Origin of the sequence: Actinobaculum suis (assembly GCF_900618115.1) — a bacterium.
Taxonomy (GTDB): domain Bacteria; phylum Actinomycetota; class Actinomycetes; order Actinomycetales; family Actinomycetaceae; genus Actinobaculum; species Actinobaculum suis.
On the sequence record NZ_UYIO01000001.1, the window covers coordinates 461,371 to 519,041 of the forward strand.

Below are 57,671 nucleotides of genomic sequence, written 5' to 3' on the forward strand. Positions count from 1 at the left end.
GGGCGGGCAACAGTACAACACCTATGACGGTAACGGCGGTCCCTCGGTGGGCGGGATTTGGAACAAGCTAATGTATGCGATCAAATACCGCTCTACGGACATCATGTTCTCGGACCGGGTTACCGATGAATCCCAGATTCTGTTCGTGCGTGATCCGAAGGAACGCGTGCAGCGCGTAGCCCCCTACCTGACGCTTGATTCCCGGGTGTACCCGGCCGTGGTGGATATGGATGGGAATCCGGATACGCCGAAGCGGCTGGTGTGGATGGTAGATGGTTATACGACGTCGAACTCCTACCCGTATTCGGCACGCGAATCTTTGCAAGAAGCGACGGTGGATGCGCTGACCGGGCAGGTGCAGCAATCCGCGCAGGTCAACTACATCCGCAATTCGGTGAAGGCCGTGGTGGATGCTTATGACGGTTCGGTGACTTTGTACCAGTGGGATGCGGAAGATCCGATTCTGAACGCGTGGGACCGTATTTTCCCGGGCATGCTCACCCCGGTTTCGGAAATGCCGGGTGATCTTATGGCCCACGTGCGTTACCCGGAGGATCTGTTCAAGGTGCAGCGCCAGTTGCTCACGCGTTACCACGTGACGGATCCGGGTTCGTTCTACACCACCGGTGACTTCTGGAATATTCCGACCGATCCGGGGGCTACGACGACTACCCAGCAGGGAGCGTTTGTTACGAACCAGCCGGAGGCGGGCGCCGGAGTGGCCCAGCCGCCCTACTATTTGACCTTGCAAATGCCGGGGCAAGATAGTGCCGAGTTCTCGCTTTCTACGCCCTTTATTCCGGGTGGGCAAACCAACCGGAATATTATGACGGGCTTCTTGGCCGTCGATTCGAATGCGGGTAATGAGGATGGCAAGATCCGCGAAGGCTACGGGAAGATGCGGCTCTTGGAGCTGCCGCGAGATTTGACGGTGCCGGGCCCCGGCCAGGCGCAGAATAACTTCTTGGCGGATGAGAACGTATCCCGGCAGTTGAACCTGCTCAACCAGGGTGGTACCCAGGTGCGGCTCGGTAATTTGCTGACCTTGCCCGTGGGTGGGGGCATGTTGTACGTGCAGCCCGTGTTCGTGCAAGCTTCTTCGGGTACGAGCTACCCGTTGATGCAGTACGTGCTCACGGCCTTCGGGGATTCCAATAGAATCGGTTTCGCGCCCACTTTGCAGGAATCTTTGGATCAAACCTTCGGTGGTGATTCCGGTGCTAAAGCCGGGGATGCCGCGCTGGAAGATTCGAAGAGCGACCGCGTACCGCCAGCAGCGCGGGGCGATGGCAAGGACGCGCAGGATGGCGCCACGCCGGCTCCGAAGGCAGAAGGGCCGAAGAAGGATAAGCCCGCGGCAACTCCGAAGCCGGATGAGGCGGCAGCGCCAGCACCGGCAGCGGACGCTCCGGCACAGGACCGGCTGAACGCGGCGCTGGGCGATATGCAAGCGGCCGTAACGGAAGCGGAAGAGGCTATGAAGAACGGTGATTGGGCCGGCTATGGAGCCGCTCAAGACAAGCTTCAAAAGGCCTTGGACCAAGCCGTAGCCGCAGACAAGGAGCTCCGGCCTTAAGAACGGACAAGGAACTCCGGCCTTAAGAAGTAGGGCACTCCGCCCTAAATAAAAGTGGCGCCGCTCGCTTCGGCACTAAGCGCCGTTAAAGTGGCGCCGCTAGCTTCGGCACTAAGCGCCGTCTCTGAAACTAAGGCCGGTTGGCCACAGGCGGGGCACGTTTAATCGTGAACGTGCCCCGCCTGCTTTGTTATTTCCTTTTACTTCCTAGTACGCGGCCCTTTGTTTTCCGGTACGGGGCTTTCTGGTGCGCGGCCTCATGCCGCGAGACTTCGTGTTGTACGACTCGTTGATGCGCGGCCTCATATTGTGCTGCTTCCGAATGCGCAATGTTACTCAAAACACCTTGCGTTTTTGATGAAAGGTGAGTAATGTAGATATCTGTCGCCGCGGGGTGGAGCAGTTCGGTAGCTCGCCGGGCTCATAACCCGGAGGTCGTTGGTTCAAATCCAGCCCCCGCCACTACTGAGGAAGCCTCAGAACCTTTTGGTTCTGGGGCTTTTATCATTTGTGTTAGCTCCTCTGGAAGAAGTTCCGTAATAGGCACGCCGAGCGCTACCGCGGCTCCCACAACGTCGGAGGCTGACCAACCCACGTGGCCGCGCAGTTTGCGTGAAAGCGTTGCAGGCGCGACGCCGATTTTGTCTGCCAGGTCAGTTTGTTGCATTTTGCGTCTGCGCACCCAAGTCAAGACGCGTTCAGCGATTATGTCATCGACAGTAAGTTCGACTGTTTTGTATTTCACGATCATGTCCACAACATTAGCAGTTACGTCCAATCTACGCAATTTGCTAATGATTGCACAACGAGCGCACGGCTGTTATGATGATCCCGTAATTGCAGAAACGACAAGAAGGTGATTCGGTGTTCATGACTACGGCGGAGGTTGCGAAGCTTCTTCAGGTGTCTCGCAGCACCGTATTGAACTGGTGCAGAAACGGAAGTCTGCCTGCTATCCGTACACCTGGTGGCCAGTTTCGCATTCCTAAGTCGGAGGTTGATCGCATTCTTGCGCCTGCTAATGGTGGTGGGGTTGCTCGTTGTGAGAAGGATGTGGCGTCATGAGTTGGCGGGCGTCTGCGTGGGCTTTGGATCAGGTGCGTGGTATTGGTGCTAATTGCAAGCTCGTGCTGCTGTCGTTGTGCGAGTTTGCGAATGATGAGCAGGTGACGTGGCGGTCGATGGGTGAGATAGCTCATCGTTCTGAGTGTGAGGTGCGTACCGTGAAGACTCATTTGAAGTCTTTGGAGGAGTGGGGGCTCATTACTCGCACGCCTCGTTATCGGTGGTGCGATTCTGATGCCCCCTCGTGTGCTAGTCGTGGTGCTCATAAGCACCGGTCTGGTACTGATTATCGGGTGAATATGGAGGTCGGTGACTTTGATGCTTCAAAGCAGGAAGCACCAGCCGGTAAACCTGAACCTGCGGAAAACCGTCCTGTGGATAACTCGCCTGTGGATAACTCGCCTGTGGAAAACTTGCCTGTGGATAAGTCCACAAGTGCAAAGTTTGCACCTGTGGAGGAAGTGGCGGAATCACGCGGGAAAGTCCACAAGTGCAAAAGTTTCACCTGTGAGGAGGGGGAGGGTTCCACAGGTGCAAATTCTCGTCTGCCACAGGTGCAAAAACATGTACCCATAAGATCAGTTAACCCCCATGTAGATCCTCCAGCCAGCCATACGTTGACTGGTTCTAACGAGACCGGGCGGGTAGGTTCGCGTTCGGGCTTGGTGGCTGGCGGGCGTGAAAGTGTGCAAGGCGGGACTGGCGACGTGGTGGCCGGGGCGGCTGACGCCGGCCCCGGCGAGCCTGGCCTGTCCGGGCCTGGTCGGGGCGGGCCGGGCTTGCGCGTGGTGGCAGACCCGGCCCAGGACACCTCGCCAGCCCCGGTCTCAGATTCCGCGGCTGGTGTGGGTGTGGATTTGGGCTTGGTGGATGCGTGTGTGCCTTCTCGGTTGCGTGAGGTGTTACTGCCTTCGGCGTTGGGCCGGGTGTGCGATCTGCTGCGTGAAGCGTTGCGTTTGGGTTGGAAACCGATTCAGATTCACACGCGGTTGAACATGGATCCGTTCCCGCAAGATGCGAAGAATCCGGCTGGTTTGGTGATTTTCCGGGTTGGCCAGTTCACCAGTGAGGTGCCGGCTACGGCCCGTAAGGCCCGGTCGCATACGAACTCGCTGGTGGACACGAGTGTTCCGGCCGGTGAGCGGGCTAGTGCTCCGCCTGCTGGGTGGGCTGAACTGGGCGAGAAACTGCGTGCTAACGCGGCTTTAGCACACCGGGAACGGGGGTGGTAGCAGCTAGTTAGAACCATATTCTGGAAGAATGTTTTTATTGGGGATTTCCTTACGAGACGAGGGGGAGTGAGAGATCCATGGACAACACGAAAACAGTGGTGTTAGACGAGGTTGAAAGCGCCGTGCCAGGCGAGGAAAACCCGGCCACGCCAGGGGCCGTGCCGGTTGGTGGGGTAAGTGGTGTTGCGCCAGCAGGACCGGAAGATTTGCCGGTAGCCAGGCGTCGGCGTTGGTGGGTGTGGGGTATTACCGCCCTGGTTGTTGGTGGTCTGGCCGGTGGTGCTTATTGGGGGTATTCGGCGTATAACGCTACCCGGGTTAGACAGGCCTACGAGAAGGTTTGGCCGGTCTACCAGGAGGCTTACCTGGAAGCCGGGCGGGCTGTGGACAGCGCTCGGGGTGTGTGGGAAACCTGCCAAGCAGACGCCTCCGATCTGGGGTTGGAGTGCGGGCCAGGACCAGAACTTGCACACCAGCGTGAGCAAGTGGACCTGGGCAAAGAACAGGCAAGCACCATCAAAAACCAGACACGTCAGCTTGAAGAACTAGCAGACACTTTGACCGTGTTTGCTGGCGAATGGAATACCCAAGCTGACCAGTGGGTAGAAAGTATTGGGACTGCGCGGCGGACGTGGGCAGAAGGTACGCTTAGCGGGCGGTTAGGTGCCGTACTCGAAGTAGCTGATAGTGGTAATCAGTTAGTAGCTGCCTATCCTGATAGTGATGAGACGGGCCGGATTGGTCAGATCCGGCAATCCCTTACCGACCTGCAAACCAGTATCGGTGGTGACGTGTCTGGTATGGATAGTAAATGGCGCGAACAAGCACTGGAAACTATCAAGACTGGGGAAGAAGAACTACCAGGCCTAATCCAGGCCCTGCAGGCGCGCCACGATAGTGAGCAAGCCGCCGCTGCGGCTGCGGCCGCAGCAGCTAACCAGCCACGCACATCGAACGTTGCAAGTACAGGTAGCAATAGGGCCACTAGCCAGCCCTCCGTGAACAAAGAAGCTACTAAGAGCAGTAGCTCGAGTGCTCGTAGTGGTGGCAACAGCGGACGGAAAGCTCCAGCCCCCGCTCCAGCTCCGGCACGTCCACCCGCCCCCGCGCCTGCGCCACCACAAGGAGGCGGATGGGTAGAAACAGCCAACGAAGGTGCGACATTTTGCCTTGATACCGAAGGAAATGCTTGGGAAGGGCCGTGTCCCTAGAAAGACGGAATTGGCACAGGATGAGGAGGTCGTTGGTTCAAATCCAGCCCCCGCCACTACTGAGGAAGCCTCAGAACCTTTTGGTTCTGGGGCTTTTATCATTTCTACTGTTTCTTCTGGTGCAATGTGGGGCGTATTGGCCTGTGGCTATTGCAGACAGGTACGTCGAAAAGATAGGCCCCTACCAGATGGACCCGATAAAGTTGTAGGCCGCATTGTCGCGGCCTCAACAGCCTCAAACGTTCGCCAGATTCGTGGGACCTGACCCCCTGTTGGTGGACATAGGCTAGCCCCGGCGTTCAGCCGGAGAAAGGTAGTCTTCTACCATGTCCCGTAAAACATATTCCGCGCAGTTCAAGAAAGACGCGGTAGCCGCGTACGAGTCCAGCGAGGCTTCAATGGCGCAGGTTGCTTCTGATCTGGGAATTAATCGTAATTCGCTGCAAAACTGGGTAAACCAGTTTGGCACCGGGGTGCGGGCCAGGCGGCGCAAAGAAGCAGAGGCGGCGCGGGTCTTATCTGAAGCAGAGAGAATCCGACAACTCGAAAAGGAAAACGCGCTTTTGAAAGAAGAACGCGATATTTTGCGCAAGGCGGCGCAGTATTTCGCGAAGGAGATGGGCTTGTGATCCGCTTCAAGTTCATCGAGGACCACCGTACTGAGTTCTCAGTCAAGCGGATGTGTACCGTACTGAAAGTAAGGCGTTCTTCCTATTACAAGTGGGCCGCAAATGCGGCCCGGCGCGAGCAACAGGTATACGCTGACGGGCTGCTAGGGGAGCGAATTCGGATCGCTTTCGAGGCGGAAGGTGGCTTGTATGGTGCTAAACGTATAGCCGCGTTGCTTACTGCGCAGACCCCGGACCAGCCGGTAAATCACAAACGCGTAGCACGGGTGATGAAAGCTCTCGGGTTGGCAGGTTTTACGAAAAAACGTCGTGTTCGCACTACTGTCAGTGATCCACATAAGCGGGTCTTTGATGATCTTCTCGAGCGTGATTTCACCGCGGCCAGGCCTAACGACAAGCTTGTCGGGGACATTACATATCTTCCCCTTGCCGGGCAAAAGAATATGTATCTGGCTACTGTGATTGACTGTTTCTCCCGGAAACTGGTCGGTTTTGCGATTGCAGATCACATGCGTGTTGAACTCGCCCGAGAGGCATTACTGATGGCCGCAGACCAGCGAGGATCCTTGCGTGGAACGATTTTCCATTCTGATCACGGCAGTGTATACACCTCCTCTGTATTTCAAGAAACATGCCGCCAGTTGGGAGTACAACAATCCATGGGAGCTGTAGGCAGTAGTGCCGATAACGCGCTGGCAGAGTCATTTAATGCAACGCTCAAACGAGAAGTTCTCAAAAATGCGAAGGTTTTCCCCAACATGCTCTCCTGCCGCCGGCAGGTCTTTGCGTGGTGTACTCGGTATAACACGAAACGATTGCACACCTGGTGCAATTACCAGGCCCCAGACACCTTCGAAAAACACGCGTCAGCTACACTTGACCTTGCAGCATAAACACCACCCCCATGTCCACTTTCCGGGGGTCGGGCCCGAAGCTCAATTTCTAGAGATGTAATCTATGGGGCAACAATAATAACGAACGGGTCTCTTCTCACAGTTTCGAAAATTAAAGCTTTGGCAGAGGCGTGTGCAGTTGATCAAATTGTTGTAACGTTAAGCAATCTGGCGTATTGCGAGTTTTGTTTCATTTAGTGGCGAGGCGTCGGCTCGGCGGTTTGAGGCGGAGGTGGTTTCCGCAATGATTCAGGGCTTGGACGTGAACCCCCGCGTTAACGGAGTAAGGAAACTCGTTAGCGGAGCAAGAAAAGCGGTAACTGCCGGGAAGCGGGCTAATGAAAGCCTCTAAAGGAGAGAACCACGTGAAAATATGGTGGATTGGCCACCTCTGGCGTATTTCTGGAGCCTGGGGACGTACGGCCCTGCTAGCTATGCTGGCGCAAGCGGCCTGCGCGGCTGCCCTGCCCCTCATTTTCGGTTTGCTCACTCAAGCCGTACTAGATGGCGCCCAACTTCGCGCCATCTGGGGATATCTTGCGGCAGTAGCCGGGCTACTTATTGCCGGCGGGATTTTGGAGCCGATCTCCGAGTATTTGATTGGGCGCGGCACCAGCTACGCCCTCGAAAACTTGCACCGCGACTGGTTCCGCACAATCCTTGCCGTGCCTCCCGCGCAGCTATCGGCCCCGCAAATCTCGCGCACCACCAAGGATCTTTCGCGCTGGGAGGTCACCGACGCGCTCGATAACGCCTGCACGGTCGTCTTCTACCGCATGAGCGGATTCCTTTCTTTCCTGCTCATTGCCCAGTGGAATATCTGGATCGCGATTCTCTTGGCCGGCGCACAGGTAATCTTGGGATACATAAGCCTTGGGTGGTCGCGCAGCCTCGAGAGCGCTCCGTCCGCTGCCCAGGCGCGCTCAGATTACTATTACGCCCTGCTCACGCGCCCAACCAATGCGCGCGAACTCCGTATTTTTGGCACGGCCAAGATCTTCTTGCGGCGTTTCGAAGAGTATTGGAGCCAGTACAAGGCATCCGGCCTGGGTGCGGTTTCCGGGCAGGCGCGCCGCGTATTCCTGGTTTCCATCTTCGTTTTCCTTGCCTACCTGGGCGGTTTCGTGGCCCTCGCGCTGAGCGCCGGGACGGGAGCCACCACTGCCGGTACCGTGGTAACGGTCGTCGGTGCGGCCATGAATCTCACCGGCCTGGGCATGATCGGTTCTTCCGCGATTATCTACAGTGTGTACAACGGCGTCGTCGGCCGCCTCACCCAATTCCGCGCGCTACGCACGCAGCCGAGCCCTGCGCTATCGGCACCGCCAACCGCGCGCGCTGATTCACTGGATGCCGGCTCGATACGCCCGCCGAAGGTGGAGATCGATCATCTTTCCTTTAGTTACGACCCGGAAAATTCCGCCCCGGTGATCGCTGACCTGAGCCTCGTTTTAGAGCCAGGTACGACGACGGCGCTGGTGGGCGTCAACGGTTCCGGGAAATCAACGCTGATCAAGCTCCTCACGGGTTTGGAAACTCCGGACGCGGGAAAAATCAGCATCGACGGAGGAGCCCCGCGCGGGCAAGCAGCGGTCGTTTTCCAATCCCCAACTCGTTATCCCTTCGGGGCGCTCGTGAATATTCAGCTTGGCCAGGAATTTCCGGGCGTAGACGTAGCGGATATTGCACAGGCTTCCGGAGTGGACGCGCAGTGGCTCACGAGCGGCGAGAAAACGGCGGAAAAGACCGGCTTTTCCGGCGGGCAGTGGCAGCGCATTGCCTTGGCCCGGTGCCTGTACTTCGCGCGCGGACGCGGCGGGCTCGTGATCCTAGATGAGCCGACCTCGGCCATGGACCCGATTTTTGAACGCGAACTTTTCGCGGATTTCCGCACGCTGACCAGCGGGCTCACAACATTGCTCGTCACGCATAGGTTGGGATCGGTAAAAAGCGTTGATCGGATCTTGGTTTTGGATGGGGGCCGGATTACCGAAGACGGCACCCACGAAGAACTCATGGCACAACATGGCACCTATTACCACATGTTCGAAACCCAGCGGCACCTGTATGCCGATCAGCCCGAAACAACCGAAAGCGAACCGGAGGAAGAAGCTGGAATGTCGCACGTGACCGGCATCCGCACGCGGCACGTTGCCGGCACCAGCACGCGGGAAACAGCCGGAATGCCCCAAGCTGCTGGCACTAACGCACATACCCGCAGCACATCGGAAGTCGCTCATACTTCGCACAACGGACAGGAGAGTGAGTAGTCGTGCGTGCAACAGAACCGCAAGCATCGGATAGTTCGCAGTCTTCTCCACCAGCACGGATGTCTTCACCGCGCGATATTTCCCGCGCCCGCGCCGTCTCGGACGTGATGCGCCGAGCCTGGCGCAGTGCTCGCGAAGCTTTCCTGCTGGCCCTCATTGAGCCTCTAGCGGCTCTGACCGGAGGGCTTGCCCCGGTATTCGTCACTCTCATGGTGGAAGGAGCATTACAACATAATGCGCAGATGATGGGCATCTGCGCCGGGATTCTAGCCGGCGTCGTTTTCCTCAATATTTGCGCCACCGTGGTAGGTACGACGGCGCGGCTCAACGTGATCCGTGCGGTCGGGCATTCCTATGATGCTTCGATCGCCCGCGGGCTCGCGGCAGTTCCGTATGTAGACCAGTTGGCCGAGCCACAACTAGCTGCCGCAACTCAATTGCTCACGCAAAGAGCCGGGTTGCTCGCGCAGATCGCGAATGGGTGGCTCTCTGCTTTGCGGATCATCATGCAATTCATTGGAGTTGCGGTTTCGGCAGTTTTAATCTGGCCGTGGCTGGTGGTGATTCCTCTCGGGGCAATCCCCGCGCTGCTGATAGAAAACCGTTTAGACGCCGTGGATGAGCAGGCAGAAACGGCCTCAGCAAGCAAGGAAGAGCGCCGCGATCTTCTCTACGAGACTGTAGAAACACCGCTGGCACGTAATGAAAGCACCCTGTGGCATGCCGGCGCGTATCTGCGCGATAGGTTCGCAAAAACGCTGCGGGGTTGGCGTGCGCCTTATGACCGAGCGGCTGGTACCCGATATCGGGCCATAGCCTTGCCCACGCTCATCGTCCCACTCGTTACCGCCGTCGTCATTATCTTCTTGACCTTGCGAATCACGACGGGCGCAGCCATGGCTGCGGCCCTGGCCGGTGCCTTCCTCGTTACTTTGCAGCTCAAGGACGTTACTTGGGCGGTACCGCAGTTGCTACGCGGTTTGCTCGGCTCAACGCGGGCGGTCCGCCGCGCCCTGTGGGTGGAAGAGCAGTGCGCCCACTACGCGGCTACTTCTACCACCGAAGGACGCCACGCAAACGCGGGCAGCGTTGCCGAAACTGCTCGGGAAAACACAACGGAAGCGCCCGCCTGCCGCGAGCAGACGAAGGTTGCGGGCCAGGGCCACGCGGAAGTGGCAGGCCAGCCTCCGGTTTCCGCGGCGCCTGCGCAGGCATGCGCGGTGGCCTTGCGCTGTGAGGGCTTGACGTATCGATATCCGGGCACGGAAGAAAATGCGCTCCACGATGTAAACATTGAGATTCCGGCCGGGAGCACGGTTGCTTTGGTCGGCCGCAACGGATCCGGGAAAACCACCTTCCTTGATCTTGCGCTCGGACTACGGCAACCAAGCGCCGGCGTATGCGAGTGGGAAGGTGAGGCCACCGGCGTCGCCGCGACTTTACAGGACTTCTTACGTTACGAAGCAACAGTCATGGAAAACGTGGCCTTCTCACGCGAACGGGTGGCGAAGCTGGCCAACCGGGCTAAGGATCCAAACCTCGTGCAAGAACCGAAGGCCGGTCAGGATGCAAACCTCACGCGGGAAGCTGATCCGGTGCGCGCAGCGCTGGAGGAAGTGCAACTTGGGGGCGTGCTTGCGGATTTGCCGGAGGGTGAAGACACCGTGCTCGGCACTCGTTGGCAAGGTGCGCATGACCTTTCGGGCGGGCAATGGCAACGCCTGGCGGTGGCTCGCGCGCGCTTCCAATTGCGGTACGCGCAGGCCGGAAGAATTGCCTACGACGAAGCCTCGAGTGCCCTAGACGCGTTTGCGGAAGAGCAACTGGCGAAGGTGTTCCTCGATAAAACCGGGCACGCGAACGTTACTTTCTACGTCACGCACAGGATGAGTATCGCCAAGAATGCGGACCTGATTCTTGTGTGGCACAACGGCGAAATTCTGGAATCGGGTACACATGCCGCCTTGATGGCGCAGGGCGGGCTCTACAGAGAAATGTTCGAAGCACAGGCGACCGGGCTTCACGAAGCCTGAATTGGGCCCTACCTGGAGATTGACCGGTTTGTTGTAGCAAAAGAAAACGAAGAAGGCCCCCACGCAAAGTGGACATGGGGGTGATTGGGATTACCCTTGTTTTGTTGATACTGGATTAGAGGGATTGTCGGTGGGGTGGTGGTTTCCACTCGCGTCTGGGCTTTCATTTCTATTGCGGATCGGCGCGCGGATCTGATGGTGTTACGGGGAGAGCGTGAATAATTCCTACGGGGAGGCCTTTGTTTAGCAGACACTTTCCGTGGCTACTCCGAATGTCTCATACAGTTCCGGTAGCAGTACTTGTCATTTTGTGTCGCCCGCATGGGCCGGGCTAGTTTTTAGGACCGGTCGGTTTGAGTGCCTTCCTGGGTTTGGTGCCATTGGTTGGCGTATTCAGTCGGTGGGATAAATCCTAGGCTCGAATGAGGATGATGCTTATTGTAACGCTCTGACCACAGTCGCAGGCAGTGCGACGCGTGGGCAGGGTCGTCGAACATCTCGTCTTCTAGCAGCTCGTCACGTAGCCGGTTGTGGAAGGACTCCACAAACCCGTTATGCCAGGGCATTCCCGGTGGGATGAACGCTTCGATAGTGTCTTGCTTGGCTGCCCATTGAGTCAGCTCTTGGCTGATGAACTCCGGGCCGTTATCCATACGCAACACCATCCATACGCAACACCCGAGGTCTACCACCACGCACAGCGGCGTACTTATCCGCGCTAGGCTTCTGGTGGCGTTTGCGGGCGTTGTAGTACGCCGCTGTGGATACCCCGACGACCCGGCAGGCAAAGCGCACCGAATAACCCACAGATAGAGCGTAATCGATGGCTTCATACCTGCGTGCCGGGGTCAGAATTTTCCCTCCGCAAGCTCCTTCAGCAGCGCCTTTTCCAACTCAGCTTCCCCGAGTAAGCGCTTGAGCTTGGTGTTTTCTTCCTGCAGCTCTTTAAAGCGGCGGGCTTCGCTGCGGGACATGTTGCCGTACTGCCTGACCCAGCGATGGTAGGTTGCCTCGCTGACGCCGAGGTCACGGCAGACTTCGGCCACAGTACTACCCGAGGCCTTCAAGGCCCGGGCTTTCTCGAGCTTGGCCACAATCTGCTCAGGGGTGTGCTTCGAGAATTTCTTCATGATTACCAGTCTTCCTGCCCAACAGGGGCTGTCACGGAAGACACGCTCAAATCACATGGTCTATTTAATCCAGCCCAGGCCAGCCCGGGCTTTCTCCAGCTTGGCCACAATCTGCTCAGGGGTGTGCTTCGAGAATTTCTTCATGATTACCAGTCATCCTGCCCAACAGGGGCTGTCACGAAAGACACGCTCAAATCGCATGGTCTATTTAATCCAGCCCAGGCCAAAGGCTTGGCCGATGATTCCGAAGAAATACCCGCATCACTTGGCTCGTGATGGATCCTGACCTACTGAGTACACAACGACACCGCTTATCAGATCCGTAATCAGAACCGGGAAATCACGATAATCGATAGCGAGGTATTTTCCGTAACGCCGTCGCCCAGCTTTAATAGGCTCGACTATCTCAAAAACAACCTGATGGAATTCATCGTAACGCGGATCTGCGATATCAATGTCCAGTTCTCCACCATTGTCGGAGTCTGTTGCTGTAAAAAATACCCCTGAGTAATGTTCGCCATCTTCAAAAAGTATCGATAGAGGGTTGTTTAGATTCGCGCTTGCATACTCCTCTACGGGCCAAACCTGAAATTCTTCTTCTGCATGCAGGTACATTGGGATCAACTCCTTGTCAAAGGGTGGGCAGGAACAAGATGGCAGCCTGTTTGGGAATAGTGGATGGTGGCTCGGCTAGTGGGACGACTCTTGCCAGTTCGGACATCACGATAGAGACCGACGATAACCCCACAATCGATCACTTCTCGATTCTTGCCCCACCATTCTCCGGTACCGGCTTTTAATTCTACTAATGCTTGAATTTGGGTGATATCAAGCGTAATGGGTGACCTCTTCGGATCATAGCCTTGCTGTCCAGGAAGATGCTTCGATTGTTTTCCAAAATGCACCTCGGTTGTGAAACCCCGAACAGCTCGGAATATACGACCTTTGTAGTCGATCATTTTGCTTCGAGGCTTACTCATGCCACACCTCGATTCTTGGACCTCTGCCAAGTGTCTGGGGAAAACACATGAACCGGTATCCCTAGTTCAAGCGGAACCTCTCTCAAAGCCCTAGGCAAGCATCCGTACACAACGAGATCTGTAGGCATCTTCAGACGGCAAATTAGACTGATTTCCTCCCGAAATTGATGCATACTGTTCGATTTCTTGATGCATCCGTGAGTCCCTACTGCAAGCGTCCTTGAAGATGGCACACCTGCCAGTGCGTAGGAGACGGACTCTCGTCCAGTTAGACGAACGTTCGGGATAACTTGAACCCCATTCCTTTCCAGCCATGCACCCAGTAGTTGATTCTTATACGTTGCGTGCATTCGTTCGCAAATAGGCAAATTCTCGTAGGTCGAGAAATCAGGGCTAACGACTCCTGAATATTCGCTGAGGCGAGGTAGGTACTTTTCAGGATTATTCCAAAACCTAACAAACTTCTGATCATCTTCATAAAAATGTACCCACGTCCCTGGCTTGATCTCGCCGCCTCTTGTGGTCTCTGAGAATACTTCCAAGAACTCAGGAACTTCCTCGCAACCTTCGATGATCGGGATGTCGTATGGGCGCGCAAGTTTTAACCCATTTAGCAATCTCCAGTTACCGACGTCCCTCCAATCCTTGGATGGTGTAATCGTTCGGCTCTCCATATTGCTCGTACGTAGTACACCCATGTGCTCAGGTAGAACGAGATTCGGCAAAGGTGCTTGCAACACCTCCGAATGTGAGCATCTAGAGCTTGACATATAACCTCTCATGTTTACAAGTTCGCTAATGTGCTTACAGTATGATGAAAAAAATATGCCCTCTCGACTTTAAATCGCGAGGCTAAGGCTTTTTACTCGCAGAGCGGTGGCGTGTAGTGACGTTTCGAAAGTGCTGGCAAGTTCGCGGATGACATCTTTCTTCTTCCAGCTAGAAAGATCGTACCAGCTGCCGGGAACCTGCGCCCGGAACGCTTGCTTAAATGGCGTGCGCGGCATCAACAGCGCTGCACCCAGGTAATTTGCTTGAAACTCGGCTCGATCAAAAGCCTCGGAAGCTACCTCCTCGGTAGCGATGGTGAAGGGGCGGTAGCTGTTATTGCTAGAACACTTCATCGTCGGGTCGCGATAGTAGATATGCTGATGCAGAATCAGGTGAGCGCATTCGTGTGCGACGGTGAAGCGCATTCGACTTTCCGGCGAATCACTTAGCGCATCATGGTCAATGACAATCGTTTGAGCAGGAAACATCACGTCTATGGCTCGGCCACGACTGTCGAGCACCGGAGTTGATAAGTCTTGGAATATAGACATTCCGAGAATGCTTCCATCTTCTGATAGCCGGTGATAATCAAGTGTCGCCTCGAGGTGGAACTCGGCGAAACTCTCAATATCGAGTGGCGCGGGAGAATCTAGGTGTGAGCCACCTCGATATGTGGCGAGCAATTTCTCCGCTTTCAACTCAAGTTTCTCTTTTGATATATATGCGGGCTGAAGGCTCACTAGTTTGAATCCTCGCCTTCGATAATGTCGATAATGCTCTTCCACTGTTTATCGCTCAGATCGCGCTCTTTGGCGCGCCGAAGGGCAACGCGTGCAAGATTGGTCTCCATGATGTAACCCGACAGGTCAGCAGACACTTGGTTATCGCGAGTCCTTGCAGCTAGGTCGAACATGTGCTCGCGTTCGGCGCTGGTAAGCCTTAGCGCTGCTGCAATGTCCTCGAGCTTGGTGTCTGGCGCTGCTCGACGCCCTTTTTCTATGTCGCTCAAATACGGTGCGGTCACTCCGATCATGTCGGCAAATTGCCTCATCGTATACTCGTGCCGCTTGCGATGGTCAGCGAGGAACTTCCCGAACTCTAAACGCGTATCCATCTTCCCTCCTTGCTTGTTAGCTAACAGGCTAACAGCTGGTGTGTTACGGCGCAAGCCCGACTCAACAACGGAGCACCACCGTTGTGGCTTCTTCTAGTCTTTGTTGTTGAGGCGTGAGTGGATCAGTGGTAGTAAGACACGATCCATGTCGGCTCTGAACTGGGCGTCTGAGAGGTACTTGATCGCGAAGTCCTGGTTTTGGTTCATGCGGTCAAGGACGATGTCTTGGATGCGCTCAGAGTAGACGATGGAGAACAAGGACCTGACCCCCTGTTGGTGGACATAGGCTAGCCCCGGCGTTCAGCCGGAGAAAGGTAGTCTTCTACCATGTCCCGTAAAACATATTCCGCGCAGTTCAAGAAAGACGCGGTAGCCGCGTACGAGTCCAGCGAGGCTTCAATGGCGCAGGTTGCTTCTGATCTGGGAATTAATCGTAATTCGCTGCAAAACTGGGTAAACCAGTTTGGCACCGGGGTGCGGGCCAGGCGGCGCAAAGAAGCAGAGGCGGCGCGGGTCTTATCTGAAGCAGAGAGAATCCGACAACTCGAAAAGGAAAACGCGCTTTTGAAAGAAGAACGCGATATTTTGCGCAAGGCGGCGCAGTATTTCGCGAAGGAGATGGGCTTGTGATCCGCTTCAAGTTCATCGAGGACCACCGTACTGAGTTCTCAGTCAAGCGGATGTGTACCGTACTGAAAGTAAGGCGTTCTTCCTATTACAAGTGGGCCGCAAATGCGGCCCGGCGCGAGCAACAGGTATACGCTGACGGGCTGCTAGGGGAGCGAATTCGGATCGCTTTCGAGGCGGAAGGTGGCTTGTATGGTGCTAAACGTATAGCCGCGTTGCTTACTGCGCAGACCCCGGACCAGCCGGTAAATCACAAACGCGTAGCACGGGTGATGAAAGCTCTCGGGTTGGCAGGTTTTACGAAAAAACGTCGTGTTCGCACTACTGTCAGTGATCCACATAAGCGGGTCTTTGATGATCTTCTCGAGCGTGATTTCACCGCGGCCAGGCCTAACGACAAGCTTGTCGGGGACATTACATATCTTCCCCTTGCCGGGCAAAAGAATATGTATCTGGCTACTGTGATTGACTGTTTCTCCCGGAAACTGGTCGGTTTTGCGATTGCAGATCACATGCGTGTTGAACTCGCCCGAGAGGCATTACTGATGGCCGCAGACCAGCGAGGATCCTTGCGTGGAACGATTTTCCATTCTGATCACGGCAGTGTATACACCTCCTCTGTATTTCAAGAAACATGCCGCCAGTTGGGAGTACAACAATCCATGGGAGCTGTAGGCAGTAGTGCCGATAACGCGCTGGCAGAGTCATTTAATGCAACGCTCAAACGAGAAGTTCTCAAAAATGCGAAGGTTTTCCCCAACATGCTCTCCTGCCGCCGGCAGGTCTTTGCGTGGTGTACTCGGTATAACACGAAACGATTGCACACCTGGTGCAATTACCAGGCCCCAGACACCTTCGAAAAACACGCGTCAGCTACACTTGACCTTGCAGCATAAACACCACCCCCATGTCCACTTTCCGGGGGTCGGGCCCCAAGTCCAGGGAGTTGTGGGCGCGAGCTTTGATCTCGGCGTCTTCGATCATGTCCTCGGTGAGCTGTTCGATGACCTTGTCCATGTGGGTGAACTCGGTTCCCCAGCGGTCGTTGAGTTTCGAGATGATGTTCGACAGGCTATCTTTCTCGTCTTCGCTCGCCCCTGCGGTGTCGGGGTTGTTCGTCAGTTGGCCTTCCTCGTCCATGAGGTCGATTGAGTCTTCGTAGACTTTTTGGATGCGGTAGTACTGCAGTGCAACCTCGTCTTCCAGATGCGGGGCGGGATCACCGTCGATGCGGAGTTTCCGGACGAGGAGTTTGGTGTAGGCGGCGAAACGATGCAGCCGCTCGTCGTCGTAGCGAATGATGTGGGTCAAGAAGTCGTAGTTGCGGTTGAACTTGTTCATCCGTGCTCGCACTTCGAGTTTGTCTTCATCCTCGAGCTCATTGAAACGCGCGACCGCAGGATCCAGGTAGGCGTTCAGGCGGCTGAAATCGAGATTGGTCTGCTTCGTCTGCTGGGTGAAGAACACTCTTGTGAAGCCCTCGATTTCCTTGTCCGTCCACAGGTGGTAGGAGGCGAGGAAGTGGTACAGGTCGTAGACGATGTTCGGATCAGTCTCTTCGGTGATACCGGTGGAAATGTAGTAGTCCTGGAACGACTTTTGGATCTCCTCAGCAGTGTTGACGAAGTCGAGCACGAATGTGTCGGTCTTGCCCGGGTGCATGCGGTTGATCCTCGACAGGGTCTGCACGGCCTTCACCCCGTGTAGTTTCTTATCGACGTACATGGTGTGCAGCAGCGGCTGATCGAAGCCGGTCTGGTACTTCTCTGCAACGAGCAACAGCTGATACTCCCCGGTAGCGAACCTTTCGGGCAGCTCGGCTTCGGGAATCTGGTTGAGTTGTTCCTCGGTGTACTCCGCCCCCTGATCTTCGACAGCCCCCGAGAACGCAACTAGGACGCCAAGGTCCGTGTATCCCTTCTGTTTGATGTAGTCGCGGAAGGCGAAGTAGTAGCGTACCGCGTGCAAGCGCGAACCCGTCACCAGCATCGCTTTAGCCTGGCCGCCGATCTTGTGGGCGACGTTGGCACGGAAGTGCTCGATAATGATTTCTGCTTTCTGTCGCAGATTGTACGGGTGCAGGCTCAAGTACTTGCCCAGAGCTTTGTTCGCCTGCTTGGTGGAGTACTCAGGGTCATCGGCAGTGGTTTTACCGATCTTGTAGTACGTCTGGTATGTGGTGTAGTTCTGCAGCACATCCAGAATGAAGCCTTCTTCTATGGCTTGCCGCATCGAATACACGTGGAACGGGCGCGGGGTCGCATCTGGCATCGGGGTACCAAAAATCTCCAGCGTCTTCTGCTTCGGGGTGGCGGTAAATGCGAAGAATGACAGGTTCTCTTGACGACCCTGCGTGCGCAGTTCTTCAGCGATCTGCTCGTCGATCTCGAGTTGTTCGGCCTCGACCTGCGCCTCGGCGGCCGCGTAGCGCTCTAAGAGGTCTTCTTCGGACTCTTTACCCGCCGTAGCGGTATCCGCCAGAACCTGTTTCAGCTTCTCCGACGCCTCACCAGTCTGGGAGGAGTGTGCCTCATCCACGATGACAGCGAACCGTTTGCCAGCCGTGGCAACCTTGCTCACATCTACGAAGGGGAACTTCTGCAACGTCGAGATGATGATCTTCACCCCGTCAGCCAGCGCGTCAGTAAGCTGGCGGGAATTCTTATCAACCTTCACCACCACACCGGCAGTGTGATCCATCGAGAAAACCGTGTCCTGCAGTTGCTTATCCAACACACGCCGATCCGTGATCACGATGATGGAATCGAAAACCGCCCGCTGCTGGTCATCATGCAGATTCGACAAGTGATGCGCTAACCAGGCGATCGTGTTCGACTTACCCGAACCGGCCGAATGCTGCACCAAATAGTTCTTTCCAGCACCGTTTTCCTTGGCGTCCGCCACCAGAGCACGCACCGCATCAAGCTGGTGATACCTGGGAAAGATGAGTTTGTCTTTGCGCCGGTCATTTTCATGCGGGACGAACTGGACGAACCTGTGCAGAATGTCGAGCAGGGAATCCTTCGCCAGCACCTCCTCCCACAGGTAGGACGTCTTGTACTTACCTGGTACGGGCGGATTCCCAGCACCATTTTCAAAGCCACGGTTAAACGGCAAAAACACCGTGTCCATGCCCGCGAGCTTGCTGGTCATCCACACCTGGTCAGTATCAACGGCGAAGTGGACCACCGCGCGGCGGTTCAGCCCGAACAATACTTCAGAGGCGGGCCGAGAACGCTTGTACTGATCAACAGCATCCCTATAGGTCTGACCTGTGAGCTGATTCTTCAACTCCATCGTCACCACCGGGATACCGTTGACAAACAACACGGTGTCAACGGAGTTGGTGTTCTTCGTCGAGTACTGCAGCTGACGTACCACAGTCATCCGGTTAGCCCAATACTTCTCCGCCAACACCTCATTCAAATCCGAACCAGGCGCAAAAAACACGAGCTTGAACCGAGCCCCCAGGTCTTCTACGCCACGGCGCAACACCTCGACCACGCCACGCCGATCAAGCTCGCGAGCCACCCGTTTACAGAACTTCTCGCCAGCCTTCGCCCCATGAATGCGCTCCAGGCGCTCCCATTGCTGGGGCTGGATCTCTCGCACAAAATCGAGCAGATCCTGCGGATACAAACCAAGCTGCTTATCAAAACCGGCCGATGGTCTCGATTCGTAGAGATCGAACTCAGAGGGGCCAACATGTGTCAACCAATACTCGATCTCATCTTCAAACCTGCGCTCAGACGTATCCATCACTCCACCTCTCCCACACGAACCTTGCCCGTCACCAGATCATTAATAACCTGCTTGCGATACCTACCCAACAACTCAATCTGCCTTTTGATGCCCTTAATAGTCGACTCAATCTGGGCTGACTTTTCTTCGAGGAAATCGGCGATCTTCTGTTGCTCGTCCTCCGGGGGAACGAGGATCGGAATCTTGCTGATTTCCTCGTAGTTTGCGGATTGGCGAACACCTCCGCCGAGCGAGTAAAACACCTTTGCAAGGTCATAAAACCGCAGTAGCCATGCAAGATACTTACTAACGATTGGCCCGCGAACCTTAAGACCGATGTACGCGCTGGTGATGATTCCACGCTCCTCGGCGAGAGCGCTTCGGAGACTGCGTTTATCGTTTTGCAGATCAGTCATTCGAAGGACGATGTAGCCGGGTTCGACGATTTGGTAAGAATCGAAGGAGGCTGGAAGTAAACCAAATGCGAGGTCGATATCTTTGCGAATGACCCGGCCATAACTAAGGCTGAGCAGATTCTTCTCTGATAAATCTACATTCTTGGCCTTATTCTCATCGGTAACGACCGAGATCGAAGCCGTTTTCCAGGCTGCTGGGGCCATGTCAATCCAGTCGATTCCGCTATCTTTCATCGGCGCATCAGGATCCAGCCCACGGGTCACGGTGCGAGCGATCAACTCACGCCTGTACCGCTCCAACAACTCAATCTGGCGAGCCATCTTCCCGACCAACCCATCAATCTCAGCAGTCTTTACGTCAAGGAATTCGACGATTGTCTGCTGCTCTGTAAGAGAGGGGTTTGGCAAAGGGAAATTCAAGAAGGTTTGAGCTGGGAGCCGCCATCGCCCCATGTTGGAAACGCCTTGGCCGTACTTGTAATAAATTCGCCGAGAGTAGAGGCTCTGGAAAACATACGAATAGAACGGCCCATGAACTCGACCGGGCTCAGTGGGAGCAAAGACGCGGTAATCGGGACTAGTGAGACCGTCATACGGCGATTGATCGACCCAACCTGTAAGAAGGTCCATAGAGTTCATGGCAAAGTCGCCAGCGAATACTTCCTGGTAGCCGTCGTAGTTACCGGCCATCTGACCTTCGTTTTCAGAAATATTTCTTGGGCGGATCCCTCGCTGCGTGATTGACAAGATTGTTTGCCCTTTATGGGGAACCTGTCGCTTTAGAATTTTGAACAGCATCTTTGTCTTGACAGCATCCCAGTCTGCAGGCAAGTTTCCGATCCACTCATCAAGTTGACCGTGCATCACTGCACCTGCTCGCTGAAGAGTTTGGCGATGTCGGCTTGGATGCTTGCGGAGAGGGCTTGGATTTCGGTGAGGGTTTCTATCGGGTCGCCGAGTTCTTCGTATTTGTAGAAGTAGCGGGTGAAGGGGATCTCGTAGCCGATCTTAGTTTTGCTGTGTTCGATCCATGCGTCGGGGGCGTAAGGGATGACTTCGCGTTGGAAGTACGCTTCGACGTCTTCGCGGAACGGGATCTGTTCGGTGTCGCGCAGGTCTGGGTCGGGTTCTGGGTTGCCTTTCGTATCGAGGCAGATATCCGCGTCCGGATTCTTCACACCTAGTTCTGCCACGATCTTGCGCAGCACAGTAATGCTGATCTTCTGGCCTCGCTCTTTGAGGCCTTCGCGGAGCACATCAGTGAACTCGTCACGGTTGAGAAACACGCGCTCAGAGTCAAGCCCCTGTAGGGAGTCGATGATTGCGTCTTGTAGGCGCTTGCCAGCCTCGATCTCCTGGGAACGGGCTGGTTCGGCCTTCTTCCTGGAGGTGGCCAGTGCAGCGAATGTCTTGGATTCTTGAAGCGCCTCGATCGCCTCAGGGTTGGCCTGGAAGCTGAGCCGCAAGGGGCGTTCGACTGTGACTTCGTGATAGGCGAAGTCTTCGGTGTCGAAAATCTTGGACACCTCGGTTTCCTGGAACGCACCATAGATACGCGTGATCTCGGCAATGTTTTCCTCGGTGAGTTTTTTTCGCTTTTCACCGAGAGGTTTGCGCATCCGCTGGAAATAGTTGGTGGCGTCGATGAGCTGCACCTTGTTTTTACGGCGGCGTTCCTTACGGTTAGAGAGCACCCACACGTAAGTGAGGATTCCGGTGTTGTAGAACATCTGATCCGGTAGGGCGATGATCGCCTCGAGCCAGTCGTTTTCGAGAATCCAGCGGCGAATTTCGGACTCGCCCTGGCCAGCCCCACCGGTGAACAGCGGGGAGCCGTTGAAGACGATGCCGATCCGTGTTCCGGGTGCATTGACCGGATCGTTGGGATCGTAGGGTTGCATCTTGGAGATCATGTGCTGCAAGAACAGGAACGAGCCATCCGAGACCCGGGGTGTGCCCGCGCCGAACCGGCCCTGATAACCCTTGCGCTCGGCTTCCTCGCGGATCGGGGCTGCGTACTTCTTCCAGTTCACCCCGAACGGTGGATTGCACAGCATGTAGTCGAAGTGCTTACCTGCGGTCTTGTCATCAGTGAGCGAATTACCTAAGTAGATGCGCTCTTGGCGTTCGCCTTTGATCATGATGTCCGATTTCGCCACCGCATAGGTTTGCGGATTGAGTTCCTGGCCGAACACCTCAAGGCGTGCGGTTTCGTTCATGTCCGCGACGTGCTGGGCTGCAATCGACAACATGCCCCCCGTGCCTACCCCTGGGTCGTAGAGCGAGGCCATCGCCCCATCAGTGCAGATCCGGTCGATGTCCTCATCGGGGCTGAACAGGATATTGACCATGAGCTTGATGACTTCGCGTGGGGTGAAGTGCTCACCAGCGGTTTCGTTCTGCAAATCAGAGAACCGGCGAATGAGCTCTTCGAAGATGTGGCCCATCTGATCATTGCTGACTACGTCCGGATGAAGGTTGACTTTTGAGGACGTGAACTCGGAAAGCACCTGATAGAGCAAGCCCGCTTTATCGAGGCGTTCAATAACATTGTAAAAATTGTATGCCTCCATCACTTCACGCGCAGCGGGAGCAAACGCTTGCACGTAGTAGCTCAAGTTCTGCTCAAGATTATCCGGGTCGTCCAGCAGGGTCTTCAGGGTGAAATTCGAGGTGTTCCAAAACGGGTAACCCGTAGCTTTCGCGTATTGCAGCTCCTTGACCTTGTTCGGCACCGAGGTGGCTTTGATATCTAAGACCGCTTGCTTGGTGTCCACCAGAACCGAATCGAGGCGGGTCAGCACAGTGAACGGCAACACGACGTCGCCGTATTCGTGTTCCTTGTAATCGCCACGCAGGATCTCCGCGATATTCCAGATCAATGAAACGTGGCTGGAGAATTTGTTAGTGCTCACTCGGGTCGATTCCTTCACTCATCAGTCGTTCGTAGCGCTCGTTGGAGATCACCACGGCGATTGGTTTGCCGTAACGCAGAACGTAGGCTGGCTCATCTTTCTCAGCAACCTCTTTGATCAGGCGCGATGCTTGACCGCGCGAGAGATCACCGATGTTGATATGGCGCATCGGAACCTTGCGTCGCTTGGCCACCACGGCCTCCCTCTACCTCGAACGTAACGCCTCCAAGTTTCCCACAAACCAGCCGCCTCCAGGGCGAGAACACGGCGTCTTTTACATGTAAATTTAAGACTGATTCGCCATGCGCAATCCCATGTGATTTTACATGTACTCTGAGCGATACGAGAGCCAGTGGCACCCTGCTGCGCAGAAGCCGCCCCCTCACTTTGAACTAGTCAACGTGAACTCTGAGCCAGACCCCGTTACATTATTGAAGAGCCCGTTGGGGATGATTTCCTGGGATGATGGGCTTGTCGGCTGGATGGTCCTGGCATGATTTTGTCCCCCCTGGGCGGATTCTAGTGGTGGTTGCAACGGTTAGGTGTTGATGAGTTCGAGTATTTTTTCTGATGGTTTGTTCCAGTTTAGTGTTTTGCGTGGCCGGTCGTTGAGTTCTTCGGCGACGGCGTCGAGGTAGGCTTCGGAATAGGTGGATAGGTCGGTTCCCTTGGGGAAGTATTGGCGTAGTAGGCCGTTGGTGTTTTCGTTGGTACCGCGCTGCCATGGTGAGTGTGGATCGCAAAAATAGACGTCCATGTTCAGGGCGGTGGCTATTTTCTTGTGTAGTGCCATTTCAGAGCCTTGGTCCCAGGTGAGCGTGTTACGTAGTAGTGCGGGCAGGTGACGCATCTTTTTGATGATTGCTTCTTGTACGGCGCCGGCATCGTGATGGCCTGGTAGGTGCAGAAGGATCGTGAATCTGGTGGCGCGTTCCACGAGAGTGCCGATCGCGCTTTGGTTGCCTGTTCCCAGGATGAGATCGCCTTCCCAGTGGCCTGGTATGGCGCGGTCTTCCACGCTGGCTGGCCGGTCGCTGATCATGACCATAGGCTCGCGGAAACGTGGTCTTCTTTCTGGGTGGTGTGGGCGTGGTTTTCTGCGGGCACGGCCTGTGCGTAGGGCGCGTGTGACTTCGAGTTTGAGGGAGCCTTTGGCTTGCACGTAGATGGCTTGGTAGATCGTTTCGTGGCAGGCATGCATAGCCTTATTATCCGGGAAAGTGCGCGTGAGCCAAGCAGATATTTGTTCCGGGCTCCAGTGTTTAGCGAGTTTGTTTTTCACGGCTCTAAAAAGGGCTGGGTTGGCTAGGATTTTGGGTTGTTTGGGACGGCGTTGGCGGGCTTTGGTGAAGCGTACTGAGTTTTGTTCCTACCTGTTTTTGAGAGGATTAGGAACATGGCGAAGAGGTATTCACCAGAGTTTAAAGATCGCGCGGTGCGGATGGTTGCGGATCGTCTAGGCGATGATCCGAGCGTGACGCAGTGGCAGGCGATTCAAAAGATCGCCCCGAAGCTTGGGGTATCGAATGAGTCATTGCGGGGCTGGTATGACCAGCACCTGATTGATTCGGGTAAGAAAGGCGGAATAACACGTGAAGAACACGAAGAGATCAAAAGGTTAAAACGCGAGAACGCGGAATTACGGCGGGCGAACGAGATTTTGAAAACTGCCTCAGCTTTTTTCGCAGCGAAGCTCGACCGACCGGCCCGATAATGATTGCTTATATTGATGAGTATAGGGATCGTTTCGGGGCCTGACCGATTTGCCGGGTATTGGGCGCGAGTCTGGAGGGAGGATTTATCACCTCCCGTGACTACCGGCTAGCTAAAAGCCGTCCTGCCAGCGCTAGGAGCATACGAGACCGGATGCTAACCGACGAGCTCAAGACGATCCATACTCGCAATTATGGCGTGTATGGGGTACGGAAAATGTGGCACGCAGCTCGCCGTGCCGGGTGGAATGTTGGCCGCGACCAGGTCGCCAGGCTCATGAAAATCGCCGGTATTAGCGGTGTTCGCCGCGGCCGGGTGCCGGTGACCACCCGGTCGGCACCAGCGCCAGATTCTCGCCCGGATCTAGTTGGCCGGCAGTTCAAAGCCGGCAGGCCCAACGAGTTATGGGTTGCTGATATCACCTACGTTCGCACCTTGTCAGGGTTCGTCTACACAGCCTTCGTCACCGACGTCTTTAGCCGCAAGATCGTGGGCTGGGCGACACGTTCATCCATGACCACCGGGGCTCTTCCACTGGAGGCACTTGAGCAGGCAATCATGGGCGCGAAAGAGGGTCTTGATGGTCTGGTTCATCACGCCGATCACGGCTCGCAATACACGTCAATTGCCTACAGCGATAAGCTCGCTGATTACGGGATTTAAGTCATCGACCGGTTCGGTCGGTGATTCCTACGATAACGCCCTAGCTGAAACAGTCAACGGTCTGTACAAAAGCGAGTTGATCTACTCCCAGTCCTGGAGTTCATGTACCGAGGTCGAATGGGCTACCTTGAACTGGGTCCACTGGTAGAACACCGAACGACTCCACGAATCACTCAACTACACCACCCCACACGAGGTCATCACAAGATACAAACAAACCCGGGTCAGCGAGCTGACCCCCGTATAAGAAACGGAACAAAACCCAGTACGCTTCAGGGCTGGTGTAGTGCATGCCGCCGCTGGCGCGGGTTTCCGGGTTCAGGGTGGATTCGAAAACGCCGCCGAAAATTGTGGGCGAGATTTCCGCCCAGTTGGTATCCCGCGAGACCCGGTTGACCAGGAGATCATAGAGTTCCTCGGTGAATAGTGGAATTTCGATTGGGCCGGAGGTACGAGAATTAAACAGCCCTCCGTTGACGTAGGGGAAGGCTTTGAGATCGTCACTTAAATACGGATCGCGTTCATCTTCCGGAGTGTCAAGCACCTGGAAAAGCTCGAGGAGGCGAGTGCGGACCTGATCGGGCCGCGTATTGGCGAGGAAGTAGTGGAAGGAATCTTTAGAGAAAACACCGGCGTCTTCCGCAAACAAACAAAACACGAGCCGCACGCACAATACGTTGAGGGAATGCTGGCTGCGTTCACTATCCGGATCGATGTACTGCTCGCGTAAGCCGCGATATAGCTCGCCGATAAGCGCGCCGGCATCCATCGAGACTTTCTCTTCCCGGTGGCGCCGCGTATTAGCGGGGTTGATGAGGAAATCGAGAAGATGGTACTGCTCCGGGAGCTCCTCAAGCCGGAACGAAAGATAGTTTTCTTCCGGTTTCACTTCGTCCAGGTTGTGAATGCGGAATTCGGCGAAATTGCAGACGATGATGTAATCGGGCCGCTGCGAATTGGGGAGCGAATTCGCGTAGTTCATAGCCTGTTCAAAAGGCGTAACCATCTGGCCTTGGCGCATTTCTGCATGATCAAGATTGACGCCGATGGATTTCTGTTCGATGAGTGTTTTCGCATCCGGAATGATGGCATCGATATAGCCACGCCGGGAGGTGCCTTCCTCGTAGCGCACGCCCGTGACGGTTTGAACTTCCGGCATGCCCATGACCGAACGCAGCAAATTACCCCAGAACTGTTGGGTATCGCCCTTTTCATAGCCGCGCCCGCGCCACGTTTCCGCGAAAGTCTGCGCGTTGTGGCGCCGCTGAGTTTCGGTAAGCGTTGAACCTGTAACCTGTGCCGTCATAGCCCCCATGTTAGCTGCAGGGTCCGACACAAAATTGTGGCGCAGGGTAACGCCGTCGCGAAATCTAACACTTATTCGTGGATTGGCCGAAGTGTAACGGTATATAAAAGAGGAATACAGAGGAATACGCAGCGTAGCCCAATTGCCATAGGAGAAGGGGTCAAACGGCTTTGCGCGAAGCAGATCAGATCAGTCAACGCTCCCCTTTTCGAAAACTGCACTTTCATCTCGGAACAGCAAGCGCCCGTAGCGGTAAGCGCCTGTAGCGGTAAAACGTCAAAAGCAGGAAGCTCCAATAGCGGCAAGTGCCAGTAGTACCTTCCACATCAGCAACACCCAAACCAGTACACCCAAACCAAAACACCCGAACACCCGAACACCTGAAATAGTCCCGGGTTTCTCCCGCGCGCAGGCTTGGCTAGATATTATGGCTGCATGGCAACACGTGAGCGTGAGAGTGGGTGTGGATAAACCATGACCGAGCACGCCAATGTAACTATCTACGACGTCGCTAAGCTTGCGGGCGTCTCGGCCTCCACGGTTTCGCGAACTTTCTCCTCGCCGGCGCGCGTGAGCGAGAAAACGGTTGCCAAGGTACATGAAGCCGCCCGCACGCTCGGCTACAAACAAACGGGATCGGTCTACTGGGAAGAATCGGAAAGTCCGCGCTTACTTGGAATCGTGATGGTAGAGATTGCGAATCCGGTTTATCGCGATATTCTCAAGGGCTTCCAAGATGCCGCGGCGGCCAAGGGCTACAGCATGGTGGTGATCAATTCCCCGGGAACTCCCGAAACCGAGAAGCGGACTCTTAATGCGGTGCTTCCGTTCCTCGATGGCATCGCTTTTCCGATTTCTTACCTGAGCCTCGCGGAGATCCGTAAGTTCGGGCGCGCAAAGCCCGTAGTGCTAATCAATAGGCACGCCACTGGGCACACGTGCGTGGTTGCTGGTGTCAAACGTGGCGTCCACGAAATGTGCGAGCACCTGCAAGAACTCGGCCATACGCGGCTCACCTATTTAGCCGGGCCGGAACAATCATGGACGAACGCGTTCCGCTGGCGTGCTCTGCAACGCGAGTGCGAACAGCGGGGACTTTACGTGCGGCAGGTGCGTGGCCTCGTAGCGATGTTTGAAGGTGGGGAGAAAGCGGCTCGCAGGTGGCGGCCGGAACATGGCACCGCGGTGGTTGCGTTTAATGACGCGATGGCGGTGGGTTTCATCCGCGAAATTCGCCGCCGGGGCATGGCAGTGCCGCAGGACGTCTCGGTAGTCGGTTTCGATAATTCGTATTTGGCTACCCTTGCCGATCCACCTCTCACCTCACTTTCCTCCGGTGGTGAAAACATCGGTCGCAAGGCGGCCGAATCGCTGATCTGGCAGAACAACAACCGCCGAATCCGGGAGCGCAAAACGTTCCTGCTTCCGGTTGAGTTCGCGGTGCGGGGTAGCACGGGCCCCGCCCCAGTGGTCCAATAGGGGTAGCGCGGGCCCCGCTCCGGCTGTACAAAAGTGGGAGAAAGGGCCCCGCCCCAGTAGTCCAATAGCGTTAGCACGGCACGCAAAAGGAGCCTGGTATTGGTCCGGGCCGGTAAAGCCAGAAACATACCAGGCTCCCCATCTGCGGGATGCGTGCAAGAGGCAGGGCGGCTCTGCGAAAAACATAAACGCAGCGGGTGAGGCCCTGCCCGCTCTGCCTCGTAACTCGGAGCTAAGCGCCTCTAGACCAGGAGCTAGGCGCCTTGTTCCTCCTTCAGCCGGAGCCAGCGTTCACGCACTTTGTAGGCATTGAGCTTGGGCTGGCGGTCGCGGGTAAACATACCCTTCTTGTTCCCCGCCACGCGCATGGTGCCCGGAACGGTCTGGAAATCGGCGAAGTTCCACATCTGTTCACCCTGGATCTGCGGGTAGTCGTCAAACACGCGGTGGAACATGGCGAGGTTATCTGCCTGGAACTCTTCGGACCACGGGCGGGCGAAGAAGTCCTTGTTGCCGTTTAGCGTATCTGGGCCGTACTCGGTAAAGATGATTGGCTTGCCGGGGAAACGTTCGATCCAGCCGTCGATTTCGCGGCGTAGCGCCGCTTCGGCGTCGTTCAGTTTGCCCGTGTTCACATACCAGCCGTAATAGCGGTTGAGCATGATGACGTCGAACAGGTCGGTAATCTTCTCAACGTCCGGGGTCGAGAGCATGACGTTCACGTAACCAACCGGGCGGGTCGGATCGGCTTCCCGTGCCAGTTCGACAAGTGGTTTGAAGTATTCGCGGGAAGCGTCCGTGTTCGTTTCCGGTTCGTTAGCAATCGACCAGATGACGACCGACGGATGGTTTTTGTCGCGCGCAATGAGGTTGCGAATTTCGCGAGCGTGCGCCTCTTGAGTGGTCTTGTTTACCGTTTCTTCGGAGAAAGTGGTGAAGCCCTGCGAGCCGAAGATACCGCCGCCAATGCCCATGTTCAAACCAACAGCGGGGGTTTCATCGATTACTACCCAACCCTGTTCGTCCGCGTAGTCCATGACTTCTTCGGCATACGGGTAGTGCGAGGTGCGGAAGGAATTCGCACCCTGCCAACGCATGATGTCAAAATCGTTGATCATCGAAACGTCGTCGTGCTGCTTCCCGCGAATGTAGTTATCTTCGTGGCGGCCGTAACCGCGGAAGTAGAACGGCTTGCCGTTGATCTTGAACACGCCGTCCTCGATCGTCACGGTGCGGATGCCGAAGCGCTGCGGGTAGACGTCGCTATCGGCCGTCACCTCGAGCGTGTATAGCGCGCCGTGGCCGGGAGCCCAGAAATCAGCGTTTGCGACTCGCAGTTCACCCGTGGCACCTTCGCCAGCGGCAACTTCCGTGCCGGTAGCGTCCAGCACCCGCACCGAAACCTGCTGCGCACCGTTGGCGACGACGTCGTACTTCACCACACCGTCCGTGCCGTCAATGTCGGTAACAATCGTGACATCTTGTACGGCAACCGCGGGGCGGGTGTAAAGCGAGACACTGCGGTGAATACCGGCGTAGTTGTAGAAATCGTGGAAATAGTGCTGCACATCGTTGCCGTCCACGTCTTGATCCACATAGCCCGGCGGGATGGAATTCCAACCGAGGCGATTATCAACCGCCACCGTAATCGTGAATTCTTCGCCTGCCTGCACCTGATCTGTAATATCGGCTTCGAAGGGCAGGTACCCGCCCACATGGCTCACTACTTCGGTGCCATTAACAAACACCGTGGCTTCGTGCGTTGCCGAGCCGAAATGCAGGATTAGACGATCTTCGCCAAACTTGGGAGCGAAGGTAGTGGTCTGGTACCACACGTAACCAACGTGGTCATGCGTGGCATTATCGATGAAGACGTCGTTGTACGACCCAGGTACTGCCATCTTGCGGTTGGTGTCGAGCGGGCCGGCGAACCATTTTTCCGCAAAGCCGGAATTGTTTGTATCGACCTTGAAATCCCAGGTGCCGTTCAGCGACTTAACCTGGCGCGAACGGGATTCTCTCACACGTAACATATTGGCTCCTTTACCAAAGATGTAGCTTGTTCCACTCCAGTATCTCGGAATATGGCACCGTAGCGGTCAAGTTGCCAAAAGTTGCAGGCGGCCGTGGCCGCCCCAGCTACTAGCCGGTGGCCGGTAGCTAGCAGTCGGTTAGCCGGGAATTAGTTGCAGGCAGCTAAAACCTGGTCACGTGTGAAAGCTAATCAACACCCCAGAGGCGGTTCAGCATCTTTTGCGAACGGCCGCCTTCGCGCAAGCCAGTCACGCGCATGGTCTTGCCCTGTTTGCGATATTTTTCGTGGATCGAATGCAAGGTGGAAACCGCGGAAGCGTCCCAAAGAACGGTTCCGGTTAGGTCCACGGTTACCGGCGAAGTGTCTTCATTGAAGGCGAAGGAGTAGAAGAGATCATTCGAGGAGGCGAAGAACAGCAACCCTCTGATCCGATACGTGGTGCCTTCCGGAGTGCTTTCCCGCTCTAGCTCCGTGAACTGGGAAACGTTATGTGTGAACACAATAATTGCCACTACCACGCCGGCAATCACGCCGATCGCCAAGTTTCCGGTAGATACCGTGAGTATCACCGTCACCAGCATGATGAAAGTTTCGGAAAATGGCATCACGCGCAACGTGGAAGGTTTGAGCGAATTCCAATCCATGGTGCTCACCACCACGGTTAGCATTACGGCCACCAGGGCTGCCATCGGAATCAGCCCGGTAATATCGCCGAGTGCCACCACCAATACGAGGAGAAATATCCCGGAAACCAGGGTGGAAAGGCGGGTACGAGCACCGGCCTGGATGCCTACTACGGTCTGCCCCACCATTCCGCAACCGCCAATGCCGCCAAATAGGCCGGCCACCAGGTTAGCAATGCCTTGCCCCCAAGTTTCTCGGGACTTAACCGAATAGGTTTGCGTCGCATCATCCACAATATTCGCGGTGAGCAGGGATTCCATCGTGGCCACCAAAGCCATCGCAAAGGCGTACGGGAAAATGATCTGCAAAGTTTCCCAGGCCAGTGGCACCTGCGGGATCAGCAAGGTAGGCCAAGAGGAAGGCAATTCGCCCATATCTCCAACCGTGGGTACGCCAATACCCGTCACGACGACGAAGATGGTGAGGACCACGATGGCCACCAAAGAGGAAGGGATCGCCTTCGTCAATTTGGGGAGCAACCAGACGATGAGCACGCCCGCAACAACTAGTGGGTAAACCTGCCACGGCACATTAATTAGATGCGGCAACTGGGCCGAGAAAATCAAAATGGCCAGCGCATTTAGGAAGCCAATATTTACGGATCGGGGAATGAAACGCATCAACCGTGCCACCCCGGCCACACCCATAATGATTTGCAGCAGGCCGCCAAGCAATACCGTGGCAATCAAATAGTCCATGCCGTAATCGCGCATTACCGGCGCAATTACAAGTGCCACCGAACCGGCAGCCCCGCTCATCATGGCCGGCCGCCCTCCGGTAAACGCGATCGTGATCGCAATCGCCGCGGAAGCAAAAAGGCCGACCTTCGGGTCTACGCCCGCCACAATCGAAAATGAGAGCGCTTCCGGAATCATTGCGAATGCCACCACCAGGCCGGCAAGTACTTCCGTAATAAACGTCCGTCCGGAAGAAAATGCGGTCTTAAACGACCCAATGGTGTCTAATGCAGTTGGCCGCGTCTTGTGAGGCATGGGCTTCTAACTCTCTTTCTTGCGGTGCGTGCAAAACAGCAGAATTGTTAGGCTATCGCATACCTGTAGCACTTGTAGTGCCGCCCTGGTCACAAAAGTTGCAATGCTAGGGCAGAATGCCAGCGGCCCGCATAGATCACGTATGGCGTTTTAGTTCCAAAGTCCTTACAGTTCAGAAAGTACGGGTCGTGGCCTAAAACTTGCCGGTTAAAAAACCGCGGGCAGGGCCCAAGCCAAGGTATAAACCCGGTTTGTGCCCCGCCCGCGGCCCTAATAATTGTATTTAGGCCTGCGCGGAAAGCAGTTTAGGCTTGCGCGGAAGCGGAGTCGCTAACGTCGTCGGGCCGGGGAATCAGGGAGGAGAAGGCCAGCGCGCACAGCACCAGCGCCGCCCCGCCAATAATCGCCCACCGGTAGCCGGCAAGCACGTCGGCACTTTGCCCCACGAAGGTGTTGATCGCGTAAAGGATCGCGAAGCTCAAACCGGCACCCAGGTTGAAGGCACCGGAATTCATGCCGGGCAGGTAACCCTGGTTATCGGCCGGGCTGAGTACCACACCCAAACCGTTGAGCATAATGTTGACGATACCCGCGTAGGTAATACCCACCGCGATGCTAATGAGCAAGAGCAGCAGGCGCGTGGGCCGATCGGCTACGAAAGCGGTGAAGAAAAGCAAGCAACTGGTGAGCAACAGACCCACCTGCAATACGCGCTTGTAACCGAAACGGGAGGCCAACTGGCCACTGATCGGACCCATGAGCAGGCCGGCAATCGCGTACGGGGAAAGCGTCCAGAAGGAAACTTCCGCGGCGCTAATTCCCGGGCCTACCGTCGCGTCTTGTGCCAAGCCCGGCACCAGCCCGTTCATCACCGCGAAAACGCCGGTCATGGTCAGCAAAGTGGTACCTAGCAGAGCCCAAGTGCGGCGTTGCTTCAAATACGTGGTGGTAACTAGCGGGTGTTCCACCCGGTTTTCTACCTGCCAGAAAATCCAGAAGGCAATAATTGCTACCACGATGAGTGCGCCGAATAGCGCCCAGTTCGCTTCGGCCAGTTTGCCGGCCTCGTTGAAGGCAAAGTAGAGAGCGGCAAGCACGATCACCAGCGGGAACGTGCCCTTCCAGTCCATGGGTACCTGTTCTTCCGCGCGCGATTCTACGGTGCCGTGCCAGATCGCGAAGACGGCGATCAAGCACACCACGGCCATCACAAAGAACACGGACTGGAAACCCCACTTATCGGCGAGCCAGCCGCCTGCCAAGGCATCCACACCCGCAATACCGCCGTTGATTGCGGTGAGCACAGACATAAGTTTGGCGTATTGGCGATTATCGGGCACCTGTACGTGCAACATAATCAGTGCCATGGGAACCACCGGTCCGGCCACGCCCTGAATAACGCGGCCCACGGCCAATAGGGGCACTCCGCCCACATATGCGGAAAGTCCGGAGATCACGCACCCGATTCCGGTAATGGCGAGCATCCACAGCATGATGCGGCGCCGGCCAATCAGGTCGCCCCAGCGGGGGAGGAAGAGGGAGAACAGCGCGGCCGCGGCGAAGAATGCTGTTTGGGTAAGGCCAATTTGGCTGGCATCAACACCGAGCTGGTGTTCCATAGTCACCAGGGCGGGGGAGAGCATGGAAGCGTTGAGTTGGAAGGCGAAGATCGCGGCAATGAGCGCGATCATAAGCACCGGAACACTTGGTGTTTTATCCACGACTCTGCGGGAGGTAGTGGTTTTCATAGGTGGCTCCTCTTTGAGCTAGTAGGGGTTCAGACGGGCGGGCGGGCCTAGTCGAAAACTATGGTCCCGCCCGCCCGCGCAAGTTTATTACTATAGGTTGATTACTATAGGTCTGCGAGCTCATCCTCGCGTGGTTCGGTGGCACCTGGTGAGTACAACACGCGGCGGGCCAGCGCATGACCATCTTCGGTAGCGCGGATCACATCGCGATGACGCAAATATGAGGCGAGGAAACCGGCGTTGAAAGCATCGCCAGCTCCCGTCATATCGCGCGGATTCTTGGCAGGTTTCACCGGCACGGTAGCGTGCAGTTTTCCTTCGATAAATATCTTGGTGGCATTTTTACCCGCCCGGGCCAGGAGGGTAGTTTCCGGCAGTTCGGCTAGGAATTCTCCCGGCTGGTCGCCGTGCGCGAGGTCCATGTATTTTGTTTCGTCTTCATTGGCAGAAACAAAATCTGGGCGCAGTTCGCGCATTAGCTCTTTGAATTTATCGATACCGAAAAAGTCGATCATTCCCGTGGAAGAAACATCGAAGGAAAGCATTTTGCCCTGTGCTTTCACTTGCTTCGCGGCCGCAATCACGGAATCGGCGGTGGGGTTGCCTTGGAGCGAATAACCGGTGATGTGCAGCAATTCGATGCCGTCCAGCCACTCCGGGGCAATGGTTTGTAATTGCCCGGAAGCCCCGCGCGAAGGAAACATATTCCGTTCGCCATGGTCGTTGATCATAACCACGATCATTCCGGTAGCGTCCGCCACCTGGCATTTCACCTCCACTCCGTGGCTTTCCAGTTCCCGGGTGAGGGTGATCCCCGCTAGGTCATCGCCTACGCAACCGATAAAACGCGTGGGGTAGCGGCTACCCGCGAAGGCCGCCACGTTTGCGGCAGAACCTCCGCGGGTCATGGTGATCTCAGACCTGGTATCAGTTGCCGGGCGCACCGGTTCCTGTAACCAGATCACGATGTCTTGAACAATATCTCCTATAACACCTAGCATGACGCATCAGTTTTTCTTAGGAGGCAAGTGCCGCGGCGATATCTGCGGCCACGCGCGCATTGTTGAAGTACAGGGCTACATTGGCGTCCAGGCTGGCATTGTTGGTTTCCTGGCGAATGAACTCGAGCAGGAAGGGCGTTACTGCTTGGCCTTCCACGTTCTGATCTTCCAGGGCCTGCCAAGCCTTTTCGATGATTACGTCCAAGCCTTCCGGATCGAGCTGTTCGGCTTCCGGAACCGGGTTGCCCACGCAGATCGCTTCCGAAAGGCCCATATCCCGCATGGTGTTGAAAATAGTGGCCACTTCTTCCGGCGATTCCACGCGGTTGGCCAGCTTGTAACCGGAATCGGCCACGTAGAAGCCCGGGTAGTTGTTCGTCTGGTAGCCCACTACCGGCACCGAAAGGGTTTCGAATCGTTCCAGGGTGGCGTGAATGTCCAGCACGGCCTTCGCACCCGAGCTCACCAGTACGATCGGATACTTGGCCAAAGCCAACAGATCGGCAGATTCGTCAAAGTTTTCGGAAGCGCCATGATGTACGCCGCCCAGACCGCCGGTGGCGAAGACCTTGATACCGGCCTTGTATGCCAAGAAAGTGGTGGCCGCGATCGTGGTGCCGCCATTCTTCTTGGTTACAGCACCGTAAGCCAGGTCCCGGATGGAGGCCTTGAAGACGTCGTCGTCCTCACTAAGTTCCTTGATCTGTTCCGGGGTGAGGCCTACCGTGGGCACGCCGTGGTATACGCCGATGGTAGCCGGAACGGCACCTTGGGCGCGGATAGCTTCTTCGCCTTCGAGCGCCACTTCGTAGTTGCGGGGGCGCGGCAACCCGTGCGTGAAAATGGTGGATTCGAGGGCAACAACCGGCTTGCCCGCCGCTACCGCGGCCACGATGGAATCAGCAATTTTAATGGAAGCCATTTTCTTTCCTTTGCATGCTAGATGGTTCTCTTAGGCCTTATCTAATGCGAAAATAGGAGCTGGAACCAGACCTATTTACCTATTCTTTGATAGGAAAGCCTTATGAAGTACACGCTACATCAGCTTCGCACCTTTGCGGTATTGGCGCAAACTGAACACTTCGGTAAGGCCGCCGAGCTTTTGGGGGTTTCCCAACCCACGGTCAGTAACGATATTCGTAATTTGGAGAGGGCGCTCGGGGTGGTCCTTTTCAAACGTTCCCGGGCCGGATCGAGGTTGACGCCGGCCGGCGCGGCGCTCGTAGAACAAGTGGACCTGGTGTTGCGGGAAGCGGAAAAGCTGGGTGAGTTAGCCCGGGCCGCGCAGGCCACACAAACCGTCCGTTTCGGGCTTTCTCCCAGTTTGGTGAACCGGTTAGCGCCGGCGGTGCTCGCGGCGCTCGACCAGGAAACAAATACCCGGAGCCCGCGCACGAGCGTGAAGCTTTTGGAAGTGGGAACCGGGGAACTAGAAGGATTGCTTATCCGGGAGCAGGCCGATTTGGTAGCCGGGCATTTTGTACAAGCCCCGCCTGGCGCGCGCGGGGCCACGATCGGCCAGGACGCCATTTGGGTGGTTTCTGGACCCGGCAAATTCCATCCCGATAAGCCCGTAGAAGTAGCGAGTTTACGTAATAAGAAGCTGTTGATCTGGCCGCGGGAAAACAGCCCGCGCTATTACGACTATTTGGTGGGGCTATTGCACGGGGCCGGGATCGAACCGGAAATATCCCATGCGGGCTTGCGCGTTTCGGGCGCGTACTCCTATATGCTCACCACCGGCCGGGCCTATTCGCTGGTCCCCGAAGATTTCGCTTTGGAAATCCCGCAAAGCCTTTCTGCCGCACCGATCAGCCCACCGGCCAGTATTCCCCTCGATGTGGCCTGGCGCCAGCCGGCCCTACCCGGCGTCGAATACCTAATCCAGCTGATCATCAAAGTACGCGAAAACTGGGCGCACGCGGGCTAGGCGCGGGCGCCGACGCCGTGGGTGGTTGTTTCAAGCCCGGTAGCGGGAAGGCGCGGGTGCGGTACGGATAGCGGAAGGCCCGGGCGCGGCGCCGACTATTTTCCGTTTTTCTTGGCGCCGCGCCAAGCTTGGAAGAAAGCAAGGCCAATGAGCGCCAAGGTAAACCAGAGCAGGTATTTGTTGATGAGCTGCACTACCGCGAGCACTTCAGTTCCAAAGGTCCAGCCGAGCGCAATAAAGACGCCGTTCACCGCCAAAAGGGAACAAATATTGAGGAGCGCCGTTAGCCAGGCACGTTGCCGCAAGAAACCAAGCAAGCCGTTCACGATCGACGTCGGGATTGGACCCGGGCAGTAACCCACCGGTACCAGGCAGGAAGTGAAGACCTGAGCGCGCCGCGAGGCCAGCGCCCGCCGCGCCAACCGTTGCACGCGGGGCGTGTACTGGGTAGACAGGTCAATAAAGTCCATGCCCCAACGCCGGCCCATCCAATAGTAGAAAGGCATGAACTTCAGCGCGCCCACCAGCGTGCACAGCCAATAACCCCACCACGGGCCATCACCCACCGAAGCATTCGCCCCGCCCAGCACCGAAGAAGTGTAGCCACCCACCAGCAAGGTGTAAGCCCACGGGTGGTTCAAAAGCCAGGCGCGCAAGGGAATAAGCACAATCCCAAACACGAATATTACGAAGAGCATGGCGATCAGAAAAATATCGGTGCGTTGCGGGTTCGCAAGAAAATCCGGAACCTGCACTTCCTCGGCTTCGGCTGCTTTCGAAAGCGCTCCCTGCGGTATTTCCGGGGATGCGCCGTTTTCGTGTTCCGCCACTCGTTTCCCGCCCTTCCTTTGTCTGTTTGCTTGATGCCTGTTTGCCCGTTGCGGTTGCCGGGGCTTACCACTGCCCGCGCGGTTATCGCCCGTAGCTCTGATGTCGGTCGCTTACCGTTTGGAGTATATGCGGGGTGCGCGGTTGCGCGTATTTTGTTTTACCTTCGCGTGCGCATTGCCACGCGTTACTATTAACCGCATGTGTACCGATTCCGTAGCATTACACCCCGGCCTAGACGAGGTGCGCGAATACGCCGCCGCGGGCCAATACACGCGTTGCCCGGTGGCAATGCGCCTCCTTTCCGATTTTCTTACCCCGGTAGGTGCGCTCGCGATCCTCAAAAATGCTTCCGACCACGTATTCCTCCTCGAATCCGCGGGGCAAAATAACACTTGGGGTCGCTACACATTTTTGGGTCTAAATCCGAGCCTGGAAGTTACCGCTCGGGACGGCCAAGTCACCATCACTCCCGGGGAAACATTTACGGCACACCCCTCGCAAATAATCCGGGATATTCTGGCCCGCTACCGCAGCCCGAAAATTCCGGGCATGCCTACTTTTACCGGCGGGCTGGTGGGATATTTCGCCTACGACTACGTGAAATACGCCGAACCTTCGCTGCAGCTAGCGGCCGCGAACCCGCATGGTTTCAATGATGTAGACCTCATGCTGTTTGAAACCGTGATCGCCTTCGACAATTACGCCCAAACCATCCAGCTCATAACCAATATTGATGTGCAGGCCCCCGATCTGGAAGCCGCCTACGCCCGCGCCGCCGCACATCTGCAAGAGCTCGCTCAGTTGTTGGTATCTGGTACGCCGAGCCCGCATACGCACGGCCGCCTTACCGGGCCGATTACCGCGGCGCTCAGCGAAGCCGAGTTCACGCAGTTGGTGCGCCGCGCCCAGCATTATATTCACGAGGGCGATATTTTCCAGATCGTGCCTTCTAATGCGCTTTCCGCGCCTTTCGAAGGTTCACTTTTCGATACCTACCGGGTGTTGCGTACGATCAACCCTTCCCCATACATGTTCTATTTTTCGGGGGACGCGATCGAAATAGCGGGGGCTTCCCCCGAAACTTTGGTCAAACTTGCCGACGGCGTACTCCACACTTTCCCCTTAGCGGGTACGCGACCGCGGGGGAAAACACCCGCGGAAGACGAAGCCTTGGCCACCGAACTTTTGGCGGACCCAAAGGAACGGGCCGAACACAATATGCTGGTAGATCTGGGCCGTAACGATATTGGCAAGATTTCAGAGTTCGGCACGGTAGAAGTGGAAAAGTACATGGAGATTTTGCGCTTCTCCCACGTAATGCATATCGGTTCGGTAGTGCGCGGGAAGGTCCGCGCGGATAAGGACGCGCTAGACGCCGTCGAAGCACTACTTCCCGCCGGAACGCTTTCCGGGGCGCCAAAAATCCGGGCCATGGAAATCATTAGCGAACTGGAAGGGGACCGGCGCGGCCTGTATGGCGGGGCGCTCGGCTACCTCGATTTTTCTGGCAACCTGGACGTGTGCATCGCTATCCGCTGTGCCTATAAAGCGGGCGGGCGCGTGTGGGCGCGCAGCGGGGCCGGAATCGTGCAAGATTCGGTACCGGAAACCGAATACCGCGAAACCGTCAATAAGGCTGCCGCGATGCTAGACGCCCTGCGCGTAGCTGAAGAACTCATCGGCCCTGGAAATGTGGTGTTCCCATGATCCTGCTTCTCGATAACTACGATTCTTTCACTTATAACCTCTACCAGGTGATTGGTGCTCTCAATCCGCAGGTGCGGGCCGTGCGCAATGACGCCCTGCAGGTAGCAGAAATCGCGGCCCTGCATCCGGAAGCGATCGTGATTTCGCCCGGCCCGGGTTTCCCGAAAGACGCCGGTATCAGCGAAGAGCTTATAGCTAAGCTGGGCCCGCAAGTGCCGATTCTTGGCGTGTGCCTGGGCCATCAAGCTATTTGCGAGGTGTACGGCGCAGAAATTACCTACGCCCACAAAGTGGTGCACGGGAAAAGCGACCCGGCCGCCGTCGACACTAAATCCGTACTCTTTTCCGGGCTGGAAGCCACGCAAGAAGTAGCGCGCTACCATTCTTTGGCGGTGCGGGAGGATACTTTGCCGCCGGAGTTACGGGTTACCGCGCGTAGTTGCGACGACGCCGAAGTTATGGCCGTGGAACATACGCGCTACCCGGTGTACGGGGTCCAATTCCATCCCGAATCGATTATGACTCCGCAGGGGCCGGCGATGCTGGAGCGCTTTTTAGCGGCAGCACATGCGCTATAGCGGCCACTGCCTGGCGGCGGTAAGCACGGTGGTTAAAACTATCGAAAAGTATGCTTTGAATCGCATAGCCTTCGATAAGTCCAATAAAGAGCGGGGCGATACCGCACATATCGGCTTCCGGATTGCCTTGCTCGCGGGCCCAAGTCTGCATGAGGTTGAGCAACTTGGTGGAAAACTCGTTGTAGATATCTTTGAGTAGCCGGCCTAATTCGCCATCGCCTAAAGCGGCGGCGCCCAGTTGCACCAGAACTTTGGCGCGTTCGGGATCGGCGTCGAGCGCGTCAAAAGCCATGGTCAAAATATCGTGCGGGGCCAGAGCCTGTTCGGAAGCAAAATTGATAGCCCAGCGCGGGGCAGAAATAGCTTCCGCAATAATTTCTTTGAAGATCGCCGGCTTGTTTTCAAAATGGTGATAGATCGCTCCGGCAGACGTCCCCGATTCGCGCACAATATCCGAAATAGAAACTTGGGAAACGCCTTTGGTGAGAATCAGGCGGCGCGTGGCCGCCAAGATCTCCTGGCGGCAAGATTTGTGAGACGTCATACCCTCAGTCTAAGCGGCGTTGCAGGGTTTTCCGGTAAGGAAATGCCGCGCACCTGCCGCTAAGTCAAGAACATTCCTGCTGCTAAGGCAGGAATTTAGGGTAAAACGCGGGCGAGGATTGGGAAAAATGCGTGTGTTTAGGAAAAATAATGGACATATTTACCGAAAGTTGTGGGCAAATCTACCGCGCTGTGAATTACGCAAGATTAGCATCACGGAAATAGGCGGAAATAACATACTGACCAGAACGATCGTTATGGTTGAACAAGTACTAATTACAGAACGATCATTTTGGTAGCTTCGCGGGTTCGCGTCACCCGAGCTTGCGGGCAGTCATACATCGCATACGCTGATTCGCCTCGGAGGGGTACAGAACTATGACGGGTGCTCCCGTTCCCAATGCTCAGACTGGACCGGCAAGCGCACCGCGCGCGGAAAAGACGGCGCCGGCGGCGGCGCCAAGCGCGGAAACCCCGCCGCAAACTGCCTCGGAAACCGCGCCGGCAACCCCGCTGCAAACCGCCCCGGAAACCTCGCTGCAAACTGCTCCGGAAACCTCGCCGGCAACCGATATCACTTTGCGGCTGGGGCTAGACGTAGGTTCCACCACGGTTAAGGCGGTGGTCACGCGCGGCACGGAAATCATTTTCTCGGCCTACCGGCGTCATAATGCGGACGTACGGCGGGAAATGTTGCGTCTGCTCACCGATGTGGCAGAGGCTTTCCCAGAAGAATCCATGTATGCGGCGATTACAGGTTCGGGCGGGCTTTCGGTTTCGCAAGGCATGGGCGTGGGTTTCGTGCAGGAGGTGGTGGCCTCCACGGAAGCAATTGAGCGGCTCAACCCGGATGTAGACGTAATGATTGAACTGGGCGGGGAGGACGCCAAGCTCACCTATCTGAAACCCACCCCGGAACAGCGAATGAACGGTACGTGCGCGGGCGGTACCGGGGCGTTTATTGACCAGATGGCGAGCCTGCTGAATACGGATGCGGCCGGGCTAAACACGCTTGCCGAAAAGTACGAGACGATTTATCCGATCGCTTCCCGCTGTGGGGTGTTCGCAAAAACTGATGTGCAACCGCTTATCAACCAGGGGGCGCGGCATGAAGATATTGCCGCTTCCGTTTTCGAAGCGGTGGCCATTCAAACCGTGGGCGGGCTGGCCGCGGGCCGCCCGATTCGCGGAAACGTTATTTTCTTGGGCGGGCCTTTGCATTTCTTGCCGCAAATGCGAGAAGCGTTCCGGCGGGTACTGGGCGAGCAGGTGGAAAACTTTGTAACCCCGGAAAACGGCCAGCTCTACGTGGCTTTGGGCGCGGCCATGCTAGCTAGTGGGCCAGCCCAACCGGTAAACGCATATATTGACGCTTTGGAACACGCCCAGTCTTTGGGTTCGGCGGCGCCCACTTTGCGCCCGCTTTTTGAAAACGAGGCAGAAAAACGCGAATTTGATGAACGCCACGCCCGGGCCACCGTGCCGCAAGTAGATATTAAACAGGCGCGCGGCCCGCTCTGGCTCGGTATCGACGCCGGTTCCACCACGATTAAGACGGCCCTCATCGGCGCCGAGGGGCAGATCGTGCATTCCACGTACGGTTCCAATGAGGGCGAACCGGTGCAGGCCGCCGTGGAATTGGCCCGCACAATTATGGGAGCCATCCCGGAAGGGGCGTATTTGGCCCGCGCGGCCGTTACCGGCTATGGGGAAGATTTGGTCAAGTCGGCCTTGCACGTGGATGAAGGCGTGATTGAAACCATGGCCCACTACCGGGCTGCCGCCCACCTTTCCCCGAATGTCACCTCCGTGATTGATATCGGCGGGCAAGATATGAAATACATCAAGATCCGTAATGGCGCGGTGGATTCCATTTCCGTGAACGAAGCCTGCTCGGCCGGTTGCGGTTCTTTCCTACAAACTTTCGCCGCCACTATGGGCACCGATATTATCGAGTTCGCGAAGTCTGGTTTGCAGGCTAAAGCTCCCGTTGACCTTGGTTCGCGGTGCACGGTGTTTATGAACTCGGCCGTGAAAGCCGCGCAGAAGGAAGGCGCTAATGCGGCCGATATTTGCGCCGGCCTGTCCTATTCGGTGGTGCGCAACGCCCTGTACAAGGTAATCAAGATGCGTTCGCCGGAAGAACTCGGGGAACACGTGGTGGCCCAGGGCGGTACTTTCTTGAACGACGCCGTTTTGCGTGCCTTCGAATTGCTCACCGGTAGGGAAGTAATCCGGCCCAATATTGCCGGGCTCATGGGAGCATACGGGGCAGCTTTGACGGCCCAGCGCAACTGGGAAGAAGGTAGCACTTCGAGCATGTTGCGCCGGGATCTAGACGGTTTTGCTTTCGATACCGAACAGCGCGAATGCAAGATTTGCCAAAACCGGTGCAAACTCACGATCACTACTTTTGATGATGGTACCCGCCAGGTTTCCGGGAACCGGTGCGATCGGGGAGCTTCCCTGGAAAAGCGGCCGAAAAAGTCGGAAATTCCGAACTTGTACGACTATAAATACGAGCGGATTTTCGGGTACCGCCGCCCGCGCGGCCTACCCGCCCCGCGCGGGCCGATTGGAATTCCGCGCGCCTTGGGGATTTACGAAAACTATCCGCTGTGGTGGACGATTCTTACCGAGCTGGGTTTCCGGGTGCGTATTTCCGGGCGGTCTTCGCACGGGCTGTTCCAAACCGGTATGGAATCCATCGCTTCCGAAAACGTGTGCTACCCGGCCAAGCTTGCCCACGGGCATATTGAATGGTTACTTTCCAAGAAGGTCAAAACCATTTTCATGCCGTGCGTGAATTACGAATACCAACAATTCGAAGACGCCGATAACACCTTCAACTGCCCAATTGTGGCTTTCTATCCGCAAGTACTGGACCAAAACATTGAGGGCTTGGACGATCCGGAAGTCCGCTTCCTCTATCCCTTTGTGACCCTCAATGATCCGCAAAAACTGGCCGAACAATTGGCGAACTGTTTCGCCTATGCGGGCGTGACCGTGGAAGAAGCCAGCGAGGCGGTTGATGCCGGGTTTGCGGAAATGGAGAATGTGCGCCGCGATATTAAGGCGGAAGGGGATCGGGCACTCCAGTACATGCGCGAACACGATATGCGCGGAATCGTGCTGGCCGGCCGGCCTTACCATATTGATCCGGAGATCAACCACGGTATTCCCGAACTCATTCAGCGCCTGGGCATGGTAGTGCTTTCCGAAGATGCCCTTACCGGGGATATGACGGAATCGACCATTACGGACGAACTGTACGTGCGCGACCAGTGGACCTACCACAAACGGCTATACGAGGCGGCAGCCATAGTGCGGCGCACCCCGGATCTGTCTTTGGTGCAGCTCAATTCCTTTGGGTGCGGGATCGATGCGGTAACCACGGACCAGGTGCAAGAAATCCTGGAAAAGACGGGCGATATCTACACTTCCCTGAAGATCGACGAAAACTCCAATCTGGGCGCCGCCCGGATTCGCTTGCGCTCCCTGCAATCGGCCACAATCGAACGTGCCGAACAGGCTGCTGCCGAACAGGCCGCTGCCGAACAGGCTGCTGCCGAACAAGCTGCCGCCGAACAAGCTGCCGCCGAACAGGCCGCAGCGACGGCGTCGTTTGGGAAACTTACCGCGCCGAACGGCGAAGCCATGCGCTCGGTGGATATCGATACCACGCAAAGCGAGGAAGAAGCAGGCTACTCGATCACGCCGGCGGGAGCACCGGTGTTCGGGGAGGAAGAGGCCCGCACGCACCGGATTTATGTACCGCAAATGTCACCGGTACATTTCCGTATGATTGAGCCGATTCTCTCCCGGGCCGGGTACGACGTCGAGGTGCTCGAACATGCTTCGCGCGAAGATGTAGAACTAGGTTTGCGTTACGTTAACAACGACGCTTGCTACCCGGCGATTATGGTGATTGGCCAGCTCGTCAATAAGTTTGTGACGGGCGGGGCGGATCCGGATCGTTCGAGTGTGGCGATCACGCAAACCGGTGGGATGTGCCGGGCCACTAACTATGTGGGCATGTTGCGGAAAGCTTTGCGGGACGCCGGTTATCCACAGGTGCCCGTGATTGCACTTTCCGCGCAGGGCATTGAAACTAACCCCGGGTTCAAACTCACGCCGCAGTTGCTACACCGGGCGGTACAAGCGGTAGTGATTGGCGATCTGCTCCAAACCGTGCTGTTGCGCGTACGCCCGTACGAAGTAGAAGAGGGCGCGGCGATGCGGCTGTACGAACGGTGGGATGCCATTACTCGCGAATTCTTCCGTTCCGGTTATTCGGAAACCGCGGGCCGGCGCGTGGGCTACACGTGGATTATCAAAAATATTGTGCGCGAATTTGATGAGCTCCCGCTACGCGATGAACCGCGCCGCCCGCGCGTAGGTTTGGTGGGCGAAATCTTGGTGAAGTTCCACCCGGATGCTAATAACGACGCCGTACGGGTCATCGAATCTGAAGGTTGCGAAGCCGTGCTCCCGGGCTTGGCCGCATTCTTCTTGCAGGGCATGTACGTGGCCGATTACAAGTGGGAACACTTCGGGCTGGGCACGAAGGCCGGGCGGAGCGCTCAAAAACTGGGGATTAAGGCTGTGGAGGTATACGAAAAGCCGATGCGGGATGCTTTGGCAGCCACCGACGGAAAATTCGACGTCCCAGCCAAGATCGACCATATTGCAGCTCAGGCCCAGAAGATTATTTCTTTGGGCACGCAAGCTGGGGAAGGCTGGCTGCTGGTCGGGGAAATGATCGAGCTGATCGAAAGTGGAGCGCCGAATATTATTTGCGCCCAGCCTTTCGCTTGTTTGCCGAACCACGTGGTGGGCCGGGGCATGTTCCGCGCCTTGCGGCATGCCTACCCGCAATCCAATGTGGTTTCGATCGATTACGACCCGGGGGCTTCGGAAACAAACCAGCTCAACCGGATCAAACTCATGGTTTCCACGGCCCATAAGGCCTGGGCCCAAGCCATGGAAAGTGGGGAACCGATCCAGCGGGCAGATGGCAAACTGATCGACCCGCACACCGGTGTGCTCGCAGACTGGTCTGGCGAAGACGAGTTTGCAGCCCAGCGCGGCTTCGGCGCATTCTCCCGGGCTCGGGCCCGAGCAGGTAGCCGGGCTGGCACCCAAACCGGCTGGCGCGCGAGCGGGGCCTCTTCCCGGCCGGGCAAGCGCCGCTCCGCCAGAGTGGAAATGCAGCGCGGGGCTGATGGCCGCATGCGAGCCGTACTCGTTCCGGCCGAAAAACAATAAACGTGCGGCATTAACGCCAGCAGCCGGGCGCCGCTTTGAAAGCGGCGCCCGGCTGCGTGCCGCACGGCTTACTCGCCTGGCGGCTTATCTGCCGCGTGGCCTGGCGGCCGTGGCTTAGCAGCCGTGGCCTAGCGGTTTTTGTGCACTGGCCGCTCGGCTAAGCGATTAACGCCGAGCGGCCGGTGGGCCTAGTTTTTCTTTTCGATCGGGCCGAGCACCATGCTCGCCCAGGCCGAGTGCAAGGATTCTTGATCCGAAGGCTGGAAGAGGCCGGCCAGCACATCCCGGTACAAACGGGAAAGTTCGTGCGTTTCGTAGTAAGAGCTGCCCCCGCAGGCGCGGATGCATTCATTGACGGCCCGCAAAGAAGCTTCCGCCGCCAAATTCTTGGCCGCGGAAAAACGCGGATATTCGCCCGGGTCGCTCAACTCCCCGCCATTATCCACGCTGTGCGCCAGTTCGCGTAGTGCCGGCCCCACGGGATACATGGTGAGTGCTGCTTCCGCGATACGCCACCGAATATCCGGATCATTGGCATACACGTCTTGATGCAATACAGACTTACGCTGCTTTACGTGCGCGGCCGCTACTTCAATCGCCCGTTCGCCAATGCCCTGATAAGTAGCACCCAGCAAAATCTCAAAATTAGAGAAAATGCCATACACTACCGGTTCCTTAGAAGGCCCGGGGTTCACCAAGCCGAGCACATTTTCCGGCGCAATCCGCGCCTCCTGGAGCACCGTAGTATTCGACTGCGTGGCCCGCATCCCCGTCACATGCCAATCGTCTTTGATCTCAAAGCCGCCGTCGTTCCGGTTTACGAGGCCAAACACATTTTGCGTGCCCGTTTCCGAAGTAACCGCCCCGAAAGTCATGAGCCAATCCCAAGCGGGTGCGAGCGAAGTGAAAACCTTGGTACCGGAAAGCAGATAGCCGCCCTGGCCATCTTCCCGGGCCTGCGTGAGGGAACCGAAAAGCACCAGGTCATTGCCCGGTTCGGAAATCCCGAAAGCGAAAAGTTTGCCCGCGGCAGCTTCCCGCAAAATCTTTTCTCCGTTGGCTACCCCTTGCCGTACCAGCCAGCGGCCCAAACCCACAATAATCTGGTGCATATTAATGCCCAGTGCCGTGGCCGGCGCGGCTTTCGCCAAACGCGTCTGCTCGGCGGCAATTTCCGCCAAACTCAAACCGGCTCCGCCGTATTCTTCCGGAACAAAGGCGGCGTAGTAGCCGGCATTGCACAAATCTTCGTAGTCATTGAAAGGGAATTCGTTAGCGGCATCGTGTGCGGCCGCCCGTGCATGGAGAGTGCTCAGTAGCTCATCCGATAGGAATGCCATGGTGCTCCTTTGTTCAACATCCAGTACGCGCTTCGCGCACTCGTTAACTTTACGCGCCCGTGGCGGGGCATGGCACACCTAAAGCACGCGAACCTTCGCCTACCGGTGCTGCGCACGCCTGGGCCTCGCGCGGGCCAATACCTACTCCCGCGCCGGTCCGTTCCCACGCTGGCCAGATCTCGGGCTCGCTAGCGTCACCCGGCACCTCACGCTGCTATTTCCGTTGCTTTCGCCTCTTCGGGCCGTATTACCGCGCCCGCGTGCCTTTCTGCTGGGAGGCGAGATAACCCACACCGGTTTTGGTTAGACGGGCCGGGCCTGTAGAATCACCGGTGACTCCCCACGCGGCGTTATCTCGCAAAACTCCCCCAGGGTCGGAAGGCAGCAAGGGTATGCGGGCTCTGACGGGTGCGTGGGGCGTCTTTTTTTTGCGCGGGCGGGCCGCGCGGCCCAGCTAGTTCGTACCGGCCCCCGCGATCTTTGGCCTATAAGCCCGATATTTGTAGCGTATAAGCTCCAGCTGGCTTGTCTCAGCTTGTGTCTGCCTGTACCGGCCCTGCGATATTCGCCCTGTTTTGCTGCGAATGTGGGTTAACCCTTGGGGAGTGGATGCAACACGAGCGCCGCGGCAACGTAGACTGGCGAGCGTGAGCATGGCACTTTATCGGAAGTATCGACCGGAGCGATTCCAAGACGTGATCGGGCAAGATCATGTGACGCGGCCCCTGATGGCCGCCTTACGGGCTAATCGCACCGTGCACGCCTACCTGTTTTCGGGTCCGCGCGGGTGCGGCAAAACTACTTCGGCGCGGATTTTGGCCCGCTGCCTGAATTGCGCGCAGGGCCCCACCGATACCCCGTGCGGGCAATGCGATTCTTGCCGCGACTTGGCCTTAGATGGCGCGGGTTCCTTCGACGTCGTCGAAATGGACGCCGCCTCCCACGGTGGGGTAGACGACGCACGTGACCTCGTGGAACGTGCCGCTTTTGCCCCGGTACGCGACCGCTACAAGATTTTCATTATTGACGAGGCGCACATGGTGACCACGCAGGGTTTCAACGCCCTGCTGAAACTTGTGGAAGAACCGCCACCCCACATCAAATTTGTTTTTGCCACCACGGAACCGGAAAAGGTGATTGGCACGATTCGTTCGCGCACCCACCACTATCCTTTCCGCCTGGTCGCTCCAGACACCATGGAAAAATATTTGGCGGGGATTTGCGCCCAGGAAGGTTTCACCCCCGGGCCGGGCGTGTTGGGGCTCGTTGTGCGCGCCGGCGGTGGTTCGGTACGCGATTCGATGTCCGTGCTCGACCAGCTCATGGGCGGTTCGGAATCTTCTACCCTGGAATATGAACAGGCGATCGCACTGCTCGGGTACACCGATTCGGCGATGCTGGACCGTACCGTTGCGGCGGTGGCGGCAGAAGATGGCGGCAAATTATTTGCCACCGTGGAAGAGTTGATTGGCGCCGGGCACGAACCGCGCCGTTTCGTGGCTGATTTGCTGCAGCGTTTCCGCGATCTGGTAGTGATTTCTTTGGCGGGGGAGGCCGCGCCAGACGCCCTCGGTTCCCTTCCCCAAGACCGTTACGAACAGATGGTGGCGCAAGCGCAAGCTCTGGGCGCCGCGCGTGCCACTTATAGTGCGGAACAAACCAATGAGGCACTTTCGCATATGACGGGCGCCACCTCGCCGCGCTTGCAGCTCGAGTTGCTTTGCGCGCGCCTCCTGCTTCCCGCGTATCAAAAACACGGGGGTGCGGTAAACGGTGCCGGTTTTGGCGGTGGTGGTTTTACCGACGACGCCGGAGCTCGCGCCGCGCTTTCGCAGGCCGGGGATCAACCGGGCACGGCTCCGGTCCGGCCAGCTGCGGCCGGCGGAAAATCGGCACGCGATGTCGCCCGGGAACGCGTTATGGCTGCGGCCCGCCAAGCTTCCGTGCAACAAGGCACGGCGCAACGCGGCCCTGCCGCACCTGCACCGGCTGAGTCAACAGCTGCGCCTGTCGCACCTGTACCGGCTGCTCCGGCGGCTTCACAATCCGCGGGCGTTGCCACCCCGGCTCGGGCGGGCGCGGCTCCCGCAGAGGCAGCGAACGAGCCGCACGAAGAGGTGGAGAGCAAGCCGCGCGAAGAACCGGATTTCGTGCGGGTTTTGCAGGATCAGTGGCAAGCGGTCACTACGTCGGGGGCCTTCGCGCAGGGCATTTTTGCAGAACCGGCGCGCCCGGTGAGTCAGGACGGAAATACGGTGACTATCGCTTTTGCGGGCGAGCGCGGTTTGCAATTATTGGAAAATCCGCGCAACTTGGAGCGGCTTAATAAACACCTCTCGATATTTACGAACAAGGTGGTGGGGCAAAACATTACGGCACGTCCGGTGCCGGAGGCACAGCTTGCGGAAGGTGATGATGCTCGCCCAAAAGCTGAGCCCGCGTTCGCGGGCGCGAAGAATATAGCGCAGTCACCGGCCGGTAGCGAAACGCCGCCTTTGCCGGAAGAAATTTCGGACGAGGAAGAGGAATACCCGGAAGAAGAAGAAGTTCCCTTCTACATGCAGCGCATGCCCATGCCGCGTTTCCCGGCAGAAATGCAAGCTACAGCCGGGCCTAGCCAAGCCGGCGCCAACGTAGCGGCAACGCCGGACGGTGCGGCAACACCGAGTCCGGCTCCAGAAGTTCCGGGAGTGCCGGAAACTCCGGAATCGCCTGCGCCCGCGCCAGCGCCGGCGCCGGGGCCGACCTTCCGGATTCCGACCATGCCCAAGACCCACCAAAACCCGCAAGGCCCGGGCTTTTCGGCAGTTCAGGCCGTGCGGGAAATGCAAAGCGGGCAGCGTGCCCCCGGGGTCGCCCCGGGCATACCTTCCGCCGCGAGCAACGCGCCGGCGCCGATGTCACCGGCCACCCCGGCACGGACCCCGGGTGCAGATCAGACCGGTGCGGGAGCCCCAAGAGCGGAAGGATCCGCAGCAGCAGGAATCTCAGCAGCGGGCACCCCGGTAGCGGGTGTCGCGGCGGCTGGCAGTCCGGTAGCGGGTGTCGCGGCGGCCGGCAGTCCGGTAACGGGTAGTTCCGCGACGGCGAAGAGTGAGCTTTCGCCCGGTAGCATGGGCAGGCCAGGTAGCCTGGGAGCGGGGCAAACGGCGTCGTCACCAAGTGGAGCCACCGGCACTTTCGCTAGCGCTGCCGCGTATGCGGGCGCTGCGGCAAACCGGGCGGGCAATAGCCTGGATCCGGCTTCGGCCACGCCGGCGCCGGGCTCGCCAAGCTGGTTGGATGAGGAATCGGTTTCGGCAGATGATCCGAAGATTTCGGAATCTTCCGTGGTCGGTGTGGACGTGGTGCTCGAAACTTTCGAGGCGCAGATTATTGAGGAAATTACGGAGAGCGAGGAGAGCGGTTACTAATGGCTGGAATTTTTGATGGTGCGGTACAAAACCTCATCGACGCCTTTAGTCGCCTGCCCAGCATCGGCCCCAAAAGTGCGCAAAGAATAGTTTTCTACCTGCTCGAACAAGACGAAGCAGAAGTAAAAGAACTGGCCGATGCGCTGCTTGCCGTAAAAGAAAAAGTGCATTTTTGCGAAATCTGCGGAAATGTTACCGAACAAAAAGTGTGCACGATATGCTCCGATCCGCGCCGCTCAGAAGAAACCATTTGCGTGGTGGAAGAAGCTAAAGACATCGTGGCCATCGAACGCACTCGCGAATATCGCGGAAAATATCACGTGCTCGGCGGGTCCATTAATCCCATCCGCGGGATCGGCCCCGAAGACCTGCGTATTCGTGAACTTCTGCAACGTCTCCAAAACGGAGCGGTCCAAGAAGTTATCCTCGCCACCGACCCAAATATCGAAGGCGAAGCTACCGCGGCCTACATTATCCGCCTCCTCAGCCCGATCGGCATCAAAATTTCCCGGCTCGCCTCCGGCCTTCCCGTGGGTGGCGATCTCGAATATGCCGATGAGATCACCCTCTCGCGTGCCTTCGAGGGCCGCACCAAGGTAGCCGGGTTCGACGCCGCCCCCGCGCAGCCAGCCACACCGGAAGCCGCAACCGACCCGGCTACGCCCCCGAACCCGCCGGCTGCGAATCCGAACCTGCCGGCCGTGCCGGCCGCTGAAACCGGGCTGGTTACGCCCCCGAACCCGCCGGCCGTGCCGGCCGCTGAAACCGGGCTGGTTACGCCCCCGAACCTGCCGGCCACGCCGGCCGCTGAAACCGGGCCTACCGCGAACACAAATCCGCCTGCCACGCCGGGCGGTGAAACCAGCCGCGCCGCGCACCCAAACCCGCCGGCCGCGCCGAAAAACTGAGCAAGACTCATCACACATTGGGGTATGGCGTGAGATAACCGCGCATCCCGCGTGAAAGTCTCGTTAGAATTACGCCAGCAAAGCCGCAAAAGGAGTGGGCTGTTTTGGCGCTAATAGTTCAAAAATTCGGAGGATCATCCGTCGCGGAAGCGGCGGGGATAAAACGTGTTGCCGCGCGGATCGCGGAAACAGCACGGCAAGGCAACCAGGTGATCGCGGTGGTTTCCGCAATGGGCGATACTACTGACGATCTGCTTGACCTGGCGCACTCAGTGACGGATAACCCGCCGGCGCGGGAACTCGATATTTTGCTCACCGCGGGGGAACGCATTTCGATGGCCCTCCTATCTATGGCCGTCAACGGACTGGGCGTGAAAGCGCGTGCCTTTACCGGGCAGCAGGCCGGAGTGCGTACCGATCAAGAATACGGGTCAGCCTCGATTATTGGGATTGTCCCGGAAAGAATCGTGCGCACCTTGCAGGATAATTGCGTGGCGATTATCGCCGGCTTCCAGGGTGTGAACGAAGATAATGATGTGACCACTTTGGGGCGGGGTGGTTCGGATACGACGGCGGTGGCATTTGCCGCTGCCCTGGGTGCGGACGCCTGTGAAATCTATACGGACGTGGACGGCGTATTTACTGCCGATCCGCGGATTGTTCCGGCTGCTTCGCCGCTGCCTTTTATGACCTATGAAGAAACTTTGGAACTGGCCGCACACGGTGCGAAAGTTTTGCATTTGCGGGCGGTGGAATTTGCGCGCAAGTTCGGCGTGCCTTTGCATGTGCGCTCGTCGTTCTCTAACAAAGAAGGAACGTGGATAGTGGAAGATACCAGCCAACAACTCACATCGGGTGGAATTGAAGAACCAACGGTTACCGGAGTTGCGGCAGATCGCAACCAGGGGAAGATTTCCGTGGTGGGAGTGCCGGATAAACCCGGAGTGGCGGCCCGGATCTTCGCCGCCGTTGCCGAAAAAGACGGCAATATTGACATGATCGTGCAAAACACTTCGCTTTCGCGGAAAGGGTTCTCTAATATTTCCTTCACCGTGCCACGCGCAGACGTAGATAGCGTGGTGGGGGCGCTCAACGCCCGCAAACGCGAACTTGGATTTGAAGACATTAAGGTAGAACCTTCGATCGGGATTCTTTCTATCGTGGGCGCCGGAATGCGTTCCCACAGCGGGGTTTCCGCGAAATTCTTTGGCGCTCTGGGAGACCTGGGCATAAACGTAGATATGATTACCACCTCGGAGATTCGTATTTCCGTAGTGGTAGATGAAGAAGTATTAGGAGAGGCTGCCCGCGCGGTACACACCGTGTTCGGTTTGGATGCGGCGCACGCGGCCGTGGTGTACGGAGGAACAGGACGATGAGTTTGACTCTTGCGGTGGTTGGCGCAACCGGCCAGGTAGGGCGGGTAATGCGCGGGCTGTTGGAAGCACGTGGCTTCCCCGCGGATCGCGTACGCTTTTTTGCTTCGGCACGCAGTGCGGGTACGAAGCTGAGCTATGCCGGCCACGAAGTGACCGTAGAGGACGTAGACGGTGCCGACTATTCGGGTATCGATATTGCAATTTTCTCTGCCGGTGGGTCTACCTCCAAGAAGTATGCACCCCTTTTCGCGCAAGCCGGGGCTACCGTGGTCGATAATTCTTCGGCCTGGCGCAATGATCCGGAAGTGCCGCTCGTAGTGGCGGAAGTAAATCCGGAAGCCCTCGCGCATCGCCCCAAGGGGATTATTGCGAACCCGAATTGCACCACTATGGCGGCCATGCCGATTTTGAAACCGCTCCATGATGCGTATGGTTTGGAGCGGCTCACGGTAGCCAGCTACCAGGCCGTATCGGGTTCCGGGGTGGCCGGCGTAAAAGAACTATCCGAGCAGATTGAAGCGGCCGTAACCCAAGATTATCGCCACCTAGCTTTGGATGGCACGGCCGTGGATTTCCCGGAATCGCATGTTTATAAGGCGCCGATTGCTTTCAACGCGGTAGCTTTTGCCGGCAATTTGGCAGAGGATGGTTCGCTAGAAACCGACGAAGAACAAAAACTGCGCTATGAATCGCGCAAGATCTTAGGTATCCCAGATTTGCGGGTGGCGGGCACGTGCGTGCGTATCCCGGTTTTCACCGCGCACGGCTTGGCCGTGAATGCCGAGTTCAGCACAGAAGTAGACGTAGCGCAGGCTACCGAGCTAGTGCGTGCAGCCCCCGGCGTGCACGTAGTGGACTTGCCGAATCCGTTGCAGGCCGCCGGCAAGGATGGTTGCTTCGTGGGCCGGATTCGCCGCGATCAGGCCGCCCCGGAAGGCCGCGGCCTCGCCTTCTTCTGCGTGGCCGATAACCTGCGTAAGGGCGCGGCGCTCAACGCCATCCAAATCGCCGAGCTACTCGCCGCGGCCGCGGCCTAAAGTAAGCCGCGGCCTGAGGTACGCAGTCTAAACAAGCCGCGGCCTGAGGTAAGCGCCTAAGGCAAGTGCGCACTACCGCGAGGCTACTCACGTGCTTCTTCCCCGGCTGGGGTGGGCGAAGTATCGTCCGCACCGGCCGGGGTTTCGTTTGCTTCCGGCAGGATTTCCGGTTCGGTAGCGTCCAGGAAAGCCTTTTCGTCCCGGCGGTGCTGGAGTACTTCAGTAATGAAAGACTGCACGGCTTCCGCCTGCGGTACGTCCCGGCCCTGCCGTTCGGAAATGAACCAGCGGTGTTCCAAAATTTCGTGGAAAATCTCTGCCGGTTCAAGCTTTCCGGAAAGCTCAGGTGGGATCGCGGCGATGGTGGGCTCGTACACATCCCGAAGCCAAGCGTGTGCCACGGTGCTTTCCGGCTGGCCTTCCAAATCGTTAGTAGCCGCGTATTCGCCAATATCGTTGAGGATGCGCCGCGCCTGATTTTCTTCCACGTTCAGCCCGGCAAGCCGTTCCACCTTGCGCGCATAATGCCCAGCTTCCACCACCTTCGGCTGAATATTTAGCTGGCTGGCCCCCGGATGGGTAGTAATAGAAAGCTCATCGACGTCGAACCCGAGCCGGTTGAGCCGTTGCACGCGGTCCGTCACTTTCCACTTTTCGCCGTGGCCAATCGTGGTTACGGCAGTAACTTCGTCCCACAGTTCGTGGTAGCGCTTCTCAAAATAGTCACCTACGGAAATCGCGTCGAAATCTTCGGGCAAAATACCGCCGGCAATCAGATCCATGAGCTCGCCAATAATATTCGTGCGGGCCACATCCGTATCGTAGTGGCGTTTGCCGTCCGTGATCGGATCGAAAAGCTCCCCGGTTTCGGCGTCTACCAAATACGCGGCGAAAGAGCCGGCGTCGCGCCGAAACAGCGTATTGGAAAGAGAAACGTCACCCCAAAAGAACCCGGCTAAATGCAAACGGACCATGAGCACGGCCAAAGCATCAATGAGGCGATTGATCGCTTCGCGCCGGTGGTCGTGCCCGATCACCGCGCGGTACGGCAAAGAGTAGGGGAGGTGGTCGGTGATGAGGCACGCGTTGAGCGGTTCCCCGTTTTGTTGTACCCGGCCCGTGACGACGGCGGTTGGCGTGACCGTGGGCAAATTGAGTTTGACCAGGCTCCGCAGCAGTTCGTATTCCCGGAAGGCGACCGGTTCAGAAATCTCCTTTACGGCGATCGTCTTCTTTCCGCCCAGCCGCACGAAGCGCACCACATGGCGCGAAATGCCCCGCGGTAAGGCGGCAATAAGTCTTTTCGGCCAGGTTTCGAGTGGGTAAGACCAAGGCAGGTCAATCAGATCGGGTTCGACCTGGGCTGCAGTAATGCTGAGCTCGGCTTTCACACCCCTAGGGTAAAACACTTACGGGGCTTATGCGATCGCTAAAAATAGATAGTGAGGCAGAGCAAATTCGGCGCCGCGTGGGGATGGATTGCCAAGTTGTCGAAGGTTGCCGGGGTGTTAAGTTGCTGGACGGTCGGGGTGTTAGGTTGCCGGATGGTCGGGTTGCCGGATGGCGAGTTGCCTGGTTACCGGGGTGTTAGGTTGCCGGGCGGCGGGTTGCCGGGTTGCCTGGTTGCCGGGCGGCCGGTGAGGTAAAACACGACGCCGGATCTACTGGCCCTGTTCTAGGAAGCGCTGCACGAAATTATTTTCGGGATGTTCTGCCAGTTCTGCGGGCGTGCCGATCTGCACCATCCGCCCCTCGTTCATTATCCCAATCCGGGTTCCCAGGGCTAGGGCTTCCTGCGGGTCGGCCGTGAGATAAACGGTGGTCACCTGATTGTGCTGCTGGAGCAAAAGAATCAGTTCGCGGGTGTGAGCGCGCAGGTCCATATCCAAATTGATGAGTGGTTCGTCCATCAAGAAAACCTTCGGGGTACGCACCAGCGCGCGCCCAATAGCCACTTTTTGCCGCTCGGCGCGGGTGAGATCGCCCGGTTTGAGTTCCAGTTTTCCGGAAAGTTCCAAGGCCTCGGCGGCGTCTTCCACGCGTTCCGCAATAATTTCGAGAGGCGTTCCGGCAATTTTTAGTGCGAAACCCATATTTTCGCGGACGGTCATATGCGGATAGAGCGCATAGTTTTGGAAAGCGATAGCTACGTCGCGCAGTTTTGGCGGCAAGTCAGTTACGTCTTCCGAACCGACGTAGATGCGCCCAGAATCCACGCTTTCCAGCCCCGCCAACATGCGCATGGCCGTGGATTTGCCGCAACGCGGCGGGCCCGCGAGTACAAAGAATTCGCCGTCGTTAATAAAAAGATCAAGGTTATCAACGGCGGGTGCAACCGCGTTGGGATAACGGCGGGTTGCGCCGTCGAAGGTAACGGATGCCATGGCCGTCCTTCCTCGGAATAGCCAGATGCGTTAAAAATAAAAACAGAATAGTGGTGGCTCCGCTGGCGAGCAGGCCCATCCCTGAATGCCTGGCGGAGCGAACACTTACATTATTACAGTGCCAGGAGCGGTACGCGCAATTAGCAAGAACACATCACGCGGCGGGTCGCCGCATGCGTAAAATTTACCTGCTGACCTGCTGGGACTTATCTCCCGAAGAGATGTTTATGGAAGGCCCCGAGACCGGTAAGGGGCTGGTTTGGCGTTGGCGTTTTGCGGCGGCGTTACATAGCTCTACCGGAGAGCGAAAACTAAGGTGGCGGGATAGCCAATTATCCTCGGGTACCTTTGGGGTATGCATAGCGACATCGGAGGGTACCGCCTGGTGCGGTCGATCGGCCAGGGCGGAATGTCTACGGTTTACGAGGCGATTGATGGTGGCGGTACGCGTGTTGCCTTGAAGCTGCTACACCCGGCGGCGGTGGCAGACCCGGCCGGGCGGGCGCGTTTGCGCCGTGAAGTGGACATGTTGCAACGGGTGAAGGGTCCGTATGTGGCAGAGGTGTTAGATGCCGAGATCGAGGACGAAACTGCCTTTATCGTTACCGAACTGGTTGATGGCCCTACCTTGGCAGAAGACGTGCGCACCGACGGCCCCTATGACCGGCATGACCTCGTAGAACTTGCCACACGGCTGGGGCACGCTGTACATTCCGTGCACGAGATAGGGGTGCTACATCGCGATCTGAAACCTTCTAATGTGATGATTTCTTCGGCCGGCCCGATTCTGATCGACTTCGGTATCTCTCAAACGGGTAGCGATACGCGGCTCACCCAACGCGGTTCGATCACCCACACGCCCGGCTACCTAGACCCGCGCGTGCTCATGGGCGCCCAACCTGATGAAGCTGCCGATTTTTGGGCGCTCGCCGCCGTGATCGCTTTTGCCGCCACCGGCCACGATCCTTACGGAGGAGATAGCGCGCCCGTAATCATGCGTAAAGTGCTCGACGGCGAGGCCGATCTTTCTGGTGTCCCGCCCGCAATCGCCCAGGCTTTCGCGCAAGCCCTGGCCGGCCGGCTGGAAGAACGCTTGCCGTATGCGCAACTCATCGAGTGTTTGCGCGATTCGCAAGCTTGGCAGGGCGCTCCGGTTCCGCCGCCTGCTCCCAACCAGGCCACCCGTGCCTATAGGCCGCCGATAGCGGGAGACGGAGAAGGATCTACAGGGGCAGCTGTACAAAAACCCGGCCTGGGCCGTGCCGCTGGAATGGGCGCTGCCGCCGGCCTGGGTGCTGCGGCCGGCGCGGCCCTCGGCGCTAGCATTGCTTCCGGCGCGGAAATTGGAACTCGAGCTGGAGATGGCGCCGGCGGCGGCCTTGGAGCGGGCGCTGGCGGCTTTGCTGGAGCGGGCACTGGCGGCGTTGCCGGAATGGGCGTTGGAACTAACGATCCGGATGCTACGCGGCCCTATTCCGGCATTCCACACGATTCAGGCCTAGCCCTAGCTTCTTCGGAATTGTCGGAGGCGGGATCTGGTTACCACGGCGCTGCGCAAGCAGGTTTACAGCCGGGCAGTACCGCACCGGATAGTGACCGCACGCAGGTGCTTAGCGCGGGGCTGGATACTGACCGCACGCAAGTGCTTAGTGCCGGGCCGGTTTTTAACGCGGGGGCGGATAGTGACCGCACGCAGATACTGCCGGGCGGGCAGGAATCAGCCGTGCCTGCCGGAACGCCAACTTTGGCCTATCCGGTAGCCCCCAAATACCAGCTAGCGCCCGAGTATTTTGCGGCCGATAACGAATACGAGCCCGTGGCTGGTTATGGGCCGCCGGCGGCAACACCGGCCCCGGCGGTAGCGCCGCAAGCAGCTTCGTATCCGCAAGCGGCGCCGCCGGTCGATATCGCGGTACCAGTGGCGAATAATAATGGCGCCCCGGGCTGGCCGGGTGGCGAACCGCCCGCCGGAGCCGGCCCGAACGCGGGCGTACCGGGCGGGCAAGCCCAGCCCGGCGGCGTCTGGCAAGGCGAACAGGTTGGTTCCTGGCAAGGTGAGCAGGGCGCGGGCTGGCCGGGCGCTCCGGCAGGAATGGCCGCACCTGCACCCACACCCCGCTGGGCGCGGC

Annotated in this window: 38 protein-coding genes, 1 tRNA gene, 1 other RNA gene and 4 pseudogenes (2 of these 44 only partly in view); 21 read left to right on the plus strand and 23 right to left on the minus strand. The window is 57.4% G+C overall.

Features of this window, described 5'->3' with window-relative positions:
- Positions 1 to 1,576 carry the 3' portion of a UPF0182 family membrane protein gene (locus tag H8274_RS01865; RefSeq protein ID WP_185933679.1) on the plus strand. Its footprint begins 1,526 nt before the window's first position, so 1,576 of the gene's 3,102 nt are visible here — the last part of the coding sequence; the start codon falls outside the window, past its left edge; the stop codon is at positions 1,574 to 1,576.
- Positions 1,577 to 1,964: 388 nt separating this feature from the next.
- Positions 1,965 to 2,038: transfer RNA gene (locus tag H8274_RS01870), tRNA-Met, on the plus strand.
- Here the strand turns inward: H8274_RS01870 and H8274_RS09960 are convergent.
- Positions 1,998 to 2,327 (minus strand): helix-turn-helix domain-containing protein, encoded by a 330-nt coding sequence (locus tag H8274_RS09960; protein ID WP_185934425.1) that lies wholly within the window; start codon positions 2,325 to 2,327, stop codon positions 1,998 to 2,000. The genes H8274_RS01870 and H8274_RS09960 overlap by 41 nt on opposite strands.
- Before the next feature lie 119 nt (positions 2,328 to 2,446).
- On the opposite strand from H8274_RS09960, the gene H8274_RS01880 reads away from it, so the two are divergent.
- The 6 genes from H8274_RS01880 to H8274_RS01905 all read left to right on the plus strand — a co-directional run bounded on the left by H8274_RS01880 (position 2,447) and on the right by H8274_RS01905 (position 10,909).
- A complete protein-coding gene (locus H8274_RS01880) occupies positions 2,447 to 2,641 on the plus strand; it encodes a MerR family transcriptional regulator (protein WP_185934426.1) in 195 nt (64 codons plus the stop codon).
- Positions 2,638 to 3,873: a helix-turn-helix domain-containing protein gene (locus tag H8274_RS01885; RefSeq protein ID WP_185933680.1), complete on the plus strand. Its 1,236-nt coding sequence runs from the start codon at positions 2,638 to 2,640 to the stop codon at positions 3,871 to 3,873. Before H8274_RS01880 ends, H8274_RS01885 begins: the two co-directional genes overlap by 4 nt.
- Positions 3,874 to 3,950: 77 nt before the next feature.
- Positions 3,951 to 5,084: a hypothetical protein gene (locus H8274_RS01890; RefSeq protein ID WP_185933681.1), complete on the plus strand. Its 1,134-nt coding sequence runs from the start codon at positions 3,951 to 3,953 to the stop codon at positions 5,082 to 5,084.
- A gap of 326 nt (positions 5,085 to 5,410) precedes the next feature.
- Positions 5,411 to 6,606 (plus strand): IS3 family transposase gene (locus H8274_RS01895; protein WP_185933549.1). Its coding sequence is split into 2 segments (ribosomal slippage): positions 5,411 to 5,693 and positions 5,693 to 6,606, totalling 1,197 coding nucleotides; the frame shifts between segments, so codons are not numbered across the junction.
- Between the two features lie 338 nt (positions 6,607 to 6,944).
- Positions 6,945 to 8,876: an ATP-binding cassette domain-containing protein gene (locus H8274_RS01900; protein ID WP_185933682.1), complete on the plus strand. Its 1,932-nt coding sequence runs from the start codon at positions 6,945 to 6,947 to the stop codon at positions 8,874 to 8,876.
- A 2-nt stretch (positions 8,877 to 8,878) separates the two neighbouring features.
- Positions 8,879 to 10,909 carry an ATP-binding cassette domain-containing protein gene (locus tag H8274_RS01905; RefSeq protein WP_185933683.1) on the plus strand — a complete coding sequence of 677 codons (2,031 nt, stop codon included), beginning with the start codon at positions 8,879 to 8,881 and terminating at the stop codon, positions 10,907 to 10,909.
- 338 nt (positions 10,910 to 11,247) lie between these two features.
- On the opposite strand, the pseudogene H8274_RS09965 reads toward H8274_RS01905, so the two are convergent.
- From H8274_RS09965 to H8274_RS01940, 6 genes and pseudogenes are all read right to left on the minus strand, one after another.
- Positions 11,248 to 12,039: pseudogene (locus H8274_RS09965) on the minus strand (transposase).
- 261 nt (positions 12,040 to 12,300) lie between these two features.
- Positions 12,301 to 12,654 (minus strand): hypothetical protein, encoded by a 354-nt coding sequence (locus H8274_RS01920; RefSeq protein ID WP_244924495.1) that lies wholly within the window; start codon positions 12,652 to 12,654, stop codon positions 12,301 to 12,303.
- 5 nt (positions 12,655 to 12,659) lie between these two features.
- Complete coding sequence (locus H8274_RS01925) at positions 12,660 to 13,019, minus strand: polymorphic toxin type 50 domain-containing protein (protein ID WP_074663953.1); 360 nt, start codon at positions 13,017 to 13,019, stop codon at positions 12,660 to 12,662.
- Positions 13,016 to 13,801: a DUF4417 domain-containing protein gene (locus H8274_RS09970; RefSeq protein WP_420807967.1), complete on the minus strand. Its 786-nt coding sequence runs from the start codon at positions 13,799 to 13,801 to the stop codon at positions 13,016 to 13,018. Before H8274_RS09970 ends, H8274_RS01925 begins: the two co-directional genes overlap by 4 nt.
- Before the next feature lie 57 nt (positions 13,802 to 13,858).
- Complete coding sequence (locus tag H8274_RS01935) at positions 13,859 to 14,530, minus strand: ImmA/IrrE family metallo-endopeptidase (protein WP_185933685.1); 672 nt, start codon at positions 14,528 to 14,530, stop codon at positions 13,859 to 13,861.
- Positions 14,530 to 14,904 carry a helix-turn-helix domain-containing protein gene (locus H8274_RS01940; RefSeq protein ID WP_185933686.1) on the minus strand — a complete coding sequence of 125 codons (375 nt, stop codon included), beginning with the start codon at positions 14,902 to 14,904 and terminating at the stop codon, positions 14,530 to 14,532. The genes H8274_RS01935 and H8274_RS01940 overlap by 1 nt, the downstream gene beginning before the upstream one ends.
- 327 nt (positions 14,905 to 15,231) lie before the next feature.
- Here H8274_RS01940 and H8274_RS01945 point away from each other — a divergent pair.
- Positions 15,232 to 16,427 (plus strand): IS3 family transposase gene (locus H8274_RS01945; protein WP_185933549.1). Its coding sequence is split into 2 segments (ribosomal slippage): positions 15,232 to 15,514 and positions 15,514 to 16,427, totalling 1,197 coding nucleotides; the frame shifts between segments, so codons are not numbered across the junction.
- Here H8274_RS01945 and H8274_RS01950 read toward each other — a convergent pair.
- From H8274_RS01950 to H8274_RS01970, 5 genes and pseudogenes are all read right to left on the minus strand, one after another.
- A complete protein-coding gene (locus H8274_RS01950; RefSeq protein WP_244924496.1) occupies positions 16,405 to 19,290 on the minus strand; it encodes a type I restriction endonuclease subunit R in 2,886 nt (961 codons plus the stop codon). The genes H8274_RS01945 and H8274_RS01950 overlap by 23 nt on opposite strands.
- On the minus strand, positions 19,290 to 20,552 hold the full coding sequence (locus H8274_RS01955) for a restriction endonuclease subunit S (protein ID WP_244924606.1): 1,263 nt from the start codon (positions 20,550 to 20,552) through the stop codon (positions 19,290 to 19,292). The genes H8274_RS01950 and H8274_RS01955 overlap by 1 nt, the downstream gene beginning before the upstream one ends.
- Positions 20,552 to 22,603 carry a type I restriction-modification system subunit M gene (locus H8274_RS01960; protein WP_185933688.1) on the minus strand — a complete coding sequence of 684 codons (2,052 nt, stop codon included), beginning with the start codon at positions 22,601 to 22,603 and terminating at the stop codon, positions 20,552 to 20,554. Before H8274_RS01960 ends, H8274_RS01955 begins: the two co-directional genes overlap by 1 nt.
- Positions 22,593 to 22,799, minus strand: a complete 207-nt coding sequence (locus tag H8274_RS01965) for a type II toxin-antitoxin system Phd/YefM family antitoxin (protein WP_143021838.1) — start codon at positions 22,797 to 22,799, stop codon at positions 22,593 to 22,595. The genes H8274_RS01960 and H8274_RS01965 overlap by 11 nt, the downstream gene beginning before the upstream one ends.
- A gap of 342 nt (positions 22,800 to 23,141) precedes the next feature.
- Positions 23,142 to 23,942, minus strand: a pseudogene (locus H8274_RS01970) (IS30 family transposase); the annotation flags it as partial.
- Positions 23,943 to 23,999: 57 nt separating this feature from the next.
- Here H8274_RS01970 and H8274_RS01975 point away from each other — a divergent pair.
- Positions 24,000 to 25,226: pseudogene (locus H8274_RS01975) on the plus strand (IS3 family transposase).
- Here H8274_RS01975 and H8274_RS01980 read toward each other — a convergent pair.
- Positions 25,149 to 26,285: a type IIL restriction-modification enzyme MmeI gene (locus H8274_RS01980; RefSeq protein ID WP_185933689.1), complete on the minus strand. Its 1,137-nt coding sequence runs from the start codon at positions 26,283 to 26,285 to the stop codon at positions 25,149 to 25,151. The pseudogene H8274_RS01975 and the gene H8274_RS01980 sit on opposite strands and share 78 nt — an antisense overlap.
- Before the next feature lie 474 nt (positions 26,286 to 26,759).
- Here H8274_RS01980 and H8274_RS01985 point away from each other — a divergent pair, with 474 nt between their 5' ends.
- Entirely contained in the window at positions 26,760 to 27,764 is a 1,005-nt protein-coding gene (locus H8274_RS01985; protein ID WP_074661485.1) for a LacI family DNA-binding transcriptional regulator, read from the plus strand.
- Positions 27,765 to 28,018: 254 nt separating this feature from the next.
- On the opposite strand, the gene uidA is transcribed toward H8274_RS01985, so the two are convergent.
- The 5 genes from uidA to H8274_RS02010 form a co-directional block, all read right to left on the minus strand.
- Positions 28,019 to 29,797, minus strand: coding sequence for a beta-glucuronidase (gene uidA, locus H8274_RS01990; protein ID WP_185933690.1), 1,779 nt, complete (start codon positions 29,795 to 29,797; stop codon positions 28,019 to 28,021).
- A 187-nt stretch (positions 29,798 to 29,984) separates the two neighbouring features.
- Positions 29,985 to 31,475 carry a SulP family inorganic anion transporter gene (locus tag H8274_RS01995; RefSeq protein WP_049619116.1) on the minus strand — a complete coding sequence of 497 codons (1,491 nt, stop codon included), beginning with the start codon at positions 31,473 to 31,475 and terminating at the stop codon, positions 29,985 to 29,987.
- Positions 31,476 to 31,780: 305 nt separating this feature from the next.
- On the minus strand, positions 31,781 to 33,223 hold the full coding sequence (gene uriT / locus H8274_RS02000; protein WP_074661493.1) for a uridine transporter UriT: 1,443 nt from the start codon (positions 33,221 to 33,223) through the stop codon (positions 31,781 to 31,783).
- A gap of 104 nt (positions 33,224 to 33,327) precedes the next feature.
- Positions 33,328 to 34,224, minus strand: coding sequence for a carbohydrate kinase family protein (locus H8274_RS02005; protein ID WP_049619118.1), 897 nt, complete (start codon positions 34,222 to 34,224; stop codon positions 33,328 to 33,330).
- Between the two features lie 16 nt (positions 34,225 to 34,240).
- Positions 34,241 to 35,146, minus strand: a complete 906-nt coding sequence (locus tag H8274_RS02010) for a pseudouridine-5'-phosphate glycosidase (protein ID WP_049619119.1) — start codon at positions 35,144 to 35,146, stop codon at positions 34,241 to 34,243.
- 102 nt (positions 35,147 to 35,248) lie between these two features.
- On the opposite strand from H8274_RS02010, the gene H8274_RS02015 reads away from it, so the two are divergent.
- Complete coding sequence (locus H8274_RS02015) at positions 35,249 to 36,154, plus strand: LysR family transcriptional regulator (protein WP_074661496.1); 906 nt, start codon at positions 35,249 to 35,251, stop codon at positions 36,152 to 36,154.
- 95 nt (positions 36,155 to 36,249) lie between these two features.
- On the opposite strand, the gene H8274_RS02020 is transcribed toward H8274_RS02015, so the two are convergent.
- Positions 36,250 to 36,984 carry a hypothetical protein gene (locus H8274_RS02020; RefSeq protein WP_197077782.1) on the minus strand — a complete coding sequence of 245 codons (735 nt, stop codon included), beginning with the start codon at positions 36,982 to 36,984 and terminating at the stop codon, positions 36,250 to 36,252.
- Positions 36,985 to 37,183: 199 nt separating this feature from the next.
- Between H8274_RS02020 and H8274_RS02025 the strand changes: the two genes are divergently transcribed.
- Positions 37,184 to 38,692 (plus strand): anthranilate synthase component I family protein, encoded by a 1,509-nt coding sequence (locus H8274_RS02025; protein WP_185933691.1) that lies wholly within the window; start codon positions 37,184 to 37,186, stop codon positions 38,690 to 38,692.
- A complete protein-coding gene (locus H8274_RS02030) occupies positions 38,689 to 39,270 on the plus strand; it encodes an anthranilate synthase component II (RefSeq protein ID WP_185933692.1) in 582 nt (193 codons plus the stop codon). The genes H8274_RS02025 and H8274_RS02030 overlap by 4 nt, the downstream gene beginning before the upstream one ends.
- Here the strand turns inward: H8274_RS02030 and H8274_RS02035 are convergent.
- On the minus strand, positions 39,209 to 39,814 hold the full coding sequence (locus H8274_RS02035; RefSeq protein ID WP_185933693.1) for a TetR/AcrR family transcriptional regulator: 606 nt from the start codon (positions 39,812 to 39,814) through the stop codon (positions 39,209 to 39,211). The two genes, H8274_RS02030 and H8274_RS02035, sit on opposite strands and share 62 nt — an antisense overlap.
- Before the next feature lie 377 nt (positions 39,815 to 40,191).
- Between H8274_RS02035 and H8274_RS02040 the strand changes: the two genes are divergently transcribed.
- Positions 40,192 to 45,081 (plus strand): acyl-CoA dehydratase activase-related protein, encoded by a 4,890-nt coding sequence (locus tag H8274_RS02040; protein WP_185933694.1) that lies wholly within the window; start codon positions 40,192 to 40,194, stop codon positions 45,079 to 45,081.
- Positions 45,082 to 45,269: 188 nt separating this feature from the next.
- Here H8274_RS02040 and H8274_RS02045 read toward each other — a convergent pair whose 3' ends face one another.
- Positions 45,270 to 46,421, minus strand: coding sequence for an acyl-CoA dehydrogenase family protein (locus H8274_RS02045; protein WP_074661503.1), 1,152 nt, complete (start codon positions 46,419 to 46,421; stop codon positions 45,270 to 45,272).
- Positions 46,422 to 46,752: 331 nt separating this feature from the next.
- Between H8274_RS02045 and ffs the strand changes: the two genes are divergently transcribed.
- The 5 genes and pseudogenes from ffs to H8274_RS02070 all read left to right on the plus strand — a co-directional run bounded on the left by ffs (position 46,753) and on the right by H8274_RS02070 (position 53,158).
- An RNA gene (gene ffs / locus H8274_RS02050) (signal recognition particle sRNA small type) lies at positions 46,753 to 46,849 on the plus strand.
- 225 nt (positions 46,850 to 47,074) lie between these two features.
- Positions 47,075 to 49,834 (plus strand): DNA polymerase III subunit gamma and tau, encoded by a 2,760-nt coding sequence (locus tag H8274_RS02055; protein ID WP_244924607.1) that lies wholly within the window; start codon positions 47,075 to 47,077, stop codon positions 49,832 to 49,834.
- A pseudogene (gene recR / locus H8274_RS02060) lies at positions 49,834 to 50,433 on the plus strand (recombination mediator RecR); the annotation flags it as partial. The gene H8274_RS02055 and the pseudogene recR, both read left to right, overlap by 1 nt.
- A gap of 413 nt (positions 50,434 to 50,846) precedes the next feature.
- Positions 50,847 to 52,121 (plus strand): aspartate kinase, encoded by a 1,275-nt coding sequence (locus H8274_RS02065; protein WP_049619126.1) that lies wholly within the window; start codon positions 50,847 to 50,849, stop codon positions 52,119 to 52,121.
- The gene (locus H8274_RS02070; protein WP_185933696.1) at positions 52,118 to 53,158 is read left to right on the plus strand and encodes an aspartate-semialdehyde dehydrogenase; all 1,041 of its coding nucleotides are present in this window, start codon (positions 52,118 to 52,120) and stop codon (positions 53,156 to 53,158) included. The genes H8274_RS02065 and H8274_RS02070 overlap by 4 nt, the downstream gene beginning before the upstream one ends.
- Before the next feature lie 83 nt (positions 53,159 to 53,241).
- Here the strand turns inward: H8274_RS02070 and H8274_RS02075 are convergent, their stop codons facing one another.
- Positions 53,242 to 54,549: a DUF4032 domain-containing protein gene (locus H8274_RS02075; protein WP_065415619.1), complete on the minus strand. Its 1,308-nt coding sequence runs from the start codon at positions 54,547 to 54,549 to the stop codon at positions 53,242 to 53,244.
- Between the two features lie 270 nt (positions 54,550 to 54,819).
- Positions 54,820 to 55,542 carry an ABC transporter ATP-binding protein gene (locus H8274_RS02080; protein ID WP_053093590.1) on the minus strand — a complete coding sequence of 241 codons (723 nt, stop codon included), beginning with the start codon at positions 55,540 to 55,542 and terminating at the stop codon, positions 54,820 to 54,822.
- Positions 55,543 to 55,897: 355 nt separating this feature from the next.
- On the opposite strand from H8274_RS02080, the gene H8274_RS09860 reads away from it, so the two are divergent.
- Positions 55,898 to 57,671 carry the 5' portion of a serine/threonine protein kinase gene (locus tag H8274_RS09860; protein WP_185933697.1) on the plus strand. It continues 593 nt past the right edge of the window, so 1,774 of the gene's 2,367 nt are visible here — the first part of the coding sequence; the start codon lies at positions 55,898 to 55,900; its stop codon lies beyond the right edge, outside the window.

Coding starts and splice junctions, on each gene's coding strand:
- H8274_RS09960 (WP_185934425.1), bottom strand. CDS start 2,327: ATGATCGTGAAATACAAAACAGTCGAACTTACTGTCGATGACATAATC.
- H8274_RS01880 (WP_185934426.1), top strand. CDS start 2,447: ATGACTACGGCGGAGGTTGCGAAGCTTCTTCAGGTGTCTCGCAGCACC.
- H8274_RS01885 (WP_185933680.1), top strand. CDS start 2,638: ATGAGTTGGCGGGCGTCTGCGTGGGCTTTGGATCAGGTGCGTGGTATT.
- H8274_RS01890 (WP_185933681.1), top strand. CDS start 3,951: ATGGACAACACGAAAACAGTGGTGTTAGACGAGGTTGAAAGCGCCGTG.
- H8274_RS01900 (WP_185933682.1), top strand. CDS start 6,945: ATGAAAGCCTCTAAAGGAGAGAACCACGTGAAAATATGGTGGATTGGC.
- H8274_RS01920 (WP_244924495.1), bottom strand. CDS start 12,654: ATGTACCTGCATGCAGAAGAAGAATTTCAGGTTTGGCCCGTAGAGGAG.
- H8274_RS01925 (WP_074663953.1), bottom strand. CDS start 13,019: ATGAGTAAGCCTCGAAGCAAAATGATCGACTACAAAGGTCGTATATTC.
- H8274_RS09970 (WP_420807967.1), bottom strand. CDS start 13,801: ATGAGAGGTTATATGTCAAGCTCTAGATGCTCACATTCGGAGGTGTTG.
- H8274_RS01940 (WP_185933686.1), bottom strand. CDS start 14,904: ATGGATACGCGTTTAGAGTTCGGGAAGTTCCTCGCTGACCATCGCAAG.
- H8274_RS01950 (WP_244924496.1), bottom strand. CDS start 19,290: ATGGATACGTCTGAGCGCAGGTTTGAAGATGAGATCGAGTATTGGTTG.
- H8274_RS01955 (WP_244924606.1), bottom strand. CDS start 20,552: ATGCACGGTCAACTTGATGAGTGGATCGGAAACTTGCCTGCAGACTGG.
- H8274_RS01980 (WP_185933689.1), bottom strand. CDS start 26,285: ATGACGGCACAGGTTACAGGTTCAACGCTTACCGAAACTCAGCGGCGC.
- H8274_RS01985 (WP_074661485.1), top strand. CDS start 26,760: ATGACCGAGCACGCCAATGTAACTATCTACGACGTCGCTAAGCTTGCG.
- uidA (WP_185933690.1), bottom strand. CDS start 29,797: ATGTTACGTGTGAGAGAATCCCGTTCGCGCCAGGTTAAGTCGCTGAAC.
- H8274_RS01995 (WP_049619116.1), bottom strand. CDS start 31,475: ATGCCTCACAAGACGCGGCCAACTGCATTAGACACCATTGGGTCGTTT.
- uriT (WP_074661493.1), bottom strand. CDS start 33,223: ATGAAAACCACTACCTCCCGCAGAGTCGTGGATAAAACACCAAGTGTT.
- H8274_RS02005 (WP_049619118.1), bottom strand. CDS start 34,224: ATGCTAGGTGTTATAGGAGATATTGTTCAAGACATCGTGATCTGGTTA.
- H8274_RS02010 (WP_049619119.1), bottom strand. CDS start 35,146: ATGGCTTCCATTAAAATTGCTGATTCCATCGTGGCCGCGGTAGCGGCG.
- H8274_RS02015 (WP_074661496.1), top strand. CDS start 35,249: ATGAAGTACACGCTACATCAGCTTCGCACCTTTGCGGTATTGGCGCAA.
- H8274_RS02025 (WP_185933691.1), top strand. CDS start 37,184: ATGTGTACCGATTCCGTAGCATTACACCCCGGCCTAGACGAGGTGCGC.
- H8274_RS02030 (WP_185933692.1), top strand. CDS start 38,689: ATGATCCTGCTTCTCGATAACTACGATTCTTTCACTTATAACCTCTAC.
- H8274_RS02035 (WP_185933693.1), bottom strand. CDS start 39,814: ATGACGTCTCACAAATCTTGCCGCCAGGAGATCTTGGCGGCCACGCGC.
- H8274_RS02040 (WP_185933694.1), top strand. CDS start 40,192: ATGACGGGTGCTCCCGTTCCCAATGCTCAGACTGGACCGGCAAGCGCA.
- H8274_RS02045 (WP_074661503.1), bottom strand. CDS start 46,421: ATGGCATTCCTATCGGATGAGCTACTGAGCACTCTCCATGCACGGGCG.
- H8274_RS02055 (WP_244924607.1), top strand. CDS start 47,075: ATGGCACTTTATCGGAAGTATCGACCGGAGCGATTCCAAGACGTGATC.
- H8274_RS02070 (WP_185933696.1), top strand. CDS start 52,118: ATGAGTTTGACTCTTGCGGTGGTTGGCGCAACCGGCCAGGTAGGGCGG.
- H8274_RS02080 (WP_053093590.1), bottom strand. CDS start 55,542: ATGGCATCCGTTACCTTCGACGGCGCAACCCGCCGTTATCCCAACGCG.